We start from the raw sequence: 57671 nt of genomic DNA on the forward strand, positions 1-57671 counted from the left end.
TCCTCGGCACCACCCCCAGCGAGTACCGGCGCACCTTCACCCGGGGCGAATGACACCAGCGTCGGACCCTGGCGAGATCCTTGCGAACCATGGCGCTCACGCCCCGGCCACGGGCGTCCGCCGCACGCGAGGCTGGTGGCGACTCGAAGGGACACGATTCATGACTCGCATCGCCATCAACGGATTCGGCCGCATCGGACGCAACGTGCTGCGCGCGCTCCTCGAGCGCGACAGCGGCCTCGAGGTCGTCGCCGTCAACGACCTCACCGAGCCGACCGCCCTCGCCCGGCTGCTCGCCTTCGACTCGACGTCCGGCCGCCTCGGCCGCCCGGTCACCGTCGAGGACGGCGCGCTCGTCGTCGACGGCCACCGGATCCAGGTGCTGGCCGAGCGCGACCCGGCGCAGCTGCCGTGGGCCGCGCTCGACGTCGACATCGTGCTGGAGGCGACCGGCCGCTTCACCTCCGCCAAGGCCGCCCGCGCCCACCTCGACGCGGGCGCGCGGAAGGTCCTCGTCAGCGCGCCCTCGGACGGTGCCGACGTCACCCTCGCCTACGGCGTCAACACCGACGCCTACGACGCGGACCTGCACACGATCGTCTCGAACGCCTCCTGCACGACCAACGCGCTCGCCCCGCTGGCCGCGGTGCTCGACGAGCTGGCCGGCATCGAACACGGCTTCATGACGACCGTGCACGCCTATACCCAGGAGCAGAACCTCCAGGACGGCCCGCACCGCGACCCCCGCCGCGCCCGCGCCGCCGGGGTCAACATCGTGCCGACCACGACGGGCGCCGCCAAGGCGATCGGCCTGGTGCTGCCGAACCTCGACGGCAAGCTGTCCGGCGACTCGATCCGCGTGCCCGTCCCGGTCGGCTCGATCGTCGAGCTGAACACGACCGTCGCCCGTGACGTGACCCGTGACGAGGTCCTCGCCGCCTACCGCACGGCCGCCGAAGGTCCGCTCGCCGGCATCCTCGAATACTCCGAGGACCCCTTGGTCTCCTCCGACATCACGGGCAACCCGGCCTCGTCGATCTTCGACTCCGCCCTCACCCGCGTCGACGGCCGCCACATCAAGGTGGTCGCCTGGTACGACAACGAGTGGGGTTTCTCCAACCGGGTCATCGACACCCTGCGGCTCCTCGCCGCCCACTGACCCCGCGGCCGCGCGTCGCCATGTCCTGTGGCGTCCCGCGGGCGGGACGCCACAGGGAGTCAAGATCAATCGACAGATCCACCGATAGGTCGGTCAGATCAGTCAATATTCACCAATCCTCAGGGGTGGCTGTTCCGAATCCTCGTGTGTCAGGGAAGTTGGCATGGAGGACGGACGGTATGACACCTATCTCCAGGAGCGGTGCGGGGCACAGGGGCCTCGCGACCCTCATAGCGGGTGCACTGGCCGCCGGGGGACTCGCAGCCGCCGGCGTGGCCACGTTGGAACCGGGGGCGGTCTCCGCCTCCAGTCACCGGGAGGCCCCGCTGATCTCGGGACAACCCCGGTACGACAACACGGACGTGTACGCCTTCGTCAGTCCGGACAGCCCGGAGACGACGACGATCATCGCGAACTGGATCCCGTTCGAGGATCCGGCGGGCGGCCCGAACTTCTACACGTTCGCGGAGGACGCCCAGTACGACATCCACATCGACAACAACGGTGACGCGCAGGGCGAACTGCTCCTGCGCTACACCTTCAGGACGCACACGAAGTCGAAGAAGACGTTCCTGTACAACACGGGCCCGGTCACCAGCCTGGACGACCCGGACCTGAACGTCACGCAGACCTACGACATCGAGCTGATCAAGCTGCGCAACCAGCAGGCCGTGTCGAGGACGAAGCTCGCCGACGACATACCGGTGGCTCCGTCGAACGTCGGCAAGGCGTCGATGCCGGACTACGGCAAGCTGCGCTCGCAGGCCGTCCGTAAGCTCGCCGACGGCGTCCAGACGTTCGCCGGCCAGGCGGACGACCCGTTCTTCCTGGACCTGCGTGTGTTCGACCTGCTGTACGGCGGTGACCTCTCCGAGGTCGGCAACGACACCCTCAAGGGCTACAACGTCAACTCGGTCGCCCTGCAACTGCCCACCGACATGATCACCGCGTCGAAGAGCCGGCCGGTCGTCGGCATCTGGTCGACCACCCAGCGGAAGAACGCCCAGGGCTACTACCAGCAGGTCTCCCGTCTGGGCAACCCGCTGGTCAACGAGGTCGTCAACCCGCTGAAGGACAAGGACAAGTTCAACGCGGACTCGCCGTGGAACGACGGCCAGTTCCTGAAGAACGTGACCAATCCGGAACTGCCGAAGCTCATGGAGGCCGTCTACAAGATCAAGGCGCCCGCGGAACCGCGCAACGATCTCGTCGACGTCTTCCTCAAGGGCGTCAAGGGCCTCAACCAGCCGCCGAACGTGCGACCGGCGGAGATGCTGCGCCTGAACACCTCGATCAAGCCGACCGCCGAGCCGAAACGGCTCGGTGTGCTCGACGGCGACAAGGCGGGCTTCCCGAACGGGCGTCGGCTCACCGACGACGTCGTGGACATCTCGCTGCAGGTCGTCGAGGGTGAACTGGTCGGTTCCAAGAACGACCTGGGTGACGCGGTCGACGTCAACGACCAGGAGTTCGGCGACTCCTTCCCCTACCTGGCCGAGCCCGTGGCGGGTTCGCGAGGCCCGCTCGCGAAGGGCACGAGCGGTGGCAATGACGTCCGCAACCAGCTGAGCGACGCCCTGAAGCCGGCCGATTCCGCCGACGGCATGGGCAACACCGGCCTGATCGCCGCGTCGGCGGCCTCGGGCGCGGTGGGGATCCTGCTGATCGGCCTGAGCCTGGCGTGGTGGCGTCGGCGCACGTAGCGGCCGAACTGGGCGGCGCCACACGGGACACCGGGAGAGGGCGGGGGCAGCGAGACGGGCCCCCGCCCTCTTCTGCCGCCATCCACCCTGGTCGGCACTGGGTTCCTACCGATCCGCGGCGAGTGCCACCGCCTGGCCCGTGACGCGGCTGCGGGTGACCTGTGGGTCCACGTCGAGGAGCAGGTCGCTGGGGCGGCCCATGTCCTCCCCCTGGCGGATGGCGATCCTGGCCGGGCCGGTGACGAGCCCCACCGTGCGGAGGTAGCCGCCGAACGCCGCGGCCGCCGCCCCGGTCGCCGGATCCTCCACGACACCGCCCACGGGGAACGGGTCACGGGCGTGGAAGCGCTCCGGCGACTCGCGCCACACCAGGTGAACGGTGGTCCAGTCGTGACGCCGCATCACCTCGGCGAGGCCGTCGAAGTCGTAGTCCAGGTCCGCCAGACGCTCCCGGGTGGCGGCGGCCAGCACGAGGTGGTCGTTGCCGCCGAACGCCACGTGCGGCGGCAGTGCCGGGTCCAGGTCGTCGGCCGCCCAGCCCAGGGCCTTCAGCGTCGCGTTCAGTTCGCCGCTCGCGGCGGGACGGGAGCGGGTCGGAACACTGGTGAGCGTGGCCAGCACAGCGCCCTCGCCGTCCACCTGCGTGGCCACGGGGATTTCGCCCGCGGGGGTGTCCAGGACGATCTCGCCCGGGCCCAGCCGTTCGGCCAGGGCGACGGCCAGCGCGACGGTCGCGTGTCCGCAGAAGGCCACCTCGGCGAGCGGACTGAAGTAGCGCACCCGGAACCGGCGCCCGATGTCGTCGCGCTCGGTGACGAAGGCCGTCTCGGAGTAGCCGACCTCGGCGGCGAGGGCGAGCATCGCCGCCTCGTCCAGCCCACAGGCGTCGAGCACGACCCCGGCGGGGTTGCCTCCCGACGGATCGTGGGTGAAGGCCGAGTAGCGCAGGATCTCGGCGGGCGGCTCGGAGTGCTTCACGGGGTCGCTCCCGCTCACGTCGGTGGTCATGGCTCCACGCTGTCATCCCACGCCCATCGAGTCCAACGATGAACATCGATCCCCTCGATCGGGATATCGCATAGCCTGGCTTCCGTGGACACCCGACTGCTGCACACTTTCACCGCACTCGCCCGCACGGGCAGCTTCACCGCCGCTGCCGCCGAGCTGCACCTGGCCCAGTCCACCGTCACCGTGCACATCCGCACCCTGGAACGGGAGCTCGGCACCCGGCTCTTCGACCGCCTGCCCGCGGGCGCGCTGCTCACCGAAGCCGGCCGACGGCTGCTGGAGCGGGCCGAGGACGTCATCGACGCCGTTGCCCGGCTGAGGGCCGCCGGCGAGGGCGAGGGCACCGTGGGGGGACGGGTGGCCGTCGGCACCCCCGAGTCGCTCTGCTCCACCCGGCTGCCCGCGGTGATCGCCGCCCTGCGCACCAGCCACCCCGAGGTGGAGATCCACCTGGACGCGGCCGGCACGGCGGAGTGCGTCGAGGGCGTGCGGTCCGGACGCCTCGACCTGGCGCTCCTGCTGGACGACGAGGCCGACTTCCCCGAGGTGACGACCGAGCCCGTCGCCTCCGAACCCCTCGCCCTCCTCTGTGCTCCCGCGCATCCGCTCGCCGCGCGTGCCCGGCCGGCGACCTGGGCGGACCTCGCGGCGGAGCACTTCTTCCTGCTGGAGCGGGGCTGCTCCTACAGCGACGAGCTGGAGCGACGACTGCTCGCCGTGCCCGGTGCCCGGCCGCGGCTGACCCGCTTCGGCAGCGTGGACGCGGCGCGTTCCTGCGTCGCCGCGGGCCTGGGACTGACCCTGTTGCCGCTCACGACCGTGGCGGAGCAACTGCACCAGGGCCGCCTGGAGCGGGTCCCCGGCCCGCGGTTCGCGGATGTTCCCGTGCGGCTGGCCCGCCACCGCAGGCGGTGGACGGCACCGGCCGCACAGGTGTTCACCGAGGAGCTCGTACGGCACTTCTCCGGCTGACGGGCCCCCGGGGGGCGTCACGGCGTCAGATACGCCTCCACCTCACTGAACTGCCCCGCCGGCCAGCCGGTGTTGGCGCTCACGGACAGCCGCAGATAGCGCAGGTTCGCACTCGCCGGAAGGGCGACGGTCGCGGTGTTCCCGGTCGCCGGGTCGAAGCGGTGGTCGGCGGACCCGACGACGGTCGAGTACGTCGAGCCGTCGGAGCTGCCCAGCACGGTGATCGTCTGGGTACGGGCACCCCAGGCGGTCGAGGGCGGCAGCTTCAGCACCAGCCTGCGCACCGCGTAGGACGCGCCCAGGTCGACCGTCCAGGACTGCGGGAAGGCGTTGTTGGCCGACTCCCAGTAGCTGCTCGCGTCACCGTCGACCGCCTTTCCGGGCGTGTAGACGTCCTGCGAGCCGGTGGCGGTCGCCGGGCGCCCCTGGGCGAGGTTGCGGTTCGGATCGGGTTCGGGGTTGCCCTGGCCGGGCTGCGGCCAGGTCGAGCAGTCCGACCAGGTGCTGCTCCAGCCGGAGTTGCCCCCGCCGTCGCTCAGCGCGAAGGCGCCCGAACTCGCCGGGTAGGGGCAGTTGTAGACACCGGCGGCACCGACATCCGTCGCCGTCACATCGCGGAACGTGGCCGCGCCCTGCGCCTCGGCCTGGACCACCACGGTTCCGGTGTTCCGCACGGTCGCCCCGGCCACGGTCACGTTGCGGACCGGGTAGCCCTGCCCGCCGCCGGAGACGAACTCGAAGGCGCTGTAGGGGCTGTCGGTGACCGTCGTGTCGGTGATGTTCACCGTCGCGTTGATCGCGCTGTCGTACGAGTCCACGCGCAGCGCCCCCATCGGATGGTTCCAGTTGGGGTTCATCGCGCCGGCGCGCACCAGGGTGTTGCCGTCGACCGTGATGGTGCCGGCGAGCGGGAAGAACGGGTCGAGGAACTTCTGGTTGGAGATCGCGATGCCGCTGCCGAGGGCGTTGGTGTCGGAGATCAGGTTGTTCCGTACGGCGATGTCCGTGCCGCCGTAGATCGCTATGCCGTTGGCGAGGTTGGGCTGCGAGATGGTGTTGTTCTCAAAGCTGGAGTTCGTGTCCGGGGAGTACAACGACCACATGGCGAGGGCGTCGTCGCCCTGGTTGCGCAGGAAGTTGTCGCGGACGCGGACCCCGCGCGCGTTGCCGTTGAGGTTGAGGCCGTCGGCGGTGGTGTCGAGGATGCGGTTGTTCTCGACGACCAGGTTGTCGTTGTTCCCCATCAGCCACAGGCCGACCTTCAGATGCTGGAGCCACATCCCGGAGACCGAACTCCTGGGACCCAGTGACCCGTTGACGAAGTTGTCCGGGTTGGAGTCGACCCGCTCGGTGACCTCGCCGATCACCGCGAAGTCCTTGATGCGGACGTTGCCGGAGGAACTGGACTGGTCGATGAAGCGTGAGGTGTGCACGACCGAGTGCCAGCTCCCCGCCCCTTGGAGGGTGACGTTCTGGATGCCGCTGAGCGAGGAGGTCAGCCGGTAGTCGCCCGGCGGGATCCACACCACCCCGCCCTGGGCGGCGGCGATCGCGTCACGGAACGCCTGGGTGGAGTCGCCGTTGCCGCTGGGGTCGGCGCCCTTGGAGACGACCGACACCGAGCCCGCGGGCTGACCGGTAGCCGCGTCGACCTGCTCGAAGTCCGCCACGTCCACGGTGACTTGGGTGCCCGTCGCCTGGAACGCGACCTTGTCACCGGCCTGCACGTTCTGCCCCAGCAGCAGCCGCGCGTTGTCGAAGAAGTGATGCTGCTTCGCGCCGGGGATCCAACTGGTGTCGATGTACGAGTACTTCGAGGTCACGGCAAGCGTCTCGGTGAGCCTGGTGCCGTTGACGTACACGTCGAGCGTGCCCGACTGGCCGTCCGGGACGCTGTAGGCCACGTTCACGGCGTTGGCCGCGCGCGGCACGGTGAACTCCACACGCCGGCCGGCGGTGAGCCGTACGGCCTGCCGCCCGGACGCCTCGGAGGCGAGGGTGCCCTGGGTGTGGTCCGGGCCGATCCTCGTGCCGGTGGTGGTGGCGGACTCGGCCTCGACGGACGTGAAGGGGAGACTCGCGCCCGCCGCCGCGTGGGCGGCCGGGGCGACGGCGACGAGCATGCCCGCGGCGACGGCGACGGCCGCACCGATGGCCGGCATACGCCCGATCTGTCTGAAACTGCTCCTGTGCATGTGCTGATCCCTTCGTGGTGGGGGTGCGGGGACAGCGGGGCAGGCGCGGCGGCTCAGGCCCTCAGCCAGGCCGCCGTGTCCTGGGGGAGACGGCCGCGGTCGTCCAACGGGCCGCTGCTGAGCAGGAGTTCGTGCCGCGCCGGCAGTTCGGTGGGCGTGGCCGCGAGGTTCACCACGCAGATCACCCCCTCCGCCCGGGCGAAGGCGAGGACGCCGTCGGGAGAGGGCAGCCAGGTGAGCGGTCCGTCGCCGAAGACCGGCCGGGCGGCGATCGCCGCGCGGTACAGGGCGAGCATCGAGTCCGGATCGTCGCGCTGCCGGTCGACCGCGTACGCCGACCAGCCCGCGGGCTGCGGCAGCCAGGGCTCCTCCAGCGAACCGAAGCCCGCGTGGGGCGCCTCCGAAGTCCAGGGCAGCGGCACCCGGCAGCCGTCCCGACCGGGGTCCATGCCGCCGGAGCGGAAGTGCATCGGGTCCTCGATACGGTCGCGGGGCACGTCCGCCTCGGGCAGGCCGAGCTCCTCTCCCTGGTAGACGTAGACGGCTCCCGGCAGGGCGAGCGACAGCAGGGCCGCCGCCCGGGCGCGCCGGGTCCCGAGGGCGAGGTCGGTCGGCGTGCCGAAGGCCTTGGCGGCGAAGTCGAATCCGGTGTCGGTGCGCCCGTAGCGGGTGACGGTCCGGGTGACGTCGTGGTTGCACAGCACCCAGGTGGCGGGGGCGCCCACGGGGGCGTGCGCGGCCAGCGTCCCGTCGATGGACGCGCGCAGCCGCCGCGCGTCCCAGGGGCAGGCCATGAAGGCGAAGTTGAACGCGGTGTGCAGTTCGTCGGGGCGCAGATAGCGGGCGAAGCGTTCGGTGTCGGGGAGCCAGACCTCGCCCACGAAGATCCCGCCGTACTCGTCGGCGACGGCACGCCAGGAGCGGTAGACGTCGTGGAGTTCGTCCCGGTCGACGTACGGATGCGGGTCGCGGCCCTCGGTGAAGTCCGGCAGGAGCGGGTCCTTGACCAGGAGGGCGGCGGAGTCGACGCGGACCCCCGCGACCCCCCGCTCCCACCAGAAGCGCAGGATGTCCTCGTGCTCCTGACGGACCGCGGGGTGGGCCCAGTTGAGGTCGGGTTGTTCCGGGGCGAACAGGTGCAGATACCAGTCGCCGTCCTCGACGCGGGTCCAGGCCGGTCCGCCGAACTGCGACCGCCAGGCGTTGGGCGGGAGTTCACCGCGGCCCCGGCGGAAGTGGAACAGCTCGCGTTCGGGGCCGCCGGCCAGGGCCGCGCGAAACCAGGGGTGCTGGTCGGAGACATGGTTGGGCACGATGTCGACGATGGTCAGGATGCCCAGCTCCCGCGCCTCCGCGATGAGCTTCTCCGCCTCCGCGAGCGTGCCGAAGGCCGGGTCGATCGCCCGGTAGTCGGCGACGTCGTAGCCGCCGTCCTTCATCGGCGACAGGTACCAGGGGTTGAACCACAGTGCGTCCACGCCGAGTTCGGCGAGATACGGCAGCCTGGCGCGGACGCCGGCGAGGTCGCCCGTGCCGTCGCCGTCGCCGTCGGCGAAGCTGCGGACGTAGACCTGGTAGATGACGGCGGAGCGCCACCAGCCGGTGTTTCGGGCATGGGTGGGCTGTCCCACGGTGCCTGCCTTTCTGTCGGGGGGAGGAGGGCGAGACGTGAGAGAAGGCTTCAGCCCTTCGTGCCGCCCGCGCTGATCCCGGCGACGATGTGCCGCTGGAAGACGAGGAACAGCGCGACCATCGGGATGCTGGCGATCACCATCGCGGCGATCAGCACGGTCAGCTGGATGTTCTGCGACAACTGGACGAGGGCCACGCTGATCGGCTGCTTGTCGGTGTCGGAGAAGACCATCAGCGGCCACAGGAAGTCCTGCCACACCGCGACCAGGGCGAAGATCGACACCACGCCGAGCACCGGCCGGGACATGGGCAGCACCACGGACCACAGCACGCGCAGCTTCCCGGCGCCGTCGATCGCGGCGGCCTCCAGCACCTCGCGGGGCAGCTGGTCGAAGAACCGTTTGAGCAGATAGAGGTTGAAGGCGTTGGCGACGGCCGGCAGCCAGATGCCGAGGGGGTCGTTGAGCAGGCTGGTGTGGATCAACGGCAGGTCGGCGACGGTCAGGTACTTCGGTACGACCAGCGCCTGGGCCGGCACCATCAGGGTGGCCAGGATGCCGCCGAGGATCACCTTGCCGAACGCGGGGCGCAGTCTGGACAGGGCGTAGGCGGCGGCCGTGCAGAACACCAGCTGGAACGCCCAGGCGCCGGCCGCCTGCACCACGGTGTTCCCCAGGTGCTTGGGGAGTTCCATCAGCTCCCAGGCGTCGGTGTAGCCGGAGAGGCGCCAGCGCTCGGGTACGAGGGTGGGTGGGGTGCGGGCGATCTCGTCGGGGGACTTCATCGCGCCGGTGACCATCCAGTACACGGGGAACAGGAAGGCGAGCGCGAACAGTACGACGACACCGGTGAACACGGTCCAGTACACGGCTCTGCCGCGCGGGCGGGCCAGGGTCGCCGGGGAGACCAGGGTGCGGGTGCTCATCCGTCCTCCCCGGAGCGGGTCAGCCGCAGATAGACGGCGGAGAACAGACCGAGCAGGACGAGGAGCATCACGCTCAGCGCGCAGGCGCCGCCGAAGTCGTTGTAGAGGAAGGCGTACTTGTAGATCAGGTAGAGCACGGTGACGGTCGCGTTCTCCGGTCCGCCCCCGGTGATGACGAACGGTTCGGTGAACACCTGCATGGTGGCGATGATCTGAAGGAGCATCAGCATCAGGACGACGAAGCGGGTCTGCGGGATCGTGACGTGCCGTACCCGCTGGAGCAGGTTCGCGCCGTCCAGCTCGGCGGCCTCGTACAGCTCGCCGGGGATGGACTGCAGGGCGGCAAGGTAGATCAGGACGGTGCCGCCCATGTTGGCCCAGGTCGCCACGATCACCAGGGAGACCAGGGCGGTGTCGGTGCCGTTGGACCAGGTGGACGTGGGCAGGTGCAGGAACCGCAGCGTCTCGTTGGCGAGGCCCGCGCCGGGGTCGTAGAACCACTTCCACAGCAGGGCGCTGACCACCGGCGGGATCATCACCGGCAGATAGACCACGACCCGGAAGAACGCCTTGGCGTGCCGCAGTTCGTTGAGTACCAGGGCCAGCACGAAGGGGATCGCGAACCCGATGACCAGCGCCAGCAGGGTGAAGACGAGGGTGTTGCGCCAGGCGGCCGTGAACTCGGGGTCGTCGAGGACGCGGGTGAAGTTGGCGGTGCCGACCCACTCGGGCGACGAGCCCGGCGTGTACTTCTGGAACGCGATGACGACCGCGCGGATCGCCGGGTACCAGGAGAACAGCGCGAAGCAGAGCAGTCCGCCGAGCAGGAAGCCGTAGGCGTGGAGCTGGTCGAGGAGGCGGCGCCGCCCCCGTTCCCTCGTCGGGGGCGGCGCCGGGAGGGGGCGTACGGCACCGACCGCAGGGGCGGGGCGCCGCGCAGCCGTCTTCGTCATGGCCGTCAGCCCCGCGCCAGAATGCCGTCGATCTTGCCGGAGGCGTCCTTCAGCAACTGGTCGATGTCCGCGTCCTTCTTGGTCAGGACGGCGGAGACGACACCGTCGAGGACCGAGTAGATCTGCTGGGCGTTCGGCGGCTCGATCCTCATCTCCAGGCTCTGGTTGCCGTCCAGGAACGCCTGGTAGTTCTCCACCGGCACATTGGCGTTGGCCTTCTTGACCCGCTGGTCCTTGGCATCGGCGGCGCCGGTGAACAGGCGCGGCTCGGGCAGGCCGACCGGTCCGTCGTTCTTCCTGGCGCGGGCGTAGTCGCCGAGGAAGCCGTCGCCCGGGGTGAGGAACATGGCGTCGAGCCACTTCAGGCCGGCCCGGATCTGGGCGGGCGTGGCCTTCTTGTTGACCATGTAGCCGTCGCCGCCGACGAGCGTGCCCTGGCCGCCGGGCATGGGGGCGAGCGCGAGGTCCTTGTAGTCGCCGCCCTTCTCCTTGACCAGGATCGGGATGTTGTCCGGGGCGGCGAGATACATACCGAGCTTGCCCGAACCCATCATCTGCTGCACGTCGTTGATGACGAGCAGCTGCTTGCCGCCCATCGAGTTGTCCGTCCAGCGCATGTCGTGCAGGTTCCGCAGGACGGCCCTGCCCTCGGGGGTGTCGACGGTCGCCTTCTTGCCGTCGGCCGACACCACGTCTCCTCCCTGGGAGTACAGCTCGGCGGTGAAGTGCCAGCCGCCCTGGTTCTGGGCGCTGTAGTCGGCGTAGCCGACCGTGCCGTCGCCGAGCGCGGCGATCTTCTTCGCGGCGGCGCGGACCTCGTCCCAGGTGGCCGGCGGCTCGTCGGGGTCGAGACCGGCCCTCTCGAAGAGGGCGCGGTTGTAGATCAACCCCATGGAGTATCCGGTACGCGGGATACCGTAGACCTTGCCGTCGACGGTGTAGATGTCCCGCAGTTGCCGCTGGATGGTCTCGTAGCTCTTGAGCTCCTTCAGATACGGCGTCAGATCGGCGGCCTGGCCGATGTCCACGACGTGCCGGGCGTCCGTGAAGTACGTGTAGAACACGTCCTCCATCTGTCCGCCGGCGAGCTTGGCGTCGAAGGTCTTCGGGTCCTGGCAGGGGAAGGCGTCGTGGGCGACGACATCGATGTCGGGGTTCTGCCTCTCGAAGGCGGCCACGTCCTCCTCGAAGAACGTCCGGTCGACCTTGGCGCTCCTGGGCGGCTCGCAGTTGACGGTGATGCGGGTCTTGCCGCTCCCCGACTCGTCGCCCGAGCCGCAGGCGGAGGCGGTCAGGACGAGGGAGGAACAGACACCGATCGCGAGGAAGGCATGGCGGAACCCTGTGCTGGACATCGCGGACCCCTCTGGGCAGGAGCTGTGGGTGTCGCACACTCAAGCACCGCGACCATCCGACTGCAAGATGTCGCGCAGAATCTGAAATTATTCGACAGGCCCTCGGATTTTTACTTGGACCTCAGGGGCGAGGGGCTTGTGCGGTGGAGCCACGGACCACCAACTCCGGCTCGAACAGCAGCTCGTCGGCCGCCACGGCGCGGCCCGCGATCTGGGCGTCCAGCAGTTCCACGGCGGCCCGGCCCATGGCCTCGATGGGCTGGCGGACGGTGGTGAGCGGCGGTTCGGTGCAGTTCATCAGCGCGGAGTCGTCGTACCCCACCACCGAGATCCGCGACGGCACGTCGAGTCCCCTGCGCCGGGCGGCCCGCACCACGCCGAGCGCGATCGGGTCGCTGGCGCAGATGAAGCCCGTGACCCCGCGCTCGATGAGCCGGACGGCGGCCGCGTGACCGCCCTCGATGGAGAACATGGCCCGGGCCACGTGCTCTTCGGGCAGCTCCCCGGCGAGCGCACGGGCGGCCGCCAGCTTCCGCGCCGACGGCACATGGTCGCCCGGGCCCAGGACGAGTCCGATGCGCTCGTGCCCGAGGGAGGTCAGATGGCGCCAGGCCTGCTCGACGGCGACCGCGTCGTCGCAGGACACCCCGGGGAAACCCAGGTGGTCGATGGCCGCGTTGACCAGTACGACCGGGATGTTGCGGTCGGCCAGCAGCCGGTAGTGGTCGTGGGGCGCGTCGGCCTGCGCGTACAGCCCGCCGGCGAAGACGACGCCCGACACCTGCTGTTGGAGCAGCAGTTCGACGTAGTCGGCCTCCGAGACCCCGCCCCTCGTCTGCGTGCACAGCACCGGCGTGAGCCCGAGCTGGGCCAGCGCCCCGCCGATGACCTCGGCGAAGGCGGGGAAGATGGGGTTCTGCAGCTCGGGCAGGACCAGACCCACCAGCCGGGCGCGTTCGCCCCGCAGCTGCGTGGGCCGTTCGTAGCCGAGGACGTCGAGGGCGGAGAGCACGGCCTGCCGGGTGGCCTCCGAGACGCCGGTCCTACCGTTGAGCACCCGGCTGACCGTGGCCTCACTGACTCCGACCTTCTTCGCCACTTCCGCAAGTCGTCGTGCCATACGCGCAAGAATAGCGCAAGAATCGCAAGTAACTTGCGTAAGTGCGGCAGGGCGAACCCGGAGATCGTCACCGCCGCTCGCCTCGGGTGACGCTCCGGGCTCGCCGTGTCGATGTGGGCGGCGAGCCCGGTGGTGGCGGGGTGGTCAGCGGCTGCGGATCGCCGTTGTGGCGAGGAATCCCGTCGCGGCGGCGGTGATGAGGGCGGCGACGGCGAGCAGAGCGGTACGGCGCATGGAACGGCCTTTCCCTAGCGGGTGGAGGAGGTGTCCTGTACAACGCCGCTCAGGCCGGAGTCGGCTTGCCGCGATCGCGTTTGCCACCCGCATGGACGCGCGCTTCCTTTGGTGGCGCGGTCGCCTCGTCCGCCGCCCGCAGCACGCCGGTGCTGCCCCGCACGATCAACCCCGGGACCGGCACCCGCACCGTCCCCGCGGGTCCCCCGTCCAGCAGGGCGACCAGTTCTCGTGCCGCCGTGCGTCCGAACTCCACGCTGTCCCGGGAGAGCGCGGACAGCCGGGGCTTGACCATCCGGCACAGGGCGGAGTCCTCCCAGGACACCACCGACACGTCGGCCGGCACGGCGAAGCCCAGTTCGGCCGCGGTCGCGACCCCGGCGACGGCCATCACGTCGTTGTCGTAGATGAGCGCGGTCGGGGGAGCGGTGCCGCCGAGGACCGAACGGGTGACCGCCGCGCCCTCGGCGTCCGAGTAGTCGGTCGGCACCGACCGCACCTCCGTCAGCCCGCGCCGCCCCGCCTCGGCGCGCAGGGTGCGGATCCGGCGCTGGGTGTGGGCGAGGTCGGGCAGCCCGGCGATGTGCACGATCCGCCGGTGGCCGAGCGCGTACAGCTCGTCCACCACCGACGCCATGGCCCCCGCGTCGTCCGCCCACACCGTCGACAGACCGGGATGCCGTTCGTCGGGCGCGCCGCCGATCACCACCGCGGGCAGACCGAGTTCGTCGAGGAGCGCGGGGCGGGGATCGTCGGTGCACGGGTCGACGACCAGAACGCCGTCCACCCGGTTCTCGGCCCACCAGCGCCGGTACACCGCGCACTCCTCGTGGACATCCCGCGCGATCTGGAACAGCAGCCCGAGATGGCGCTCCGCCAGCACCTCCTGGATGCCCGAGACCAGCTGGAGGAAGAAGGAGTCCACACCCAGCGTGTCCGCCGGGCGGGCCAGCACGAAGCCCACCGTGGCCGCCCCCTCCCCGGACAGCGCGCGGGCCGCCGTGCTGGGCCGCCAGCCGAGCTGCTCGGCGACCCGCCGCACCCGGTCCCGGGTCACCTCCGAGACCCCCGGACGCCCGTTGAGCGCGAAGGACACCGCGCTCTGGGAGACACCGGCGCGCTGCGCGATGTCCTTCATGGTGGGCCGGCGCGCCGGCGACCGCCTGCCTGACAACGAGGTCCCCATTCCCCGGAAAAATCTCCGGCCGTTTTCCGGCCAGTATGCACTAATGCGGTTCAGCTCAAACATCCTAAAGCGCATAAGCAACTAAACAAATTAGCTGGGTGTACTCCATTGACGGGCCGGTCAACTGCCGTGCAGGGTCTGCGTCGTTGGCCAACTCCACGGCAAAGGAGGCCGTTTCACCGTGCGTATTCCCCGCAGAATCCTCGCCGTCGCCACCGCCTGTGTCGTCCTGCCGCTGAGCGCCTGCGGCTCCGGAGGCGACGGCGGCGACCCGGCCGACGCCTCGGGCAAGGTCGAGGGCGACATCACCTTCCAGACCTGGAACCTGCGCGCCAATTTCAAGTCCTACTTCGAGGGCGTGATCGCCGGCTTCGAGAAGGAACACCCCGGCACCGACGTGAAGTGGATCGACCAGCCGGCCGAAGGCTACGCCGACAAGATCAGCGCGGACGCGGCCGGCGGCACCCTGCCCGACGTCGTCAACGTCTCGCCCGACCTCGTCGCCCCGCTCGCCAAGGCCGGTCTCGCCCTCGACCTCGACCAGGCCGCCGGGACGTACAGGAAGGAGTACCTGGACGGAGCCTGGGCCAGCCACCGGATACCGGGCATGACCGGGACGTACGCCTTCCCCTGGTACCTCAACACCGGGCCGCTCTTCTACAACAAGACCCTCTTCCGGCAGGCCGGACTCGACCCCGAGCAGCCGCCGACGACGTACGACGAACTCTTCGCCGACGCCCTGGAACTGGCTCAGAAGAGCGACGGCAAGGTGGCCACCCTCGCCAACGTGCCCACCATCGAGGACTTCGGCCGCTACGGCGTCCCCCTCATGAACGACGACGGCACCGGCTTCGCCTTCAACGACACCAAGGGCGTCGAACTCCTCACCAAGTACAAGGAGTTGTACGACGCGAAGGCCCTCGACCCGCAGGCGCTGACCGCCACCCCCGAGTCCTCCGGCAAGAAGTTCCTCACCGGGGCCGTCGCCATGAACCCCGGCAGCGCCCTCGACCTCGGCAACTTCAAGAAGCAGGCGCCGAGCTTGTACAAGAACATCGGCATCACCGACCAGATCACCAGCACCGGCCACGTCAACATGTACGTGATGGGCGTGATGGTGAACGCGCAGAGCAAGCGCAAGCCCGCCGCCGTGGCCTTCGCGCACTACGTCACCGACGCCGAGCACCAGATGTCCTTCGCGAAGCAGGTCGCCATCTTCCCGAGCACCGCCGGTTCGCTGGACGACCCGTACTTCACGAAGGAGGACGGCACCGACGAGACCCGTGTCCGGATCGCCGCCGCCAAGTCCCTGAAGAACGCCGTCAATTACACGCCCGTACTGTTCAGCGAGCAGATGAGGACCGCGCTGCGCAACGAGGTCGCCAAGGCGCTGCAGGGCAAGGAGAGCCCCAAGGAAGCCCTCGACAACGCTGTCAAGGAGTGCGACACGCTGCTGAAGCAGCAGGGCTGAGCCGGATGTCCGCCGCCCCCGCGCGCGTCCGAAGCCAACTGCCCACCAGCCCCTGGCTGTTCGCCGCCCCCGGCCTGCTGATCGCCGGTGTCTTCGTGCTCTACCCGTTCCTGTCCACCCTGACCAACTCCTTCACCGACCGCCGCACCCTCATCCCCGGCGGGTTCGTCGGCCTCGCCAACTACCGCGAGATGCTCCACGACGACATGTTCTGGACCGGACTGCGCAACAGCGCGCTCTACGTCCTCGGAGTGGTCCCCGCCCTCGTCGTGCTGCCCCTGCTGCTCGCGCTCCTGGTGCAGAAGAACATCCCCGGCATCACCTTCTTCCGCTCCGCCTTCTACACACCGGTCGTCGCCTCGATCGTCGTGGTCGGACTGATCTGGGTGTGGCTGCTCGACGAACGCGGCCTGGTCAACTCGCTGCTGGAGATCGTCGGCGTCGGTCACGTCGGCTTCCTCAGCGACCAGTGGCTGCTCCTGCTGAGCGCCATGGCGGTCACCGTGTGGAAGGGCCTCGGCTACTACATGATCATCTATCTGGCCGCGCTGGCCGGCGTACCGCGTGAACTGCACGAGGCCGCGGCCGTGGACGGCGCGGGCGCGGTGCGCCGCTTCCTGACCGTCACCGTGCCCGCCGTCCGCTCCACCATGGTCCTGGTCGCCGCGCTGTCGTCGGTCGCCGCGTTCAAGGTGTTCTCCGAGGTCTATCTGATGGCGGGGCCGAGCGGCGGCCCGGCGGGGGAGGACACCACCCTCGTCATGCTGGTCCAGCGCACCGGCACCGGCCTCACCGGCCGCGTCGGCTACGCCTCCGCCCTCTCCGTCGTCGTCTTCGTCGTGACGGTCGTGCTGATGCTGCTCGTACTGCGCGCGGACCGGAGGGACGAGAGGTGAGCGTCACCGACGAGCACGGCCGCCGCGTACGGGGATGGGAGCTGGCCCTGCGATACGTGCTGCTGCTGGCCGTCCTCGCCCTGACCGTCGGCCCGTTCCTGTGGCAGCTGTCGACCTCGCTCAAGGGCCCCACCGAGGACATCTACAGCTCGCCGCCGAGCTTCCTCCCCGGGGATCCGACGCTCCACAACTACGAGCGGGTCGCCGACACCATCCCGGTGTGGGACTACGCGTTCAACTCACTGAAGGTCGCCGGCGCCAACGTCCTGACCAACTGCGTCGGTTCGGCGCTCGCCGGCTACGCACTCGCCCGGCTGCGCTACCGGGGGCGCCGGGCGGCCACGCTCACCTTCGTGCTCGCCATGCTCGTCCCGGTCGAGGGCATCATCATCGCCCAGTTCACCACCATGCGGGAACTCGGCCTCAACAACACCCTGTTGGGCGTGGTCCTGCCCGGCTGCGTCGGTGCGGTGAACGTCCTGCTCATGCGCAACGCCTTCCTCAACCTGCCGTACGAGATCGAGGAGGCGGCCTTCGTCGACGGAGCGAACGTGTGGCAGCGGTTCCTCAGGATCGCGCTGCCCTCGGTGAAGGGCACCGTCGCCGTCGTCGCGATCTTCGCCTTCATGGGGGCCTGGGACGACTTCCTGTGGCCGCTCATCGTGCTCAGCGACCCGTCCAGGTTCACCCTGACCATCGGCCTCAACTATCTGCACGGCACCTTCGCAGGCGACGAACGCCTGGTCGCCGCCGGCACCGTGATCGCCGTGGCCCCGCTCATCGCCCTGTTCGCCTGCCTCCAGCGGTACTTCTTCCGCGGGGTCGGCGAAGGCGCAGTCAAGGGCTGACCCACCGTCCCGCAAGGAGACCGCATGCCCCCTGCCATGCGTTTCGGCGTCAACTACACCCCGAGTGAAGGGTGGTTCCACCACTGGCTGGACTTCGACCTCGACTCCGTACGCGCCGACCTCGACTCGATCGCCGCGCTGGGCCTGGACCACATCCGCGTCTTCCCGCTCTGGCCCTGCTTCCAGCCCAACCGCACCCTGATCCGCCCCCGGGCCGTGGAGCAACTCGTGCAGCTCGTCGACGCGGCCGGGGAACGCGCGCTCGACGTCAACGTGGACGGACTGCAAGGGCACTTGAGCAGCTTCGACTTCCTGCCGGCCTGGACCCGCACCTGGCACCGCCGCAACCTCTTCACCGACCCCGAGGTGCTCGACGGCCAGGCCGCCTACCTGCGCACGATCGCCGCCGCCCTCGCCGACCGCCCGAACTTCCTCGGCATGACCCTCGGCAACGAGATCAACCAGTTCTCGGCCGGGCCGCACCCCGACCCGGACCGGGCGACCGAGCAGCAGGTCGACGCCTGGCTGGCCCGCATGCTCGCCGCCTGTGAGGAGGGCGCACCCGGCCGACTGCATCTGCACGCCGAGTACGACGCGACCTGGTACCAGGACGACCAGCCCTTCATCCCGGCCCAGGCCGCCCGGCGCGGCGCCGTCACCGCCGTGCACTCCTGGGTCTTCAACGGCACCGCCCAGCGCCACGGGCGCGCCTCCGTCCCCGCCGAGCACCACGCGGCCTACCTCGTCGAACTGAGCAAGGCCTGGGCCGAGGACCCGCACCGCCCCGTCTGGCTCCAGGAGGTCGGCGCCCCCGCGCCCCTAGTCCCGGCCGAGCACGCCGCCGCCTTCACCGAGGCGACCGTACGGAACGCCCTGGACTGCCCCGATCTGTGGGGCATCACCTGGTGGTGCTCCCACGACGTGTCCCGGGCCCTGGCGGACTTCCCCGAACTGGAGTACGGGCTCGGCCTGTTGACCAACGACCGTCGGCCGAAGGACAGCGCCCGGGTGCTCGCCCGGGCGGCGGCCGCACCGCCGCACACCCCCGCGACCCGTACGACCGCGCTCGTGATCCCCGCCGACCCGTCCGCCCGCTCCGCATGCGCCCCCGGCGGCACGGTCTTCGACGCCTTCTTCCGGCTCACCGCCGACGGCGCCCGCCCCACCACCGTCCTCGACACCCGCGCCGACGACAAGGACCACCTCGGCGCGCGCGGCATCACCGAAGTCGTCACTCCAGAAGAGGCACTTTCAGGAGGCATCCGCTCGTGAACCCCACCAGACGCACCGTCCTGCTCGCCGCCGGCGCGGCAGCCTTCCTGCCCGCCCTGCCGGTGACCCCGGCGCGGGCCGCCGCCGCGGCGACCCCGCCCTACGCCGCCTACTGGTACCCCGACTCCCTGCCCTCGGGCACCCCCGGCACCGGCATCACCTGGCACAGCCTGAAGAGCTGGACCGCTGCCGACGACTCCGACCTCGCCTTCAACGCCGCGTCCGTGCCGCTCGCACCCCGCTTCACCCCGACCCCTGCCAACACCACCGCCCGCTCGGGCCAGGCCCGTATCCAGTCCCTGGTCTCCTTCGGCCCCACCTCCCTCAACCCCTCCCAGGGATCCGCCACCGCGGACTACTACGCGTTCACCCACTGGGCCTACATCGACGAACTGGTCTTCTGGGGCGGCTCGGCCGGTGAGGGCCTGATCCTCGCCCCGAACGCGCCCATCGTCGACGCGGCCCACCGGCACGGCGTCCCCGTCCTCGGCAACATCTTCCTGCCGCCCGTCGCGTACGGCGGACAGCTCCAGTGGACCCGCGACCTCGTCCAGAAGGACACCGACGGGCACTACCCACTCGCCGCCCAGTTGGTGGGGGTCGCCGCCGCATACGGCTTCGACGGCTGGTTCGTCAACGCCGAGACGAGCGGCGGCAACACCGCCCTCGGTACCGACATGCTCGGCTTCCTCACCGAGCTGAAGACCCTGGCGGCGGCCCAGGGGCAGCGGGTGACGTGGTACGACGCGATGACCGTGAACGGCACGGTGAGCTGGCAGGGCGCCCTCAACTCCCAGAACCAGGCGTTCTTCCAGACCGCCGACGACATGTTCGTCGACTTCCGCTGGTCCGCGAGCACCCTCGCCGCGTCCGGGACCCGCGCCGACCAACTCGGCCGCAGCCGCTACGAGTTGTGGGCGGGCGTGGACGTGGAGGCGAGCGGCTCGAACCGGTCCGTCAACTGGGACGCGATCGTGCCCACCACCAAGGCGCACATCGCGTCCCTGGGTCTCTACCGGCCCGAGTGGACCCGCAACCACCTCCCCTCGACCGGCAGGGCCCCGGCCGACTTCCACGCGGCCGACGACCGCTTCTGGACCGGCCGTTCGCTCGACCCGTCCCGCCCGGACGCCACGGACCCCTGGCGGGCGCCCGCAGTGTCGGTCGCGGACCGCTCCACGGTGACCGGCGTGCCCTTCGCGAGCACCTTCAACACCGGGCACGGACTGCGCTGGTACGAGGACGGGGAGGTCACCTCGGCCACCCCCTGGAACCACCTCGGGCTCCAGGACCGGCTCCCGTCCCGGCAGTGGGCGGTGTACACCCAGGGGACCCGGCCGGCCGTCGCCCTCGACTTCGCCGACGCCTGGCACGGCGGCAGCAGTGTGCTGGTCACGGGCGCGCTGGACGCACCGGCGACCGTCGGCCTCTACGCGACACGCCTTCCGCTCACCGACACCACGGTGGTCGAGCTGACCCACCGCACCGACGCGGGAAGCGTGACCGTCGAGCTGGCCGTGGCCACCGCCGACCCGGACACACCGGGGTCGACACCGCCGTACACCTATCTGCCGGTCGAGGCGGGCGACGGCTGGCGGACCTCGACCGTACGGCTCGACGGTCTGACCGGCACCGTGCACGCCCTCGGCGTCCGCCTCACGGCGACCGAGGGGCCCGTCGGCTGGCGGCTCGGCGCGCTCGCCGTACGGGACGAGGCCACCACCCCCGCCGCCCCGGCCGGCCTGCGGATCACCGCCGCCTCCGGAGGCGACCTGCGCCTGGCCTGGGACGCCTCCCCGGACGACGTACGGCACTACACCCTGCACCGTCTCCTGCCCGACGGCACCCGCCGCTTCCTCGGCGGCACCTGCCAGACGGCGTTCTTCCTCACGGGGCTCGCGCCGGAGCAGGGCGAGGAGGCGGCGCGGTTCGAACTGTGTGCCGTAGGGGAGCTGTACACAGCGTCGGCCCCCGTGACCGTGTCCCACACCTGGTAACCGTCACCCAGCCTTGGAGCACCCCGTATGCATGACGACCGCAGCCTTGTCGAAGCCCGTCTCCGGCGCGTCCTCGACGAACGCATCCGTCCCGCCGTGTACCCGCGGTCCGTGCCGCTGGACGTGGCCGTGTGGCACGCGCCCGGCGAACCGGTGCCGGTCGCCGAGGGGCTCGCGGCCGAGCCCGCACCGATCGCGGTGGGGTCCCGCTGGGGTGCTCCCTGGGGGACGAGCTGGTTCCGTGTGACAGGGGTGGTTCCACAGGAGTGGTCCGGCCGGACCGTCGAGGCGCTGCTCGACCTCGGTTTCGACGAGAACATGCCCGGCTTCCAGTGCGAGGGCCTGGTCTACCGGCCCGACGGCACCCCGGTGAAGGGGCTGAACCCGCGCAACCAGTGGGTGCGGATCGGCGCGCCCGTCGAGGGCGGTGAGGAGGTGCGCCTGCACATCGAGGCCGCCTCCAACCCGGTCATCCTCGACTACCACCCCTTCCTGCCCACGCGGTTGGGCGACAAGGAGACCGCGGGCAACGAATCCCAGTACACCCTCGCCCGGATGGACCTCGCCGTCTTCGACGAGACGGTGTGGCAGCTGGTCCTGGACCTGGAGGTGCTCGGCGAGCTGATGGCCGAGCTGCCCGTGGAGTCGGCGCGGCGCTGGGACATCCTGCGGGCGGTGGAGCGGGCGCTCGACGCCGTGGACCTCCAGGACGTCAACGGCACTGCGGCGCAGGCCCGTTCACACCTGACGGATGTCCTGTCCGCACCCGCCGCACCCTCCGCCCACCGCATCAGCGCCGTCGGACACGCGCACATCGACTCGGCGTGGCTGTGGCCGCTGCGCGAGACGGTCCGCAAGGTGGCCCGTACGACGTCCAACATGACGGCGCTGCTCGACGACGAGCCCGAGTTCGTCTTCGCCATGTCGCAGGCCCAGCAGTGGGCCTGGGTGAAGGAACACCGGCCGGAGGTGTGGGCGCGGGTGAAGAAGGCGGTCGCGGACGGGCGGTTCGTGCCGACGGGCGGCATGTGGGTGGAGTCGGACACCAACATGCCGGGCTCGGAGGCGATGGCCCGTCAGTTCGTGCACGGCAAACGGTTCTTCCTCGACGAGTTCGGCATCGAGAACGACGAGGCATGGCTTCCCGACACCTTCGGCTTCGCCGCCGGACTGCCGCAGATCATCAGGGCGGCGGGATCCAGGTACCTGCTGACGCAGAAGATCTCCTGGTCGCGGACGAACAAGTTCCCCCACCACACCTTCCGTTGGGAGGGCATCGACGGCACCCGTATCTTCACGCACTTCCCGCCGGTCGACACCTACAACTGCTCCATGAAGGGCGGCGAGATCGCCCACGCGGCCCGCAACTTCAAGGACAAGGGTGTCGCCCGCCACTCCCTCGCCCCCACCGGCTGGGGCGACGGCGGAGGCGGCACCACCCGCGAGATGGTCGCCAAGGCGGCCCGGCTGCGCGACCTCGAAGGCTCCGCGACCGTGACCTGGGAGACCCCGGCCGCCTTCTTCACCAAGGCCCACGCCGAACACCCCGAACCACCGGTCTGGGTCGGCGAGTTGTACCTCGAACTGCACCGCGCCACCCTCACCAGCCAGGCCGGTACCAAACAGGGCAACCGCCGCAGCGAACACCTTCTGCGCGAGGCGGAACTCTGGGCGGCCACCGCCGCCGTGCGCACCGGATTCCCGTACCCCTACGAGGAGTTGGACCGCATCTGGAAGACGGTCCTGCTCCACCAGTTCCACGACATCCTGCCCGGCTCCTCCATCGCCTGGGTCCACCGCGAGGCGCGCGCGACGTACGCCCGGCTGGCCGCCGAACTGACCGCGATCACCGAGGCCGCCCAGCGGGCCCTGGCCGGCGAGGGCTCCACCCCGCTCGTCTTCAACGCCACCCCGCACACCCTCGACGGCATCGAGGCCGGCGGCGCGAACACCCCCGCCCCACAAGGCCGTACGACCCTCACTCCCCGCCCGGACGGCGGACACCTCCTCGACAACGGGCTCCTGCGCGTCGAGATCGACGCCCGCGGACTCGTCGTGTCGGTCTACGACATCGAGGCCGACCGCGAGACGATCGCCCCGGGCCGCAGGGCCAACCTCCTCCAGCTCCACCCCGACTTCCCCAACATGTGGGACGCCTGGGACGTCGACGAGTTCTACCGCAACACGGTCATCGACCTCGTCGACGCCGAGGAGGTCACCGCGGGTGAGGACGGCGTGTCGGTGCGGATCGTACGGTCCTTCGGCGCGTCGCGTGTCGTCCAGGTGCTGTCGCTGCCGGCGGGGGAGCGGCGGCTGGTGATCGACACGGAGGTGGACTGGCACGAGACGGAGAAGTTCCTCAAGCTCGCCTTCCCGCTCGACGTGCACGCCGAACGGTACGCGTCCGAGACCCAGTTCGGGCACGTCCACCGGCCCACGCACACCAACACCAGCTGGGAGGCGGCCCGGTTCGAGGCCTGCAACCACCGCTTCGTCCACCTGGAGGAGCCGGGCTGGGGCGTCGCCGTCGTCAACGACTCGACGTACGGCCACGATGTGACCCGCACGGTCCGCGACGCACCCGGCGCCGACGGCGGCACCACGACGACCCTGCGGGTCTCCCTGCTGCGCGCCCCGCGCTTCCCCGACCCCGAGACCGACCAAGGCGTCCACCGCTTCCGGCACGCCCTGGTGCCGGGCGCGACGATCGGCGACGCCGTACGCGAGGGATGGCGCATCAACCTGCCCGCCCGCACCCTGGACGGTGCCGCGGCGGTCGCCCCGCTTGTCGGCGTCGACCGTGACCAGGTCGTGGTCACGGCCGTGAAACTGGCCGACGACGGCAGCGGGGACGTGATCGTCCGCTTCCACGAGGCGCACGGCGCCCGCGCCCGGGCGACGCTCACCGCGGGCTTCGGCGTCACCGGCGCCACCGTCACCGACCTGCTGGAACGGCCCCTCACCGACGCCCCGGCGCTTCGGGTCGAGGGCGGGCGGATCGCCGTACGGCTGCGGCCGTTCCAGCTCATGACGCTCCGCCTGCGGTGGGCCGCGTAGGAAGCCCCTGGGCGTGCGGGACGGTCTGTGCGCAGGCCGTCCCGCACTGCTCAGGAGCGGCGTTCGAGGACGACGTACCCGTGGGCGGCGTCGAGGAGCGTGTACCCGGCGTCCGGGTGGAGCTGTCGGGCGTACGCCTCGATGTCCTTGATCCAGCGGCTGGAGTTGTTCAGGGCGATGTAGTCGGGGGTGATGTTCCCGGTGTTGCCGGTCCACAAGACGCGGCAGCGGGACGTGAGCCGGGTGGCGGGGCCGATGTTGGCCTCGACGGTCGCGCCGTCCGGGATCCGGTCCAGGAGGTGCTCGACGCGGGCGACGCGGTCGGGGACGTCGTAGGCGGCGGGCTCGGTCAGCGCGGAGAGGGGGAGCGCGGTCGTCAGGGCCAGCGCGGCCGAGGCCACGGCCGTCGGCAGATGGTGGGCGTACGAGCGCATCCACGGCCGGGAACTGGTCCGCGCGCGGGGGAGCGCGTCGGCGAGGGCGAGGAGGACGACCGGCATCAGGATCGCGCTGTAGTGCCAGACGGTGCCCCAGTAGTGGCTGTCGGAGGAGAGGAAACGCCAGCCGAGGGTGGGCAGGGCGACGACGAACAGGGGTGAGCGCAGGGCCAGGAGCCCACTGGTCGGGATCAGCAGCCACAGGAGGGTGCGGACCTTGGTGTCCGCGCCGTCGAAGAGGGCGAAGCCGCCGCCGACCTTGGTCCAGTAGTCGTAGTCGCCGGTCGAGTTGAAGGCCGGGATGACGACCATGAGGGTGAGGAGCGTCGCCGTGACGCCCAGTGCCGCGAGGCCGAGGGCGCAGAGGGCGACGCGCGGGCGTCGGCGGCGGGCGCGCAGGGCGACGACCAGGGCGATGGCCGCGACCGTCAGACCCAGGTCCTCCTTGACCAGCATCAGGGGAGCCGACCACAGGAGCGCGTGGCGCCAGCGGCGGGCCAGGACGTTCTCCAGGCTGAAGGCGACCAGGGGGACGGCGAAGCAGATCTCGTGGAAGTCGAAGTCGACGGCCTGTTGGAGACCCCAGGACAGGCCGTACGCGATGCCCAGCGCGAGGCCCTGCCCACGGCCCAGCAGCCGGGCGGCCGCCCGGGTGACCGGCACCGCCGAGAGCGCGAACAGGGCGGCCTGGGCGACGAGCAGGGTGACGGGGGTGGGGAAGAGACGGTAGGCGGGGGCGAGGAGAGCGGTGACCGGGCTGAAGTGGTCGCCGAGGACGTTGAATCCCGGCCCCTTCAGATCGACGACCGGCGCCCGCAGCTGCGCGTACGCGCGGACCGCCTGCTCGAAGATGCCCAGGTCCCAGGAGCGGGTGCCCAGGTGGCGGTGGCGGAGGGTGGAGAGCGTCGCGTACGTGGCGAACAGCGCCATCGCCACGAGGTACGGGTCTCTGCGGCCGGACGGGGCGGGGCCCGGGGCACGCGGGGGAGGCGGGACCGGCGCCGGTAGGGAGGGCGTGGGCTCCGAGGGCGCGGCGGGTGTGGCGGGCGTGGCGGGCGTGGGGGAGGGTGGGGCGTCCTGGGGAGCCTTGGGCACGGTGGTGACGTCCTTACGAGCCGGGGGCCGGGGCGATCGCGGCGGCGGACTCCGCCACGGTGTCCGAGGGGTGTGCCGTCACGACCGGGCCGGTGGAGGTGCTGTCGTCCGGAGACTCCGAGACGGTCGGCTCTCCGGATTCCTCCCCGGCCGAGGCCGTGGGCTCGATGGACGGCGACGCCGACGACGCGCTGCCCCCGATTCCGCCCGGGGCGGCGCCGTCCGCCGGGGCGCCGGAACCCGCCGGTGGCTGTGCGAGGGAGGAGGACGCGGACGGTGACGTGGTGAGTGACGGCGAGGGCGTGAGCGGGGGACTCGGCATGGGCGTGACGACCGGCGCGGCCGGCCGGTGGTCCGGCTGCAGTCGTACGGCGGTCAGGGCCCCGGCCGTGCCCAGCACGCCCACCGCGCACGCGACGGCGGTCGCCAGCATCCGGCGCCGTCGGCGGGTGCCCAGGACCTTGATGTGGGCGACCGGCACCGGCACCAGCCGGCCGCGCACGTCGGCGGCCCGTTTGAGGGCGGTGGCGAGGGCGTCGTCCGGTCGCCGGCCGTGGGGCTCGGTGGGCTCAGACACCGTGGTCCTCCTTGTACGCGGCATCGGACAGGTGCGTGGCGAGATGGGCGCGGGCCCGGGAGAGATGCGTCTTGACCGTCCCCGGGGAGATCCCGGCCTCGACGGCGACCTGTTCCACGGAGAGATCGCAGACGTAGAACAGGACGGCGATCCGGCGCTGCCGCTCGGAGAGCCGGCGCAACGCCGCCACCAGGGCGACGGTGTCGGGCTCGGGGGCCGGGCCGCCGTCCGGCTGCCCGCCCGCGTGACGCCGCCAGGCCTCCAGGGACCTGCCGCGCCCGCGCCACCGGCTGACGGCGAGCCGCCAGGCGACGGTGCGGATCCATGCCTCCGGCCCCGCGTCCCGCTCCAGCCGCGCCCGCCGGGCCCAGGCCCGTACGAACGCCTCCTGCACGACGTCCTGCGCCTCGTGCAGATCGCCGGTCATCAGATAGAGCTGCCCCACCAGGGACTGCCGGGAGCGCGCATAGAACTCCTCGAACTCCTCGACGGTCATGGGGCTCCCCGCTGGTGATCACGTTTCACGGTCTGTACGCCCCAGGGGAGACCTTGGTTGACACCGCGCCGGAACTTTTCGCAACGCTACGAGGGCACCCTGTGTGATCGATGTCAGCCCTCGGGCCCGGGATCGCGGTTCAAGAAGGCCGGCTGACGGGGGCGAGGCGTTCCGTCGGGCCGCCGAAGGCGAGGTGGAGGGTTCGGGTGGTGAGGAGCCAGGTGTCGCCGGTCCTGCGGAAGGTGTCCTCGTAGTGGCCGATGTTGGCCGGGAGGCGGGGTGCGACGAATGTCCCCTCGGTGTGGCCGTCGACTCGGTACGTCGCGAAGTAGGTGGTGGCCGTGGCGGTGTCGGGGGAGTCGACGGTGACCAGGACGTTGGTGCAGACACGGCGGGAGAGGCGGTCGGCGGGCCGGGAGCCGAAGTACGCGCGGAGGGCCTCGCGGCCCACGACGCGCCGGGAGTCGTGCGGCCATTCCCAGACGCCGTCGGGGGTGAAGAGATCGCACACGGTGCTCGGGGCACCGAGGTCGAGGCGGCGGACGAACTCCAGAATCACCCGCTCGCAGGCGCGTTCCGCGAGGAGCCGCTCCAACGGGTCGAGATCACGAGGGTCCATCTGCCCTTCCTACCAGGCGTGGGTGCAGGTCGACGACCCGTTTGGGCTGGTCGTTCGGCCCCACGATTCGGACAGATCGCCGTAGCGCGTAGCGCTGTGACAGGGCTGTGACTGGAAAAGTGACGCGCGTCACGGCCGGTCGGCCATGTGCACTTCAAGATCATCGGGTGCGAAGAAACTTTTTACCGGCCCGTCTGACGGGCCGTCCGGTCGTCGCGGGCGTGGCCGCCGTCGGGGTTGTCGCGGGCGTGCTGATCGGCTGGCCGGGTCTCGACACGGTCAACGGGTGCGGGATCGCGGTCAACCGCTATCCGTCGGAGACGGCGAAGGACTGGACGCGGTACGCCGATGTGGTCGTCGTGGGCCGGGCGGTCGAGGAGCGGGAGAGCGGCCGGGAGGAACTGTCGGCCGGGACGTACCGCTACGAGCTGGAGCGGACGGTCGAACTGGAGGTGCAGGCCAAGCCGTTCACCTCCAGCACCCGGTCCCATCCCGCCGTGGGGTCCTCCCTGGACTACATCGGCCTGGGCTGGAGCGTGCTGCGCTCCGACGGCAAGACCCGTATCGCCGAGCTGACCGGCGACGCCCCGCGCGTCCTGCCCGGCCACACCTACGTCCTCGCCCTGCGCTGGGAGGACGAGCGGTGGGTCTCGCTGGGGGAGGGCGCGGTGGTGCCGTTCGACGGGCAGGCCGTCGGGAACGGCGAGTGGTGCGGGGAGGTCGTGGACACCGACGGCTTCGCCCAGGGCGAGCGCACGGGCCGCAAGAGCGACCGCAGCCTGGAGAAGACCCTTCTCGGGCAGGGGCTGCCGGCCCTGCAACGGGCCCTCGACGGCGCGTCAGGGAAGGGGTCCTGATCATCTGGCTCAGAGCCTGTGTCATATCCCCGGCCGGGCGCGCGACGCCTGGCACTCCCCCAGAGGGGGGACCCCCACCCCCAGAGGGGGGACCCCCAGCCGCGTTGCCGAACCGCCCACATGGCTCCTCCCCCACGCTCGGCTTCGCTCGCGCGGGAGGGGCCCCCATGACGCCGCGCGCTGACCCGGCCGGGGATATGACACAGGCTCTCACCCGGCGGTGAAACCTGGCGGGAAGTGCCGAGCGGGTCGGGGGTGCGTTCCCCACGACCGGCTCGGCATGAGCCGCAGTGGGCGCGGTGCCTACCGGTCCAGGCGCAGGACGAGTCGCAGGGTGTCCGTGAGGACGGTCGTGGGGACGGACGGGTCGGCTACGCGTTGGAGGCCGAGACCGATACCCAGGCTGAGCAGGGTCATCGCGGCCTGTTCCGGCGGCATGGCCGGTGAGGTGCCCAGTTCCTGCGCCAGCGCGTCGATGAGCAGGGCCAGCGCCTCGCGGATCGCGGTGACGCGGGCCGTGATCTCACCCCGGAGTTCTTCGTCGTGCCGTGCGCCGGTGAGGAACTCGACCTCCAGTACGGTCCAGGTCTCGGCGCCGATGTGGGCCTCGCTCCAGGCGGCGAACGCCGCGAGGCGGTCCTCGGCCCCCGGGTCGCGCATCACGGACTCCGTGAGCAGCGCGAGCTGTTCGGCACGGATGTCGTCGAGGACGGCCAGGCACAGCCGGCCCTTGCTGCGGAAGTTTGAGTAGACGGCGCCCTTGGAGTAGCCGGCCGTCTCCGCGACATCACTGATCGAGGTCGCGCCGTAGCCGTCGCGCAGGAAGAGTTCCCGTGCGGTGGCGACGAGTTGCTCCCGCGTACGTTCCTGGCTCTCGACGCGGCTGAGACGGGCCATGTCTCGCTCCCTTCCCTTCCCCGTCCTGCGCGGGTGTGCGGTGACCCAGGGGCATCCGATCCCCGAATCCCTCGGATCCTAACTCCGCCGAAGGGCTGCCCCGGGCTTTCGAATACCGCTAGTATCCGGATCTCGTCGGTATCCCGAAGAGGCCGAGAGGGCGGAGAATCCAAGTGACCGCGACGGGCACGCGTACGACCCCTTCCCGTGGACTGGTGCTCGGCTGTGGCGGAACGCTCGGCGCGGCCTGGACGGTCGGCGCCCTGCACTCGCTCCAGCGGGCCCTGCGGTGGGACCCGCGTCAGGCCGAGGTACTGGTCGGCACCTCGGCCGGGGCCGAGCTGGCCGCCCTGCTCGGCGGCGGCGTCGCGGTGGAGGAACTCCTGGCGGCACAACTCGCCGGCAAGGACGCCCGTCCGGAGCTCGTCCGGCATTTCGCGGCTCCGCCCCGGGCGGTCCCGCCCCGGCCCGCGCTCTTCCCCGGGTCGCCGGAGCTGGCGCGCCGCGCCCTGCGGCGCACGGCTCCCACGATGGCCGGTCTCTCCGGGCTGCTGCCCCAAGGGCGGGGCGACAGCGGATGGTTGGCCGCCCTGGCCGACACCCTGGCCCCCGACGGCGGCTGGGTCCCGCATCCGGCGACCTGGCTGGTGGCCACCGACTTCGACACGGGACGCCGTACCGTCTTCGGACACCCCGACACCCCGCCGGCCGCGCTCCGGGACGCACTGCGCGCGTCCTGGGCGGTCCCCGGCTGGTTCCGGCCGGTACGCGTCCACGGCCGCCGGTATGCCGACGGCGGCATCCTGTCCACCGCGTCCGCCGACCTCCTCGTCCCCCTGGGCCTCGACGAGGTGTACGTCATCGCCCCGATGAGCTCGCTCTCTCCGGCGCCGCGCCGGGGCCTCGGCCGGGCCGAGGCGCTGCTGCGCCGGGTCATGACCCGCACCCTCGACGCGGAGTGCGCCGCGCTGCGGGCCGCCGGCACCGAGGTCGTCCGCATCGAACCCACCCCCGCCGACCTGGAGGTGATGGGCGGCAACTTCATGGATCCGCGGCGCCGGCTCACGGTTGTGGAGACCTCCCTGCGGACCACGCGGGCGCTCGTCCGCGATCACGTCCGCCCGACGGCCCCCTCTGCCGCCGACACCCGGACAGGAGCCTGACATGCCGCACTCCGACCGCCCCGCGGCGTGGACGAGCCCGCGGCCGCACCGCGTCGAGGCACTGATCATCGGCAGCGGTCTGTCCGGCATCGGAGCGGCGATCGAACTGCGCCGGGCCGGTGTGCGGGACCTCGTCGTCGTCGAGAAGGCGGACGACCTGGGCGGCACCTGGCGGGACAACACCTACCCGGGGTGCGCCTGCGACGTCCCCTCCGCGCTGTACTCGTACTCCTTCGCACCGAACCCCGAGTGGACACGGGCCTTCGCCGGCCAGCCCGAGATCCGCGCCTACCTCCGCGACACGGCGGCCGGACACGGCATCACCCCCCTCATCCGCTTCGGCACCGAGGTGACCCGCGCGCAATGGGACCCCCGAGAGGCCCGCTGGCGCGTCGAGACGACCCGTGGCCTGTACCTCACGCGCTTCCTCGTCGCGGCGGCCGGCCCCTGGCACGAACCCCTGCTCCCGGACATCCCCGGCCTCGCCGACTTCCCCGGTGAGGTCTTCCACTCCGCGCGCTGGCGCCACGACCACGACCTGACCGGCGCACGTGTCGCCGTCGTCGGCAGCGGCGCGTCCGCCGTGCAGTTCGTGCCCGCCATCCAGCCGCGTGTCGCACAACTGCACCTGTTCCAGCGCACCGCCCAATGGGTGCTTCCCAAGCCCGACCACCCTGTCCCGCACGCCGAACGCCGACTGCTGCGAAGCCTCCCGGCGGCCCAACGAGCCCTGCGGAACGCGGAGTACGCGGCCCTGGAGGCCCTCGGGATCGGCTTCCGGCACCCGTCCCTCCTGCGCGTGGTGCAGAAGGTGGGCGCGCTCCACCTCAGGGCCGCCGTCAAGGACCCGCGGCTGCGCCGGGCCCTGACGCCCGACTACACCCTCGGCTGCAAACGGCTGCTGCTGTCGAACACCTACTATCCGGCCCTGACCCGGCCCAACGTCACCGTCCACCCCGCCGCAGTCCAGGCCGTCGACGGCAACCGCGTGACCGGCGCGGACGGCAGTACGGCGGACGTGGACACCGTCATCCTGGGCACCGGCTTCCACATCCTCGACATGCCGATCGCCGGGCGCGTGTTCGACGCCGACGGCGTGAGCCTCGACGACCACTGGAAAGGCAGCCCCGACGCCTACCTCGGCACCACCGTCACCGGTTTCCCCAACGCGTTCATCCTGCTCGGCCCGCACCTCGGGACCGGCCACTCCTCGGCGTACACCATCCTCGAAGCCCAACTCGCCTATATGACGGGAGCGGTACGGCACTTCCGCTCGGCCGGGTGGACCACCATGAACGTCCGCCCCGAAGTCCAGGCCGCCTTCGGTGCGGAGGTCCAGCAGGCCCTGCCCTCCACCGTCTACAACGCGGGCGGCTGTTCGAGCTACTACCTCGACAACAACGGCCTCAACAGCTTCAGTTGGCCCTGGTCCACGGGCCGTCTGCGCCGCCGACTCGCGCATTTCGACCCCGAGGCGTACGACACCTGAGAACCGGACGGCGAGCTGTCACCGCGTGTGCCGTCTCCCGTACAGTCCGTGGTGCCGGTGTTCCGGCCCGAGTACAACGGTCGACCAGGAGAAGCAGACTTGGACAGCGAGGCAGGCCTCCGCCCCCTTTCGTACGTTCCCGGGACGGGGCGGCCGGTCCCCGAGGCCGATCCGGGGCTCGTGGCGCGGTGGCATGCGGAGAGAGGGGAACTGGTCGACCTGCTGACCCGGGTACGGGAAGAGGTGGGCGGGGTCGCCGGGTTCCGGCTCGGGGCGGGGCTCACCGTGCTCGTCACCGACCCGCACGCGGTGCAGCACGTGCTCGCCCGGCAGCCCGACCGGTACGTCAAGCGCTCCCACCGGGCCCGTCTCCTGGTCGGCGACGGTGTCCTCTCCGCCTCCGGTGAGGCCTGGAAGCGGCAACGCCGGTTGCTGCAGTCGCAGTTCACCGGCACCGGGATGCGCCGCTACGACCAGCGGATCACCGAGGCGGCCCGGACCACCGCCGCCCGCTGGAGCACGTACGCCCGCACCGGCGAGACCTTCGACCTCGGGCAGGAGATGCACCGCTTCGCCCTGGACACCATCTGGCGCTCGCTGACCGGGCACCCCGTCGACGAGGAGACCGCGCGCGAACTGGCCGCCGTGGAGGCCGTGGGGGCCGCTCTGCCGACCCTGCCCGCCGACGCCACCGACGCCCGCGAGGCCGTGGCGGCCGACCTCGCGCGGATCGACGCCGTCGCCCGGCGTGCGATCGAGGCCGCCCGCGAGGGGGCGGCGGGCCCCGACGGCCCCGGCCTGCTGCACGTCCTGCTCGACGCCGCCGCCTCGCGCCCCGAGTACACCGACCAGCTGCTCCGCGACGAGCTGGTCACGCTCCTCGCCGCCGGACAGGAGACCACCGCCACCACCCTGACCTGGCTCCACCTCCTCCTCGACCGGCACCCCGCCGCCCGCGAAGAGGCTCTCGCCGCCGGCGCCGAGGGTTCCGCGCAGCGCCGCCAGGCCGTCCAGGCGCTCGTCCACGAGACGCTCCGCCTGTACCCGCCCGCCTGGATCCTGCCGCGCCACGCCGCCGAGGACGACACCCTCGTGGGCCACACCGTCGAGGCGGGCACCGATGTCCTCGTCTGCCCGTACCTCACCCACCGCGACCCCGGACTCTGGCCGGACCCGGAACGCTTCGACCCCCGCCGCTTCACCACCCCGGACGGCCGCCCCAGCCAACCGGGCGCCTACTACCCCTTCGGCGTCGGCCCCCGCGCCTGCCTCGGCCTGCAGTTCGCACTCCGCGAATCCACGGTCCTCCTCGAACACCTCCTCCCCGTCCACACCGTGACCCTCCACCAGCCCCCCACCAAGACGGCGTACGGCATCACGGTCCGCCCCGAAGGCCCCGTCCCCGCCACCCTTTGACATCCTGTGCCGCATGGCTGAACTGGTGGACCGAGTCGACGAGCAGGACCGGGTGCTGGCGGTCGTCGACCGCGCGGAGGCGATCCGCCGGGGCTGGCCGCACCGCGTCGCGACGATCGTGTGCCGCGACGAGCAGGGGCGGTTCCTCGTCCATCGCCGTCCGGACCACGTGTCCCGCTTCCCCGGGCAGTACAACTGGCTGCTCGGCGGGGCCGCCGAGGCCGGCGAGTCGTACGAAGCGGCGGCAGCCCGGGAGCTCTTCGAGGAGCTGGGGGTTCGTGCCGCCCCGCGTCTGGTGCTCAAGTTCCTGTGCGAGGGCGTGATCAGCCCCTACTGGCTCGGCCTGCACGAGGTCGTCGTCACGACGGCGATACGGCCGGACCCCCGGGAGGTCAGCTGGCACGCCTGGCTCACCGGGCCCGAACTCGAAGCCCTCACCCGGCACCCGGAGTTCGTCCCGGACGCCCGCGAGGCGTACGAGCGGTACAGGGCCGCGCGGAGAAGCGCCCCAAAGGGGCGCGGGGCTGTATCGACATGCAGCTCCGCCGCGGGGCGCGACCAGCCACGACGCACCCGCAGCTGACGCACTGGCCCCCCAGCGGAGCGCTCACGCCCGGATCCCGTCGCACGCGATGTGCAGGTGCCGGGGGCCGCGCAGCACCGCGTTCTGGCGGTACGGCGGCGGGTCCTCCAGCAGACGCGGGTTCTCCAGCCGGCGGGCCAGCTCCGACAGCGCGAACTGGGCCTCCAACCGGGCCAGGGGAGCGCCGAAGCAGCTGTGGATGCCGCTGCCGAGGCCGAGGTGCTGGATGTCCTTGCGGTCGGGGTCGAAGCGGTCCGGGTGCTCGAAGCGCCGCGGGTCCCGGTTGCCGGACGCCAGCACCAGCCAGAGGGAGGCGCCCTTGGGGATGGTGACGCCCCGCACCTCGATGTCGGCGAGGGCGACGCGCTGCGGGACCAACTGCACCGGCGGCTCGAAACGCAGCAGCTCCTCGACGAGGGGCACGGCCAGCCGGGGCTCGGCCCGCAGGCGTTCCAGCACGTCGGGGTGGCGCAGCAGGGTCAGCATGCCGTTGGTGACGAGATTGACCGTGGTCTCGTGGCCCGCGATCAGCAGCAGCGCGGCCGTACTGAGCAGCTCCATCGTGGTCATCGAGCCGTCCTCGCCCTTCGCCGTCGCCAGCGCGGAGAGCATGTCGTCGCCGGGGTTCCTGCGCCGCTCCTCGATCAGACCGGCCAGGTACATGCCCAACTGCATCCGGGCGTCGTGCGCGCCCTTGCCGCGCTCGGCGGGATCCGCGTCCGGGTCGGGGTCCAGGCTCGCGGCGATGGCGTCCGCCCAGGTGTGGAAACGTGCCTCGTCCTCGCGCGGGATCCCGAGCAGCCGGCAGATCACCGTCACCGGGAACGGGTACGAGAACTGGTCCACCAGGTCGAAGCGGTCCGGCTCGCCGATGCCGTCGATGAGGCCGGTGACGATGTCACGGAGTTCGCCGCGCATCCCGTCGACCCGGTGCGGGGAGTGCGGCGGCCCGAAGGGACGGTTCGTCATCCGGCGCAGCCGGTCGTGCTCCGGCGGGTCGAGCCGCAGGAAGCTCGGCGGCAGGGCGCTCTCCTGCTGGTCCGGCTCGGCGAGCGGATCGTGGGCGGCCTGGGCCAGATTGCGGGCGTCGGAGCTGATCCGGGGATCGTGCAGCAGGCCGAGGATCTCGTGGTAGGTGCTGACGACGTACGGCCCGTCCTCCTCGTGATGGACCGGCGTCCTCCGCAGCTCCTCGTAGATCGGGTACGGATCGGCCCGGTTGGCGTAGTCCAGGATCCGGTGCAGCGGCGATGGCGTCATGGCGAGTCCTCGTGGCTCGTGGCCGTGGCGGGTCAGTGCGCGGGGGTGAACGTCATCCGGCGGTCGGCGGGCGAGTACCCGCTGAGGGTGACCGTGGGGCCGTGGGACGGCACCGACGGGTCGGGGAAGTCCGCGTCGAGCGGCCGCCGGCCCTCCGAGCGCCGGTCGACCGTGGCGAACTCCGGCGGGAACGGCGCGGTGGTCTCGATCAGCTCCTGGTAGAACGGCAGCCAGCGGGCCTGGTCGAAGGCGACCGCGCCGATGACCCGGCCCTGGTACCCGTACACGCCGACGAACCGGCGCTCCTCCAACGAGCCCTGGGCGATCAGGATCTCCGTCCCCAGCGACGGCACCCCGACCGACTTGACGTTCACCCCGAACTGGGAGGACCAGAAGGACGGCACCTCCATGTGGGGGATCCGGTCGGTGCTCTCGCTCAGCATGTTGTGCGCCGCGACCCGCGCCTGGGAGACCGCGTTGCCCCAGTGCTCCAGGGACAGGAACTGGTAGCCGAACAGCGGGTGCGGGCAGCGGGCCACGTCGCCCGCCGCGAAGACGTCGTCGGTCACGATCCCCCGGATGTCGAAGGCCCGGCAGCCCGCGTCGCAGGCGATACCGCGGGGCCCGGCCCCGAGCCCCGACCCGGCCAGCCACTCGGTGTTGCGGGTGGCGCCCAGCGACACGACCACCACGTCCGTCTCCACGGTGGAGCCGTCGGACAGGTGCGCCGCCCGCACCCGCCCCGAGGCGTCGCCCTCCAGCGCGGTCACCATCACCCCGCACCGCAGATCCACGCCGTGCCGTCGCTGCAACTCGGCGGCGACCGCGCCGACCACCCCGCCGAGCGCCCCGACCAGGGGGGACGCACCCCGCTCGGCGACCGTGACGGCCAGGCCGCGTTCACGGCACGCGGAGGCGATCTCCGAGCCCGTGAACCCGGCCCCCACGACCAGCACGCGCTTCGGCCCCGCGGCCAGCCGCCGCGCGAGCGCCGCCCCGTCATCGCTGGTCCGCAGGACGAACACGCCGTCGAGTTCCGCCTCGGCCTCGCGCGGCCACGGCCGTGCCCGCACACCGGTGGCGATCAGCAGCCGGTCGTACGGCACCTCGTCGCCGTCGGCCAGCCGCACCCGCCGGCCCGCCATGTCCAGACCGGCCGCCGCCACGCCGAGCCGCCAGGTCGCCTCGACCGCCCGGAGCCTGGGCAGCGCGGTGCGCTCGGCGGCCGCCCTGCCGAGCAGCACCTGCTTGGACAGCGGAGGCCGGTCGTACGGCTCGTACGGCTCGTCCCCGATCATCGTCAGGGAGCCCGCGAAGCCCTTCTCGCGCAGGGTCTCCGCGGCCCGCAGACCCGCCAGCGAGGCACCGACCACGACGATGCGGCCCTCGCGCCGGAGCCGTTCCAGCGATCCGTCACCGGTCATCGGCCGGACACCGCCTCGGCCGTCACGTCGACCGCGTCGACCGCGTCGACCAGAACGGCCTGCACGGGGCAGGCGGAGGCGGCCTGTGCCAGCTTCTCCCGCTGCTCCTCACCGGGCTCCGGGTCGTAGAGCAGCGCCTCGTCGCCGTGCATGGCGAAGACCTCGGGGGCGAGGAACGCGCACTGCGCGTACCCCTGACAGCGGTTCAGATCGACGGCAATCCTTGGCACGGGATCGGTCCTCTCCTACGGCCCTGCTCCTACGGCCCTGTCGAGCCCCCACACCAGCCTCGGACGCCGGAGCCGGGGCGGCGACGAGGAGCAGCCCGTTCGAGTGAGGGCCCAGGCCGGCCGACTCCGCCTAGGCCGCCGGGCGGGGCGTCGCGGAGGGACGCCGGCCCCGGAGGATGTCCAGGCTGACGATCAGTGCCCAGCCCGGGAAGGCCAGCTCCGACCAGGGCAGACTCGCCCCCGCCACCAGCAGCGTCAGACCCGTGGCGAAACCGAGGAACACGAGCGGGCGCGGCATGACGCCGAGCCGTCGGCCGATGGTCGACGTCGTGAGGATGAACACCGCCGCCATCCGCAGGGAGTACGTGGTGAGCAGGGTGTAGGCGTAGTGGCGGCCGAAGGGGGCGTTCTGCTGGTTCTCGTCCAGCACGGTCACCGCCGCCGCGGCACACCCGAACAAGGTGGCCACGAAGATCAGGCCGCTGCCCAGGAACACCGTGGACACGAACCGGTCCTCCGCCGCCCCGGCCTGCTCGCGCAGGGCGCCCATGAACCACAGGAACGCGATCCCGGCGTACGGCAGCAGCCCCAGCGCCGTCTCCACGGTGTTCCGCTGCGCCTCGTCCACCGTGATGTCATGCCCGTCGGCCCCGCCGGGCAGGGCGATCCGCACCAGGACGATCACCACGCCCATCAGGACCGCGAACACGACCCCGGCGATCCCGGCGGCCCGGGGTGTCCCCAGGCGCTCCTGCTGCCGCTCCATGCTCTCTCGCTCTCTGTCCGGACGTGTTCCGTCTCGTACAGAAACCCGTGTCCCGGTGGCTTCCGCCACCGGGACCACCCGGGAGGGAGAAAGGGGTGCGCCGTACAGGTCAGGCCGTCGTGGGCAGCAGACCCTCGGGGACCGACAGCAGGTGGAACCTGGTGGTGCCGCCGTTGAAGCCGAAGTTGTCGTCGGAGACGAGGACGAGGCTTCGGGAGCCGTCGGGCAGGTTCGGGCCCCAGGTGATGCCCTCGACGTTGTCGGCGTCGGTGCCGGAGGCGGTGAAGTCGAACAGCAGCTTCTTGCGCATGTGCCGCTCGGTGCCGGACAGGGCGTCCTCGCCGCGGACGTCGGTGGCGCCGCGGGTGGTGGTCCAGTACAGCCGGATGGCGAAGCCGACGCCGGACGCGAAGGACCGCTCGACGGTGAGGTAGTCGGTCCGCGACAGGGCGAGGATCTCGGAGACGCCCCGGTCCGAGGACATCGTGTTCACGGGCGGGGGCAGCGGGGCGGTGGGGGCGTCGGAGACCGGGTCGACCCCGTAGACGTACTCGGCCTCAGGACGGCCCGTGCGCCGGTCCGAGACCAGCAGCCGGGAAGGGCTGCCGGTGGTCAGGCTCGCCGCCGGACCGTCCTGGACCAGGGCGTTCTCGGTGACGGTGACGACCTTGCGGCCGTCGGGGGAGAGCGCGAGCCCTTCGAGGGCCTGGTTGCCCCGGACCCCTGCGGTGAGGGTGCCGGAGGCGGAGCGCACCGGGGCGTACGCCTGGGGCAGCGGCAGTTCGCGGACGTACCCGCCGGAGGGGGACGTCTCGCGGACGAACGCCGGCTGTCCCGCGTTGGAGGCGCCCTCACTGGTCCACAGCAGGCTTCCGCCGCCCGGAGTCCAGCGGATCGCCTCCGGGTCGACGGCCTTGGTGGCGAAGGGCTGACCGGTGGTGTCCGCCAGCACGGTCAGTCCGTCGACGACCGGCTCGTCGACGGCGAAGTGTCCTCCGGCGAGCGGGAGCCGGAGGGTGTAGAAGCGGGCCTTGCCGTTCTCGGAGCGGTCGTCGCTGATCGCCGCGTAGGTGTGGGTACGAGGGTCGTAGTCGATGCCGGACAGCCCGCCGAACGGCATGCCGAACCGTGCGGTTCCGGCGGGGACGGTGAGGGTGTCGAGCAGTCTGACGCCGTCCCCCGCCGGTTTCCCGGCGGGGGAGGCCTGGGCGAGGGCGTGGCTGCTGAAGAGGGCGGCGACGGTGGTCAGGGTGCCGAGGACCAGGAGTCCGCGGTGGGTTGGGGAACTGCGCCGGGGCATGCGTGATCGTCCTTCGCGAGGTGACGGGTTCGGTGTGCGGCGGTTCAGGTTCGGGGCTGCGGTTCAGAGGGAGACAGGGGTGGGCTCGCCCGTGCCCCTGCGCCCACGGCGCCACGCGTACAGCGCGAGCGCGACGAGGGTCATGGCGTACGGGATGGTGGACACCAGCTGGGGCGGTACGTCGAGGGTGCCGAGCTGCACGGCGAGCGCCTCCGCCGCGCCGAAGCCGAGGGCGGCGAGGAACACCCCCCAGGGGCGCAGCCCGCCGAGGAAGACCGCGGCGAGGGCGATGAAGCCCCGGCCGGCCGTCATGTCGCGGACGAAGAAGGAGACGTAGCCCATGCTGAGGAACACTCCGGCGACGCCCGCGAGCGCGCCGCTGAGGGCGAGCCCGGTGTACTGGACACGCCGTACCGGGATGCCGACCGACGCGGCGGCGTCCGGCATCTCGCCGACGGCCCGCAGATGGAAGCCGAAGCGCGTGCGGTAGAACAGCCAGGCGACGAACGGCGCGGTGAGGAACGCCAGCCAGGTGATCAGGTTCTGGCCGGCGATCGTGTCGCCGAGGACGGGGACGCCGTCGATGCCCGGCAACGGGACGTCCGGCACGGTTCCGCTCTTCAGACCGGAGGTGCCGCCCTTGTCGTCGAGGAGGGTGTAGACGGCGAAGGCGGTGGCGCCGGAGGCGAGCAGGTTGAGGCCGATGCCCGCGATGATCGCGTCCGCGCCCAGCTCCAGGCGCAGGGCGGCGAGGAGGAGGCCGAGGAGGGTGGCGACGGCGATCCCGCCGACCGCCCCCAGAGCGACGGAGTGGCTGTAGCCGGCGACCAGCGCGCCCGTACAGGCGGCGGCGAGCATCTGCCCCTCCAGGGCGATGTTGCTGATGCCGGCGCGTTCGGCGACCAGCCCGCCGAAGGCGGCCAGCAGATAGGGGGTGGCGACCCGGAGGACCGCCGCCAGGAAGGCGCTGCTGAGGACGACGTCCAGGACGGAGCTCATCGGGCGGCCGCCTGTCTGCGGGCCAGGCGCCGCTTGAGGAGGTCGGGCAGGGCCTGAGCGGTGACCAGCAGCACGATGACCGCCTGGATGACGACGACGATCTCGGTGCCGACGTCGGTCTGCTGTTCCATGATGTCGCCCCCGGCGCGCAGATAGGAGTAGAAGAGCCCGGCGACCACGACGACCAGGGGGTTGTTCCTGGCCAGCAGCGCCACCACGATCCCCTCGAACGCGAGACTGCCGGCGAGGCCCGGTTCGAGGCGGCCGTAGACGCCCTGCACCAGATGCGCCCCGGCGAGCCCGGCCACCGCGCCGCCGATGACGAAGCTCCACTCGATGGCGCGCGGCACCTTGATGCCGCCGTACTCGGCGAAGTCGGGGTTGGCGCCGGTCATGCGGATGCGGTAGCCGAGCGGGGTGCGGGTGATGAGCAGCCACAGGGCGACGGCGGTGAGCAGCATCAGCCCGAAGCCGACGTTGGCCCGGCCCAGGGGCGTCCCGAACCAGTCGGTGAGCGGGGTGAGCGCCGAGTCCGGCCGGATGGGCTCGGAGTGCACGGCGGTGCTGCCGGACTGCTTGAGCGGGCCGTTGACGAGGTAGTCGTAGACGCGGACTGCGATGGCGTTGAGCATCAGCGTGGCCACGATCTCGTTGGCGCCGAGGCGGGCCTTCATCGCGCCCGGCACGAAGCCGAGTCCGGCGCCCGCCGTGGCGGCCGCCACCAGCGGGACGATCACGGCGGCGACCGGCGGCAGCGGTACGAAGATCGCCACCATGGCCGCGGCCAGCGCGCCCGCGTACAGCTGGCTCTCGGCGCCCAGGCTGATCTGCCGGGCCCGGAAGGGGATGGCGACCGACAGCCCGAGCAGGGTGAGGGTGGTGGCGTCCTCCAGCCAGCGGCCGACCCGGAAGGAGCGCTCCAGCGGGCCGGTGAGCAGGGCCTCGTAGGCGGCGAACGGGTCCTTGCCGGTGGCGAGCATCACGAGGAGGCCGACGGCGAGCGCGGCCACGATGGTGGCCAGGGTCATGGACAGGTCGACGAGGAGGCCGCGGCGGCGGGTCGCCAGGTACTCCCGTCGGTCCTCGGTCTCGATGAGCGTACGGGTCACGGGGCGGGCTCCTCGGGCTGCTCGCCGGTGTCGAGTCCGGCCGCCAGACGCGCGTCGTCGTGGTGTTCGACGCCGAGCATGTGGAGGCCGACGTGTTTCTCGGTGAGGCCGGTCGTGTCGTCGAACCGGCCGACCAGCAGGCCGTCCTTGAGCACGAGCAGCCGGTCGGAGAGGGCGAGCAGTTCGGTGAGGTCGGCGGAGATCAGCAGGACGGCGGCGCCGTTGTCACGGGCGGCCACGAGCCGCTCGTACATGAAGCGCATGGCACCGACGTCCACGCCCCGGGTCACCTGGGACGCGATCAACAGGCGTGGTCCGGCGGAGAGTTCACGGGCGACGATCACCTTCTGCATGTTCCCGCCGGACAACGCGCGCACGGGCACGGACGGGTCGGGGGTGCGGATGGCGTACTGGCCGATCAGCCGCTGGGCATGGGCCCGTACGGCCCTGGGGCGCAGGACGCCGCGGCGGGCGAGCGGGGGCCGGTCGTGGCGGTCGACGACGAGGTTGTCGGCGATCGACTCGTCGAGGGCGGCGCCGCCTCGGAGCCGGTCCTCGGGGATGTAGCCGACGCCCGCCGCGCGGTGGCCCGCGGCGTCGAGTCCGGCGGTGTCCGTGCCGCCGACGTGTACGCTGCCGGCGGTGGGCGCGCGCAACCCGGCCAGGATCTCGGCGAGTTCGCTCTGTCCGTTGCCCTCGATGCCGGCCACGCCGACGATCTCCCCGGCGGCCACGTCGAAGGAGATCCGGTGCAGGGACTGCCCGGTGGACGCCGCGTACCCCAACCGCCGTACGCGCAGGGTGACGTCGCCCCGGCGGGCCGGGACCCGGTCCACGTGGAGGTCGAGATCGCGGCCGACCATCATGGCGGCCAGGGAACGTTCCGTGGCGTCGGCGGTCGGTACGGTGCCGACCAGTGCCCCGGCGCGCATCACACTGACGGTGTCGCTGATCTCGCGTACCTCGCGCAGCTTGTGGGAGATGAACAGCACGGTCATCCCGCCGTCACGCAGCCGGCGTACGGCCGCGAAGAGGTCCTCGGTCTCCTGCGGGGTGAGGACGGCGGTGGGCTCGTCGAGGATCAGCACCCTCGCCCGCCGGTGCAGCGCCTTGAGGATCTCGGCGCGCTGGCGCATACCGACCGACACCTCGTCCACACGGGCCGTGGGGTCGACGGCGAGTCCGGACTCCTCGGCGAGCCGGGCCGTGGTCTCCACCGCCGCGTCGGCGTCGACGAGGCCGCGGCGGCCGGGCTCGACACCGAGGACAACGTTCTGGGCGACGGTGAAGGACGGCACCAGCATCAGGTTCTGGTGCACCATGCCCACACCGAGCGCGATCGCCTGGGCCGGGCCGCGCAGGGCACGGGCCCGGCCGCCGACCACGATCTCGCCGGACGTGGGCTGCTCCAGGCCGTAGAACAGCTTCATCAGCGTGGACTTGCCCGCGCCGTTCTCGCCGACCAGCGCCCGGATCTCGCCCGGCGGGACTTCCAGGTCCACGCCGCGCACCGCGCGCACCCCGTTGCCGTAGGTCTTGGTCACCGCCCGGGCGGCGACGGCCGGGCCGACCGGGTTCCCTGACTCGTTCATCACACGGGGCCCGTTCGGCTAGAAGGCGCTGGGGACCGTGACGGAGCCGGACTTGACCTCGTCGGCGGCGGCCTGGAGTTCGGTGCGTGTCTTCTGCGGGACCAGCTCCTGGAAGTGGGCGTCGTCCACGTAGCCGACGGCGTCCTCGGCGAGGCCGACCGTGGAGACGGCGCCGTACTTCAGGGCGTCCTTCTGGTCGTCCCGCGCCGCCTGGTAGAGCGCGTTGCCGACGTTCTTGAGGATCGACGTGACGACCGTGTCCTTCTGCGCCTGGTCGGTGAGCGTCTGGTACTGGTCGGAGTCGACGCCGAACGCGTAGCGCTTGGCGGTGACGGCGGACTCGAAGGTGCCGAGCCCGGAGAGCCCCGCGACCGGCCAGACCAGCGCCGCGCCCTGGCCGTACATCGCGGTGGAGATCTCCTTGCCGCGGGCCGGGTCACCGAACGGCTTGTCGCCGCCCACGTACTGCACCAGGACGTCGGATTCCGTTCCGCCGGCCGCCTTGAAACCGGCCTTGAAGCCGACCACGAAGTCCTCGATGACGGGGATCTTCACCCCGCCCATGACGCCGACCTTGTTCAGCGACCCGACTCCCTTGAGCGCCTTCTCCGCGACGAGTTTCTCGGCGAGGAATCCGGCGAGATATCCGCCCTCGTTCTGCTTGAACGTCACCGAGTAGACGTTCTCGCACTTGTTGGAACAGCCGTTCTTTCCGCTGTAGTCCACCGCCGAGTCGAAGACCCAGAACTTCTTGTCCGGGTACTGCGGGGCGAGTTCGCCGATGTAGTCGGTGACGTCGAAGGTGCCGGCGGCGAGGATGTCGTAGTCGTCGGCCGCGGCGGCGTCCTCGAAACCGGGCTCCCACTTCGTGCGGTCGGAGCCGAGCTCCACCACCTTGAGGTCGTACCCCAGGTCCTGCTGCGCCTTCTTCAGCCCCTCGTAGGCGGAGTCGAAGAACGACTTGTCGCCCAGGCCGCCGTTGATCACCAGTTTGATACGGGGCTTGCCGGAGGCCGACGCCGATCCGGAATTCCCGTCGCCCGATCCGCCGCACGCGGCCAGTACGAGCATTCCCGCCACCGCTGCGGCAGTCACGTTTATCGTGTGTCTCATCGTCGTTCTCCTGATCTTTCCGCATCTTTCCGCAGCGCCCGGGGGAGGGGCGGGTGGATGCGTCGACAGTAGGAAGTGCAAAACGTTTTGGCTACGACGCCCGGTTTCTGTTTGATTTCGGCTGGGAGAAATTCAGTCGTCGGCCAGGAGCGCCGCGGCCGCGATGCGCACCGCCCGCTCGAAACAGGTCTCCCGCTCGGCGGCCGACAGCTCCTCGCCGGTGCGGACATGGTCGGACGCCGTGAGGACGGCGAGCGCCTGAGCGCCCTCCGCCGCCGCGACGGCGTACAGTCCCGCGGCCTCCATCTCCACCGCGAGGGTGCCCCGGCTCTCCAGCGCGTCGAGAACGGCGGGCCGGTCGAGGTAGAAGTGGTCGGTGCTGAACACCGCGCCGACGTGCACCGCTCCGCTGCCCGGGGGAGGGTCGTGCGCGGCGCGTACGGCGGCGCCGAGCAACTGGTGGGACGGGGTGAGCGAGAGGGAGATGCCCGCGTCCGGCAGCCTGCCGACACCGGAGTCGGTGTGCGCGGCGGACGCGATCACCACGTCCCGCAGCGCCACCGAGGCCGGGATCGCCCCCGCCGTGCCGACCCGGACGATCCTGCGGACGCCGTAGTGGCGCAGCAGCTCGGTCGCGTAGATCGACATCGACGGGATCCCCATCCCCGAGGCGAGGACGGACATCGGCCGGCCCCGGTGCGTTCCGGTGTAGCCGAGGATCCCGCGTACGTCGGTGACCAGCCGGGCGTCGTCGAGGAACGTCTCGGCGATCCGGCGGGCCCGGCGCGGGTCGCCCGGCATCAGCACGAGCGGGGCGAAGTCACCGGGCACGGCCGCGATGTGGGGTGTACCGCGCGAGGGTGCGTGTGTCACAGCTCCGCCCCCGCCAGCCAGCGCACCAGGCGGTCCCACAGCTCGGCGTAGCCCTCCCAGGCGAGGAACGGCGGTGGCGCCCAGTGCGGGGCGACGTCGGAGGTGAACGCCGCCGAGCGGCCCGCGCCGTGGCCGCCGACGACCAGGAGCGGATGCCCCGCGCACTCGGCCAGCAGCGCCGCCTCCGGACGTACGGCCACCTCGTTCAGACCGAGCAGCGCGGGCCAGGAGCGCTCCAGGCCATCTACGACGGGGTGCTCGCCGACCACCTCAGGGACGGCACCGGACGGCAGCTCCACCCGGTCGTCCCGGTCGGCGATCCGCACCGGCAGCGCGGCGGCCAGCGGGGTGCGCCCCCAGCGGGCGCGGGCGTCGATCCCGCTGAAGGTGAGATAGCCGCCGATCATCAGCACCCCGCCGCCCCGTTCGACGAACGCCCGCACCACCTCGGAGCGGTCGGGCGCGGGCACCGAGGCGTTGAACGTCTGCGGCGGCAGCTGGAAGCTGTTGGCGCCGACATCACTGATGACCACGACGTCGTACGCGTCGAACCCGGCGTCGGTGTCGGGGACACGGGCGGGGATCTCATGGGCGGGGACGTACGTCACCTCGTGGCCGCGGGCCCGCAGCGCGTCGAGGAAGACGTCCGCGCCCTCGGTGTACTCGGCGGTGTGAAAGGCGTCGAAGCCCTTCTGGTGGACGGTGTAGGTGAACCAGGACTCGCCGACGACGAGGACTCTGGGCATGGGAGATCACCTCTCCTGGAGGGGGTTTCGGGCAGGGGGCACCGCGGCTCCGTGCGGGCTGAGGGAGCCGGGGTGAGGGAGGGAATCAGCGGGCGGGCGGAGCCGTGCTGCCGCGTACCTTGAGTTCGACGGGGAGGGTGTGCCGGGATGCGGGCGGGACCTCGCCCCGGGAGACGTACTGCAGGAGCTGGGCGGTGGCCGTGCGGCCCACGTCGTAGGCGGGCTGGTGGACGGTGGTCAGGGGCGGGTCGACCAGGGACGCGACGGGGATGTCGTCGAAGCCGACGACGGAGACGTCGTGCGGGACGGTGAGTCCCGCCTCCCGAAGAGCGGTGAGCGCGCCGAAGGCCATCAGGTCGTTCGCCGCGAACACGGCCGTGCAGTCCAGGAGGCCCTCGGCCAGGACGGCGGCGACGAGACGACGACCGGAGTCCTCCTTGAAGTCACCGACGCGCTCCACGACCTCCCCGCCGAAGGCCCGCACGAAGCCGGCCGCGCGGGCGGCGCTGCTGCGCAGGGCACGCGGGCCGGTCAGCATCAGCGCACGGCGGTGACCGAGTTCCCGCAGATGCGCACCGGCCAGCCGGCCGCCCGCCTCGTGGTCGGCGGTGGCGATGAGGGCACCCTCCAGCCCGTCGACCTCCTCGTCCGCGAGCGCGATGGGGAACTTCCCCATGAGGGCCTCCAGCCGGCGCAGGGACGGCGGCGACCCCGAGGCGTACACCATGCCGTCGATGAACCGGCTGCGGATCATGCCGAGATAGCGGTCCTCGCGGTCGGCGTCGAACTCGGTGTTGCACAGGATCAGCCCGTAGCCCAGGTCGTGGGCGGCGTCCTCGGCGCCCTTGGCGAGTTCGGCGAAGAAGGTGTTGCTGATGTCGGGGATGAGCAGTCCGATGACGGAGGTGGAGCCGGCCTGGAGGCTGCGGGCCAGCGAGGCCGGGACGTAGCCGAGGCGGTTGACGACCCCGCGGACCCGTGCGGCGGTCTCCTCGTTGACCGGTCTGTTGCCGCTGAGGACGTGCGAGACGGTGGTGGGGCTGACGCCCGCGGCGGCGGCCACGTCCTTGATGGAGGCGGGCCTGCGGACGGCCGAGGAACGGCCGTCGCGGTACGGCTCACGGGTCATAGTGCTGCACCGCTCTTCCGTGCGAGGTGTCGAGGATCCGCGCCACCCGCGCATCGGCCTCGGCGAGCAGCGCGGGCTCGTCCACGGTGAGCAGCCGGCCGTCGCGCATCAGCACCCGGCCGTCGACGACGACCGTACGGACGTCGCTCGCCCGGGCGCTGTAGACCAGGGCGGCCCGCGGGTCGTGCAGCGGACGGCAGTGCAGCCCGGCCAGATCGACCAGGACCAGGTCGGCGCGCAGCCCCGGCTCCAGGGCCCCGGTCCGGTCCTGGAGCCCGAGCGCACGGGCACCGCCGCGGGTCGCCAGGCGCAGGGTGTCGGAGACGGTCATCCAGGTCGCGTCCCGTACCTGCTGCTTCTGGGTCAGGGCGAGCAGCCGCAGCGCCTCCCACACGTCGAGCGTGTTGTGGCCTGCGGCGCCGTCCGTGCCGACGGCGACCGTCACCCCGGCGTCGAGCAGCTCCCGCACGGGGGTGAGCGGGGACAGCGCGTGCTTGAGGTACACCTTCGGGCAGCAGGCCACGGCGGTCCGGTCGGCGTGTTCGGCCAGCAGCGCCAGGTCCTCCTCGACGATCCCGCAGCCGTGCGCGATCAGGGCGCCGGCCTCGAGCACCCCGGTCTCGTGCAGCACCCGGACGGGCGTGACGCCCCGTCGGGCCAGGCTGGACTCGGTCTGCTCCAGATGCTCGGCGGCGTGGATGTGCACACGCAGGCCGAGCCGCCGGGCGTGACCGGCCAGGGTGCGCAGGTCCGCGTCGTCGACGGTGTACGGGGCGTGCGGCCCGAGCGAGACGGTGACCCGGCCGTCGGCCCCGCCGTGCCACGTCTGTGCGAACGCGACGGTCTCCGCCAGGGCGGCCGCGCCCCGACTGCTGAAGTAGGTGGGCGCGATGTCGGCGCGCAGCCCCGTCCCGGCGACCGCCGCGGCGATCTCCTCGGGGAAGAAGTAGTGGTCGGCGAACGTGGTCACCCCGGAGCGGATCATCTCGGCGCAGGCCAGCAGGGCGCCGGTCCGTACGTCGGCGGGGGTGAGGTTGCTCTCCATCGGCCACACCCGGTCGTTGAACCAGCCCTCGACCGTCACGTCCTCGGCCGCGCCGCGCATCAGCGTCATGGGGCTGTGCGTGTGCGCGTTGACCAGCCCCGGTACGGCCAGCAGGCCCTGGGCGTCGATCACCTCCGCCGCGTCGGGCGCCGGTGCCGAGCCGGCCGGCCGCACCTCCTGGATACGGCCGCCCGCGACGACGATGTCCCGGGCGGGGAGGATCTCGCACTCGCCCCGCTCCGGAACCCGCAGCACATCGCATCCGGACACCAGCAGGACACCCGGTCCGGCGGGCGTTCTCTCGTTCATGGCGCACAAGCTAGGCATCCAAAACGTTTTGCACAAGCATCGCTTTCCCGACGGATCGCCGGACACGGCAGGAGCGGACAAGGGGCGGGCAGGAGGCCCGCGGGTGTGCTCAGGTGAACCGGCGGCTCACTGGGGGCGGGCCATCAGGACCGCGACGTCGTCCTGGGCGCCGTGCGGCAGCAGCTGTTCCAGGACGCCGTCACAGAGCGCGGCGAGCGAGGGCGCGGGGTGCCCCAGGGCCCGGGCGAGGCGGTCCAGGCCCTGGTCCAGGTCGCTGCCGCGGGCCTCGATGAGCCCGTCGGTGTACAGGACCAGCAGGCTGCCGGGCGGCAGCGGGACCTGCTCGGTCGCGAACCGCCGCCCTCCGGTGCCGAGCGGGGTGCCCGGCGAGCCGTCGAGGAAGGTGACCGCCCCGTCGGGGGTCACCACGGCCGGCGGGGGATGGCCGGCCCGGGCGATCAGACATCCGCCGTTCGCCGGATCGTGCACGGCGTACACGCAGGTCGCCATCTGGTCCTCGCCCATGTCGGCCACGACGGCGTCCAGCGAGCGGAGCATCCGGGCCGGACGGATCCCGTGCCGGGCGAGCGAGCGCACCGCCGCGCGGAGCTGGCCCATCACCGCGGCGGCATGGATGCCGTGGCCCATGACGTCCCCGATGACCAGCCCGGTCCTCTCGTCCGGCAGCGCGATCACGTCGTACCAGTCCCCGCCGACGTCGTGCTCACTGGCGGGCAGGTACCGTCCGGTCAGATCGAGACCGGGTACGGCGGGCAGCGCGCTGTTCGTCAGGCTGCGCTGCAGGGTGAGGGCCGTCGCGCGCTGCCGGGTGTACATGAGCGCGTTGTCGATGTTCAGGGCGGCGCGCGCGGCCAGCTCGTCGATGAGGACGCAGTCCTGCTCGTCGAAGGGCTCACGGCTGCGCAGCCGCGTCACCACGATCGCGCCGAGCGCCTTGCCCCGGGCGACCAGCGGGACGAGCCGCGCAGAGCCCAGACTCATGAGGTAGGCACGCAGTTCGCCGGCGCGCGGGTCGGTGACCAGCGCCGGGACGTCCGACCGGTACAGGTTGGTGGGGCGGCCCTCGGTGATGACCCGCTCGTAGAGGGAACCGTGCGCGAGCCGGGAGGTCAGGCCCGGGCGCAGCCTGGCCTTCGGCGCTGCCGGGTCGGTGAAGAGCGCCGCCATGCGCCGGACCACACCGTGCACGGCGTCGGTGGGCTCGTCGGGTGTCATCGCCTCCTCCAGGATCTGCACGTCGGCGGAGTCCGCGAGCTGCGGCACCAGCATCCGCACGATTTCCTCGGAGGTCTGCCGCAGGTCCAGGGTGGTGCCGATGCGGGTGCCGGCCTCCGCCAGCAGCGCGAAACGGCGCCGGGCGCGTTCCGCGTCGCGCTCGGCCTGCTGGCTCTCGGTGATGTCGATGAGGGACGCGATCAGCCCCAGGGTGCGGCCCGCGCCGTCGAGCAGCGGGGCGTACGAGCACGACCAGGTCCGTTCGCGGTCGGGGTCGGCCGAGGTCCGTCCGGTGCGGCGGACGTCGACGACGGCCGTGCCCCGGTCCAGTACCTCCCGCATCGTCGACTCCAGGGCGAGCGCGTTGACCCCGGGCACGACCTCCGTCAGCCGCCTGCCCACGTGCTCCTCGGCGGAGACGCCGTTCATCCGGGCGAGCGCGTCGTTCACGCGCAGGAAGCGCAGATCGGTGCCGAGCGTGGCCAGACCGATCGGCGACTGGCTGAAGAGGCTCTCCAGCGCCGCCAGCGAATCCCGCATCCGCAGGACCTGCGAGGTCTCCACGGCGATCAGCATCGCCCCGGCCCGCCCGTGCGGATCGGCGGCCGGGACGATCCACATCTCCATCGTGACCTGATGTCCTTCGCGATGCCGCACCGACAGCGTCCCGACGACCGTCTCCCCGCTGTGCACGCGATCCGTGAGCTGGTCGGCCAGCTCACGGTTGCCCTCGGGCACCAGCAGCGCCGAGGCGGGCCGGTCGAGCACGTCCGCTTCCTCGTACCCGAGCAGATCCTGGGCAGCCAGCGACCACTCCACGATCCGGCCGTCCGCGTCCTCCCGCCACAGCGCGATCGGAAGCAGCTCGCGCAGCACGCCCGCGTAGCCGACCGCCCCCAAGGGCTTCTCCGGCACCTGGCCCGCCGTCTGGGGAGCATCCACCGCATGACCTCACCCTGGGCAACATTTCATACGAAAACACCATATCCGGAACTGTGGTGCCCGCCGTGTCCGGCGACGCCGGCGCCCGAACCGCGAACGCGCCCCTCCGGGTGCCCCGGTCAGGGCCGTTCGACCCTAGCCACGCCTGCGGGGCCCTGCCTTCATTGATCGCGAGAACGGACGGAAGGCGCCGTGAGGCGTCGTGACGGTGCCGTACGGCGGGAAGGAGCGGTGGATGATCGCGGTCGTGGGCCACGCCGACGTGACCTCGGAGAGCCTCGGGCTGCTGGAGGCCGAACTGGTGGCTCTGCTGGAGGGGGAACCCGGCGGGGGGCCGGGAGTGGTGCGCGCCGGGGGCGGCGCCCCGGTGGCGTTCGCACGGGCGCTGCGGGTGGCGGGGCGGGACCTCGTCGTGGTGATCCCCACCAGCGGCATGGTGCCCGCGCTGCTGCCGGAGCGGGACCGGGTGCCGACGGGGGAACTGCTCCTGCTCGCCCGGGAGGTACGGCTGCTGACGTACGACCCTGGGGACCGTGACGCGTGTGTCGGAGCGGACGAGGAGATCATCGCGGGCTGCCGGCGCCTGGTGGCGGTGTGGGACGGCTCGCCGTCCAACGGCCGGGACGCCACCGCGCATCTGGTGGCCTACGCCCGCGCCCGCGGTGTCGAGGTCGACGTGCTCTGGCCGGCGGGCGTGACCCGCACGGGCCTGCGCGTGGCGCAGGGGCGACGGTGACGCCCGTGTCGGCCACGACCACGACCCCGACAAAGGCGCGTGTGTCACGCGGACCGGTGATCCCCGCGTCGGACGCGATCGGCGCCTCCCGCGCCCTCGCCTGGCTGCTGATCGTGACCGGAGCCCTGGGCGTCCTCGTCTCCTTCGTGATCACCGTGGACAAGTTCCAGCTGCTCCAGGACCCGACCTTCGCCCCCTCCTGCAACCTCAGCCCCGTGGTGTCGTGCTCGAACGTGATGCGCAGCGCCCAGGCGTCCGCGTTCGGTTTCCCCAACCCGCTGCTCGGCCTCGCGGCCTATCCGGTCGTGGCGTTCACCGGGTTCGCGCTGCTGGCCGGGGCCCGGTTCCGGCGCTGGTTCTGGCTCGGGCTCAACCTGGGCACGCTGTTCGGTGCGGGCTTCTGCATGTGGCTGGTGACCCAGGCCCTGTACGAGATCGGCGCGCTGTGCCTGTGGTGCTGCCTGGCCTGGACGGTCACCATCGCCATGTTCTGGTACACCACCGTGCACAACCTCCGGCACGGCGTCCTGCGGGCTCCCCGGGGGATCGTCGCGGGCGTGCGGGAGTTCCACTGGGTGGTCCCGGTCACCTGGTACCTCAGCATCGTGATGCTGATCGGGACCCGGTTCTGGGCGTACTGGCAGACCCTGCTCTGAGCCGCGGGCCCGAGAGGGTCCGTTGGTCCCAGTGCACGGGACCCGCTGAGGCCGTTCGACCCTATCGGGACCTCCCACCCCTGCGGTGATCATGTGTCGGCGGTACTTCGTCGTCGCCCACTTCCACTACACGGTCTTCGGTACGGTCGTGTACGCGATGTTCGCCGGCTTCCACTTCTGGTGGCCGAAGTTCACCGGCAAGATGCTCGACGAACGCCTCGGCAAGATCACGTTCTGGACGCTCACGGTCGGCTTCCACCTCACCTTCCTGGTCCAGCACTGGCTCGGCGCGGAGGGCATGCCCCGCCGCTACGCCGACTACCTGGCCGCCGACGGCTTCACCGCCCTCAACACCCTGTCCTCCATGGGCGCGTTCCTGCTCGGCCTGTCGATCCTGCCCTTCCTCCACAACGTCTGGAAGACCGCCAAGTACGGCAAGAAGGTCGAGGTCGACGACCCGTGGGGCTACGGCCGCTCCCTGGAGTGGGCCACCTCCTGCCCGCCGCCTCGCCACAACTTCACCAGCCTGCCCCGCATCCGCAGCGAGTCCCCCGCCCTCGACCTGCACCACCCGCAGATCGCCGCTCTCGAGGTGGAGGCCTAGGCCATGGTGCAGCCCGTCGCCGCTCTGGGTGCCGCGATGCTGACCGTGTCCGGCTGTGTCTGGTACGTACCCGCCCTCGTCGACCTGCGGGCCGGGGCCGACCGGCCCGTCTCCCGCCGCACCGCCGCGGCCGTCTGTCTGAGCGGCTGGAGCACGACCGGGGTCATCGCCCTGCTGCTGTTCCTGGTGGAGGCATGGTGGGTGCCCGTCGCCGCGGCGGTCACCGGAGCCGCCGTCACGGCGGGCCTCGGGGGCCGTGCGGTCGTACAGCGGCGGCGCGAGACACGACAGGCCGCCCGCGACTGGGCGGAGTTGCGCACGGCCCCGCGTCCGGCCGGCACCGACCGAACCAGGCACGTCGTCGCGGTCCTCCTCGCCTGCGGCCTGTTCACGGCGGCGACCACCGCGGCGACGGGGACGGCCGCGGCGGGGGAGGAGGGCACGGACTGGCTGTGGCTCGCCGTGGCCCCGAGCGGAATCGTCGCCCTGTCGATCGCCCTCGCGGCGGCGTACACGGCCCTGGCCCGCCGCCGTGCCGCAGGGGCCCAGGCCCTGGGCGACTACCGGAGGCCGTAGAAACGCAGGGGAGAGTTCGGGGCGAAGCCGATCCGGGGGTACACGGGGGCCCCGGCCACGGTCGCGTGCAGGGTGGCGCGGGTGAGTCCAGTGGCCCGGGCACCCTCGTACAGCGCCTTTCGGGTCACGGCCTCGCCGTAGCCCCTGCGTTCCCACTCCGGGGCCGTGGCGACGAGGACGACGAACAGCCGGCCGCCCGCCTCGACGGTTCCGGCGCAGGTCACCGGGGCCTCGCCCCGCAGGCCCAGGTAGGCGTGCACATCCCGTTTCCAGAGCGTGGAGCCGACGAGTCCGTCGCGCCCGTCCTCCAGGGGGAAGCCGTAGGCGCGGGAGTTGAGGTCGGCGTAGGCACGGAGGTGCTCGTCGGTGCTCACGCGGACGAACGTCAGGTCGGGATGGGCGGGTTCGGGGAGCGGGAACAGGTCCCCGGCCATGCCCGTGCCGGGGAAGGCGTAGGCGAGACCCGCCCGTTGGGCCGCCTCCGTGAGACCCGCGCGCGCCTCGGCGTCGAGGAGGTCCTCGAAGACCCACAGGAACCCCGGGTGCTTCTTGGCGCGCATGATGTCCGCCGCCTGCGCCAGCCGCCGTTGCGTCAGTGCCGCGTCCGCCCCCACCTCGGTCAGCGTGACGCAGTTCCAGAAGGCGAACCGGCAGTCCGCCCAGCGGACGGCGATCCCCGGAAGGTCCCGGACGTCCGCGCCGGCGTCACGGTCGAGCACCATGGCCCGCCAGACCGTGGCGAGTTGCTCCATCGACTCGACCGAGTCCGCAAGGGGCGTCACGTCGACTCCTTCGATCGTCTGCTCGTCGTGTGGGTGCGGCGAGGCCGTCGCGGTGACAACGACCGGGCACGGCGGAAGGGTTCGCGTGTTCCGGCCGAGCCCCGCCGACGGAACCGTCCCTAGCCGGTCGTCACGAACCGCAGACGGCGGCGGGTGCCGGGCGGGGCGTTGCGGCGGGCGCGGATCTCCTGGACGACGGCCGCGATCACGACCAGGCCCCAGGCGATGGAGTACACCGCGATCTGGCCCTCGTCGTCGAACGCCAGCCAGCCGACCCCGAGGCCGCCCAGGGTCAGACCGCAGGCCGCCGCCAGGGGCGAGGGACGCCGTCGGGCGAGCGCGCGGACCAGGCACAGTGCGCCGAGGGCGAGCAGCGGGGTGGCGACGATCTCGATGTTGTCGTGCGCGGTGTAGTCGTAGTCGACCTCTGTGTCGACATCGGCCTCGGCGGGCGAGTAACTCCCGGTGTAGTCCTCCTCGAAGAGCCGGGAACCGGACGAGTCGGGCTGCAGCGCGTAGTAGTCGTCGTAGGTCGAGTCGTAGTAGTAGAGGGTGGAGAAGTCGGACTCCGACACGGTCTCGGAGCCGTAGTCGTAGTCGTAGAACCCGCCGCCCACCGAGATGCTCGCCATGACCAGGGCCCCGGCACCCCACCACAGGAACGTCGAGGTGAGCGGGAACCAGCGGAACAGGGCGAGCCCGAGCACCGCGGTGGCCGCCCACACGCCGATGAGGGGCTCGAGGGCGTCGCCGTACAGCTCCTGGTAGCCGATGGTGACGACACCGGAGACGACGAGCCCCAGCAGCGCGACGAGCCTGCCGGTGCCGACGGAGAACCGCCGCTCAGCGGACGACGAGGTGGTGTCTGACGGCGGCTCGTCGCTGTTCACGGCGGTGGGCGCGGTCGTGTCGGCCGGCTCACCGGGTGGCGGGCCGACAGGCCTGGGCGGGGTCAGTGAGGTGCGGGTCTCCTGCTGGGCCAGCGCCGTGTGCCCCGGGCCCGTCCTGGGTTCGGCGGCCGAGCGGGCCGGCGGGACGGTGGGGGTGGGCGGCACCGGTGGCGCCGGTGGTGCGGGTGGTGTGAGGGGCGCCGCCGGGACGGGGGCGGCGGCCTGCCGGGCCGGTGCGGCCACCGGCGCGCTCAGCGCGGCGAGGGTCTCCGCCAGCGCCCCCCGCAGCTCCGCCGCGCTGCCGAGCCGCTCCTCACGGTCCTTCGCCAGGGTCCGCAGGACGAGAGCGTCGACGGCGGCCGGGATCTGCGGGCGCAGCCGGGACGGTACGACGGGCTCCTGGCTGATGTGCTGGTGCATCACCGCGAAGGGCGAGTCACCGGTGAACGGCGGGCGGCCGGTCAGCAGTTCGTACAGGAGGCAGCCGGTGGAGTACTGGTCGGAACGGCCGTCCACCGGCTGCCCCGTGAGCTGCTCGGGGGAGAGGTAGGCGGGGGTGCCCACGGTCATGCCGGTGGCGGTGAGCCGGGTGGTGGTCTCCGCGACGACCTTGGCGATCCCGAAGTCCAGGACCTTGATGTCGCCCTCGGACGTCAGCATGACGTTGGACGGCTTGATGTCCCGGTGGATGAGGCCCTGGCCATGACTGTGGGCGAGGGCGTCGGCGATGTCCCTGCCGACGGCGAGGGCCCGTTCGACCGTGAACGGCCCCTCGGCCAGCGCGTCGGTCAGCGTGCGCCCCTCGATGTACTCCATGACCAGGAACGGTGTCGTCTCGCCGTCCGTGGTGTCCTCACCGACGTCGTGCAGCACGGCGACGTTGCGGTGGTTGAGCGAGGCGACCGTGCGCGCCTCCCGTCGGAAGCGGACGCGGAACTCCTCGTGGCGGGTGAGTTCCGGCGGCAGCACCTTCACCGCCACCGTGCGGCCGAGCTCCCGGTCGGTGGCGCGCCAGACCTCCCCCATTCCACCGCGCCCGACGGCCTCGACCAGTTCGTATCTCTCCGCGAGCACCCGTATGGCTCTGCCCCCCTGATGGCATGCGGCAGCCCGACGACGGATCGGCTGCCCGAGATGTCCCCACAGCGGCAGGCGAACGCGCGGGACGACGGCACCTCCGGAACTCCCCGGTGCCGGCGCGCCTTTCGCCCAGCCGCGCGTCACACGATACTGGCGAAAATCCGCCCATGGGATATTCGCGTCTTGCCGCACAAATGTGCGTATATCGCGTGACGTCGAGGTCCCCGTGGCCCCGGCAGGGATCAGCCCGGCGTGGGAAGCGCCCCGCCCTCGACGTACGCCACCTCGACCCCGGACAGGCCCGCGAGCCAACGGTCGGTGACGCGTGCGAGCCGTTCTCCGGCCTGTGGTGACGTGTGGCCGAGTCCGATCGCGTACCGTGCGGTCGTCGCAGCGCCGGGCAACGCGCGCGGCCAGGCGTGGGCCTCCGCGAGGCCCGACTCCTCCAGCGCGCCGAGCAGGGCTCGCATCCGCCCCCGTACCCGCCCGTTCAGCTCGTCGAAGTCCTCCGGGCGCCGGTGCAGGACCGTCACCACGGCCCAGGCCGCGTGCCGGCGGTGCAGGGGCGGCGGGGACAGGAGCTCGGGCCAGGGATCCGTGCCGGACTCGGCCGCGGACTCCACCGTCTCCCAGGCCCGGTACAGCTCCTGGCCCAGCAGATCCCTTGTGCCGGCGCCGACCTGTTCAGTGCACGAGCGCACGGGGGCGCCGGGCGTCAGTACGGTCAGGGCCCCGCCGGCCGCCCCGCCGGTCGCCCGGCCGTCGCCGGTGAGGGCGACGGGTTCCCGCCAGTCCCACGCGGCCCAGGTGCCGAAGAACCGCCGCAGCAGCGCGTTGTCGTCCGCGCCCCGCGGTGCCGCCCGGACCGTACGGGCCGCGAGCACCGCCCACGCGACGCCGGGCAGCCCGCCGAACGGCGCGGAGTCCAGCCCGCGCGCCCTCGCCCACGCCTTCACCCCGCGCGCCAGCGACGCGAACCCCGGTACTCCCTCGGCGCGCACGGCCGCCAGGACCGCGTCCGCGTCGGACACCGCGCTCAGCGCGACCGCGGCGGCCTCGCCCAGCTCGGCCCGCCGGGCCACCGCGTCCTGCGCCGGCACCGGCCCCGTGGCCACGACGACCAGGTCCACGTCGAGCCCCTCGGCGCGGAACCGGAGCCCCGGCACGCGCGCCCCGACGACCTCACGGACCCGCACCGCGTCCGGCAGCACGGCCGTGACCCGCTCCCGTACGGCCGTGAGGTCGACCGTGCCAGGCAGCGCGGCGACCAGATCGAGGTCGGCGCCGGCGAGCGCGCAGCCCATGCGCCGGGACCCGGCCACATGGACGACCCCGTCGGCGAACGCGTCCGTCAGACACCGCACGACCCGCCCGGCCGCCGCCTCGTCCGCGGTGGGCAGGACACCCGGGCCGACGGCGGGCGCGGCCCAGTCCTCCCAGTCCCGGTCGGGCCGGCCGACGGCAGGCTCGGGAAGCCAGCGCACCTCGCCGGTGCCGAGGGCGACCGTGGCCCGCGGCCGCATCGGCTCGTCGCCCCGCCGGGACAGCAGGACCAGCTCGCCGACCCGCGCGGACACGGGGGACAGACGGGCCGCGCAGTCGGCCTCGACCGCGTGCGGGTCGGCGGTCCGGCCGAGGCTCAGGTGCGGGGTGAACCCTTCGTGGCGTCCCCGGCAGCGCGGGAAGCGCCGTCCGAGTGCCTGCCACAGCTCCGCCCACGGCGTCTCGTCGGCCGCGGCCGGGTCCAGCCACACGGTGGCGCCGTGCCGGTGCCCGAAGGTGTGCAGCCCGTCGAGCCGTGCCGTGAACGGCTCGACCTGCGCGGCCGCCGCGGCGAGCAGCGGCGCCGCCCGCTCGAACTCCGCCTCGGGGACGAAGCCGAACAGCACGTTGACATGCGGGGGCCAGCGCCGGATCTGCACGTCGTGGTCCCGCCGCACATCCTGGATCGCCGGCCACAGCTCGCGCGGCGGAACCCACGCCAGCGCCGTGCGGGGCGTCGGCGCGAGGTCGAGCACGTCGACGGGCGCACCGGTGCCGCAGTACAGCTCGGCGGCGACCCCGTAGTGGTCGGAGACGTACAGCCCCTGCGGGGTGGGCGTGTCGCCGAGCAGTGCCGCGCCGGTCACGCGCGGGCCGTCGGCGGGGCGCACGAAGACCCGGTCGAGGCGGGAGGCCCGGCCGCTGAGGGAGGAGACGGCGGCCAGCGGGTTGACGCCGGGGTCGAAGGTGGGGGAGTCGCCGCCCGGGCCGTGGGTCTCGGTCCAGGCGTCGAGCATGCCGAGGGCGCGGGCCGGGCCGGGGCCGCCGTCGTTGAAGTCGCCGGCCAGGACCAGGCCGCCCGCCACGCCCGACAGCCCCTCGCCGAGCCGGGTCAGTTCGGCGGAGCGCCGGGCCGGTCCGTCCTCGGAGTGGTCGCTCGTCAGATGGGTGGCGGCCACCGTCAGCGGCCCGGACGCGGTGTCCACGACGAGGGCGGTGACGGCCTTGTGGTGCCCGAGGACGTGCACCGCCGCCTCCCGTACGGGAAGTCTGCTGAGCAGGAGCAGCCCGCACTCGTCGACGTCCTTCCCGTAGGGGTCGGTGCCGACGGTGTACCCGGCCCGAACCCATGCCGCTTCCAGCAGCAGGGTCAGCAGTCCGGCCTCGACCTCCTGCAGGG

Annotated in this window: 48 protein-coding genes and 1 pseudogene (2 of these 49 cut by a window edge); 19 read left to right on the plus strand and 30 right to left on the minus strand. The window is 72.0% G+C overall.

What is annotated here, in order from left to right; all coding sequences use genetic code 11:
• From ACLZN2_RS27275 to ACLZN2_RS27285, 3 genes are all read left to right on the plus strand, one after another.
• Positions 1-53, plus strand: partial view of a GlxA family transcriptional regulator gene (locus tag ACLZN2_RS27275; RefSeq protein ID WP_416981782.1) — the final stretch only. 904 nt of this gene lie to the left of the window's left edge; 53 of the gene's 957 nt are visible here — the last part of the coding sequence; its start codon lies beyond the left edge, outside the window; the stop codon is at positions 51-53.
• A gap of 107 nt (positions 54-160) precedes the next feature.
• Positions 161-1159 carry a type I glyceraldehyde-3-phosphate dehydrogenase gene (gene gap / locus ACLZN2_RS27280; RefSeq protein ID WP_416981783.1) on the plus strand — a complete coding sequence of 333 codons (999 nt, stop codon included), beginning with the start codon at positions 161-163 and terminating at the stop codon, positions 1157-1159.
• Positions 1160-1338: 179 nt separating this feature from the next.
• Positions 1339-2862, plus strand: coding sequence for a DUF4331 domain-containing protein (locus ACLZN2_RS27285; RefSeq protein WP_416981784.1), 1524 nt, complete (start codon positions 1339-1341; stop codon positions 2860-2862).
• Positions 2863-2967: 105 nt separating this feature from the next.
• Here ACLZN2_RS27285 and ACLZN2_RS27290 read toward each other — a convergent pair whose 3' ends face one another.
• Positions 2968-3870, minus strand: a complete 903-nt coding sequence (locus ACLZN2_RS27290; protein ID WP_416981785.1) for a PhzF family phenazine biosynthesis isomerase — start codon at positions 3868-3870, stop codon at positions 2968-2970.
• An 84-nt stretch (positions 3871-3954) separates the two neighbouring features.
• Between ACLZN2_RS27290 and ACLZN2_RS27295 the strand changes: the two genes are divergently transcribed.
• Entirely contained in the window at positions 3955-4842 is an 888-nt protein-coding gene (locus tag ACLZN2_RS27295) for a LysR family transcriptional regulator (protein WP_416981786.1), read from the plus strand.
• Between the two features lie 17 nt (positions 4843-4859).
• On the opposite strand, the gene ACLZN2_RS27300 is transcribed toward ACLZN2_RS27295, so the two are convergent.
• The 7 genes from ACLZN2_RS27300 to ACLZN2_RS27330 all read right to left on the minus strand — a co-directional run bounded on the left by ACLZN2_RS27300 (position 4860) and on the right by ACLZN2_RS27330 (position 14394).
• Complete coding sequence (locus ACLZN2_RS27300) at positions 4860-7004, minus strand: discoidin domain-containing protein (RefSeq protein WP_416981788.1); 2145 nt, start codon at positions 7002-7004, stop codon at positions 4860-4862.
• Between the two features lie 86 nt (positions 7005-7090).
• On the minus strand, positions 7091-8668 hold the full coding sequence (locus ACLZN2_RS27305; protein WP_416981789.1) for an alpha-amylase family glycosyl hydrolase: 1578 nt from the start codon (positions 8666-8668) through the stop codon (positions 7091-7093).
• Between the two features lie 50 nt (positions 8669-8718).
• Positions 8719-9594, minus strand: coding sequence for a carbohydrate ABC transporter permease (locus tag ACLZN2_RS27310; RefSeq protein ID WP_416981791.1), 876 nt, complete (start codon positions 9592-9594; stop codon positions 8719-8721).
• Positions 9591-10547 carry a carbohydrate ABC transporter permease gene (locus ACLZN2_RS27315; RefSeq protein WP_416981792.1) on the minus strand — a complete coding sequence of 319 codons (957 nt, stop codon included), beginning with the start codon at positions 10545-10547 and terminating at the stop codon, positions 9591-9593. Before ACLZN2_RS27315 ends, ACLZN2_RS27310 begins: the two co-directional genes overlap by 4 nt.
• Before the next feature lie 5 nt (positions 10548-10552).
• Entirely contained in the window at positions 10553-11902 is a 1350-nt protein-coding gene (locus ACLZN2_RS27320; RefSeq protein WP_416981793.1) for an ABC transporter substrate-binding protein, read from the minus strand.
• A 121-nt stretch (positions 11903-12023) separates the two neighbouring features.
• Positions 12024-13022 carry a LacI family DNA-binding transcriptional regulator gene (locus ACLZN2_RS27325; protein WP_416981795.1) on the minus strand — a complete coding sequence of 333 codons (999 nt, stop codon included), beginning with the start codon at positions 13020-13022 and terminating at the stop codon, positions 12024-12026.
• A gap of 283 nt (positions 13023-13305) precedes the next feature.
• Positions 13306-14394, minus strand: coding sequence for a LacI family DNA-binding transcriptional regulator (locus tag ACLZN2_RS27330; protein WP_416981797.1), 1089 nt, complete (start codon positions 14392-14394; stop codon positions 13306-13308).
• A gap of 229 nt (positions 14395-14623) precedes the next feature.
• Between ACLZN2_RS27330 and ACLZN2_RS27335 the strand changes: the two genes are divergently transcribed.
• The 6 genes from ACLZN2_RS27335 to ACLZN2_RS27360 are packed head-to-tail and all read left to right on the plus strand — an operon-like array spanning position 14624 to position 23983.
• The gene (locus tag ACLZN2_RS27335; RefSeq protein WP_416981798.1) at positions 14624-15913 is read left to right on the plus strand and encodes an ABC transporter substrate-binding protein; all 1290 of its coding nucleotides are present in this window, start codon (positions 14624-14626) and stop codon (positions 15911-15913) included.
• Between the two features lie 5 nt (positions 15914-15918).
• On the plus strand, positions 15919-16809 hold the full coding sequence (locus ACLZN2_RS27340) for a carbohydrate ABC transporter permease (RefSeq protein ID WP_416981800.1): 891 nt from the start codon (positions 15919-15921) through the stop codon (positions 16807-16809).
• Complete coding sequence (locus tag ACLZN2_RS27345) at positions 16806-17657, plus strand: carbohydrate ABC transporter permease (RefSeq protein ID WP_416981802.1); 852 nt, start codon at positions 16806-16808, stop codon at positions 17655-17657. Before ACLZN2_RS27340 ends, ACLZN2_RS27345 begins: the two co-directional genes overlap by 4 nt.
• A 36-nt stretch (positions 17658-17693) precedes the next feature.
• Complete coding sequence (locus tag ACLZN2_RS27350) at positions 17694-18929, plus strand: glycoside hydrolase 5 family protein (RefSeq protein ID WP_416981929.1); 1236 nt, start codon at positions 17694-17696, stop codon at positions 18927-18929.
• The gene (locus tag ACLZN2_RS27355) at positions 18926-20926 is read left to right on the plus strand and encodes an endo-beta-N-acetylglucosaminidase (protein WP_416981804.1); all 2001 of its coding nucleotides are present in this window, start codon (positions 18926-18928) and stop codon (positions 20924-20926) included. Before ACLZN2_RS27350 ends, ACLZN2_RS27355 begins: the two co-directional genes overlap by 4 nt.
• A 27-nt stretch (positions 20927-20953) precedes the next feature.
• On the plus strand, positions 20954-23983 hold the full coding sequence (locus ACLZN2_RS27360) for an alpha-mannosidase (protein WP_416981805.1): 3030 nt from the start codon (positions 20954-20956) through the stop codon (positions 23981-23983).
• A gap of 50 nt (positions 23984-24033) precedes the next feature.
• Here the strand turns inward: ACLZN2_RS27360 and ACLZN2_RS27365 are convergent, their stop codons facing one another.
• The 4 genes from ACLZN2_RS27365 to ACLZN2_RS27380 all read right to left on the minus strand — a co-directional run bounded on the left by ACLZN2_RS27365 (position 24034) and on the right by ACLZN2_RS27380 (position 27207).
• The gene (locus ACLZN2_RS27365) at positions 24034-25350 is read right to left on the minus strand and encodes a DUF2079 domain-containing protein (RefSeq protein ID WP_416981807.1); all 1317 of its coding nucleotides are present in this window, start codon (positions 25348-25350) and stop codon (positions 24034-24036) included.
• Between the two features lie 178 nt (positions 25351-25528).
• On the minus strand, positions 25529-26092 hold the full coding sequence (locus tag ACLZN2_RS27370) for a hypothetical protein (protein WP_416981808.1): 564 nt from the start codon (positions 26090-26092) through the stop codon (positions 25529-25531).
• Positions 26085-26588, minus strand: a complete 504-nt coding sequence (locus tag ACLZN2_RS27375; RefSeq protein WP_416981809.1) for a SigE family RNA polymerase sigma factor — start codon at positions 26586-26588, stop codon at positions 26085-26087. The genes ACLZN2_RS27370 and ACLZN2_RS27375 overlap by 8 nt, the downstream gene beginning before the upstream one ends.
• Positions 26589-26727: 139 nt before the next feature.
• Complete coding sequence (locus ACLZN2_RS27380) at positions 26728-27207, minus strand: nuclear transport factor 2 family protein (RefSeq protein ID WP_416981810.1); 480 nt, start codon at positions 27205-27207, stop codon at positions 26728-26730.
• Positions 27208-27374: 167 nt separating this feature from the next.
• On the opposite strand from ACLZN2_RS27380, the gene ACLZN2_RS27385 reads away from it, so the two are divergent.
• Positions 27375-28064 carry a hypothetical protein gene (locus ACLZN2_RS27385; protein WP_416981812.1) on the plus strand — a complete coding sequence of 230 codons (690 nt, stop codon included), beginning with the start codon at positions 27375-27377 and terminating at the stop codon, positions 28062-28064.
• A gap of 303 nt (positions 28065-28367) precedes the next feature.
• Here the strand turns inward: ACLZN2_RS27385 and ACLZN2_RS27390 are convergent, their stop codons facing one another.
• Positions 28368-28961 (minus strand): TetR/AcrR family transcriptional regulator, encoded by a 594-nt coding sequence (locus tag ACLZN2_RS27390; protein WP_416981813.1) that lies wholly within the window; start codon positions 28959-28961, stop codon positions 28368-28370.
• A 173-nt stretch (positions 28962-29134) separates the two neighbouring features.
• Here ACLZN2_RS27390 and ACLZN2_RS27395 point away from each other — a divergent pair, with 173 nt between their 5' ends.
• From ACLZN2_RS27395 to ACLZN2_RS27410, 4 genes are all read left to right on the plus strand, one after another.
• Entirely contained in the window at positions 29135-30124 is a 990-nt protein-coding gene (locus tag ACLZN2_RS27395) for a patatin-like phospholipase family protein (protein ID WP_416981814.1), read from the plus strand.
• A 1-nt stretch (position 30125) separates the two neighbouring features.
• Positions 30126-31613 carry a flavin-containing monooxygenase gene (locus ACLZN2_RS27400; RefSeq protein WP_416981815.1) on the plus strand — a complete coding sequence of 496 codons (1488 nt, stop codon included), beginning with the start codon at positions 30126-30128 and terminating at the stop codon, positions 31611-31613.
• Between the two features lie 99 nt (positions 31614-31712).
• A complete protein-coding gene (locus tag ACLZN2_RS27405; RefSeq protein ID WP_416981816.1) occupies positions 31713-33029 on the plus strand; it encodes a cytochrome P450 in 1317 nt (438 codons plus the stop codon).
• A 13-nt stretch (positions 33030-33042) separates the two neighbouring features.
• Positions 33043-33612, plus strand: coding sequence for an NUDIX hydrolase (locus tag ACLZN2_RS27410; RefSeq protein ID WP_416981817.1), 570 nt, complete (start codon positions 33043-33045; stop codon positions 33610-33612).
• Positions 33613-33636: 24 nt separating this feature from the next.
• Here ACLZN2_RS27410 and ACLZN2_RS27415 read toward each other — a convergent pair whose 3' ends face one another.
• The 14 genes from ACLZN2_RS27415 to ACLZN2_RS27480 all read right to left on the minus strand — a co-directional run bounded on the left by ACLZN2_RS27415 (position 33637) and on the right by ACLZN2_RS27480 (position 49685).
• A complete protein-coding gene (locus tag ACLZN2_RS27415; RefSeq protein ID WP_416981819.1) occupies positions 33637-34872 on the minus strand; it encodes a cytochrome P450 in 1236 nt (411 codons plus the stop codon).
• Between the two features lie 32 nt (positions 34873-34904).
• On the minus strand, positions 34905-36296 hold the full coding sequence (locus ACLZN2_RS27420) for an NAD(P)/FAD-dependent oxidoreductase (RefSeq protein ID WP_416981820.1): 1392 nt from the start codon (positions 36294-36296) through the stop codon (positions 34905-34907).
• Entirely contained in the window at positions 36293-36526 is a 234-nt protein-coding gene (locus ACLZN2_RS27425; protein ID WP_416981821.1) for a ferredoxin, read from the minus strand. Before ACLZN2_RS27425 ends, ACLZN2_RS27420 begins: the two co-directional genes overlap by 4 nt.
• Positions 36527-36656: 130 nt before the next feature.
• Complete coding sequence (locus ACLZN2_RS27430; RefSeq protein WP_416981823.1) at positions 36657-37292, minus strand: hypothetical protein; 636 nt, start codon at positions 37290-37292, stop codon at positions 36657-36659.
• Positions 37293-37401: 109 nt separating this feature from the next.
• Entirely contained in the window at positions 37402-38592 is a 1191-nt protein-coding gene (locus ACLZN2_RS27435; protein ID WP_416981825.1) for an esterase-like activity of phytase family protein, read from the minus strand.
• 63 nt (positions 38593-38655) lie between these two features.
• Positions 38656-39591 (minus strand): ABC transporter permease, encoded by a 936-nt coding sequence (locus tag ACLZN2_RS27440; RefSeq protein WP_416981826.1) that lies wholly within the window; start codon positions 39589-39591, stop codon positions 38656-38658.
• Positions 39588-40700, minus strand: coding sequence for an ABC transporter permease (locus ACLZN2_RS27445; RefSeq protein WP_416981827.1), 1113 nt, complete (start codon positions 40698-40700; stop codon positions 39588-39590). The genes ACLZN2_RS27440 and ACLZN2_RS27445 overlap by 4 nt, the downstream gene beginning before the upstream one ends.
• On the minus strand, positions 40697-42292 hold the full coding sequence (locus ACLZN2_RS27450) for an ABC transporter ATP-binding protein (RefSeq protein WP_416981828.1): 1596 nt from the start codon (positions 42290-42292) through the stop codon (positions 40697-40699). Before ACLZN2_RS27450 ends, ACLZN2_RS27445 begins: the two co-directional genes overlap by 4 nt.
• Positions 42293-42310: 18 nt before the next feature.
• Positions 42311-43405, minus strand: coding sequence for a BMP family lipoprotein (locus ACLZN2_RS27455; RefSeq protein ID WP_416981829.1), 1095 nt, complete (start codon positions 43403-43405; stop codon positions 42311-42313).
• Between the two features lie 132 nt (positions 43406-43537).
• Positions 43538-44278, minus strand: a complete 741-nt coding sequence (deoD, locus tag ACLZN2_RS27460) for a purine-nucleoside phosphorylase (protein ID WP_416981830.1) — start codon at positions 44276-44278, stop codon at positions 43538-43540.
• Positions 44275-45024: a glutamine amidotransferase gene (locus tag ACLZN2_RS27465; RefSeq protein ID WP_416981831.1), complete on the minus strand. Its 750-nt coding sequence runs from the start codon at positions 45022-45024 to the stop codon at positions 44275-44277. The genes deoD and ACLZN2_RS27465 overlap by 4 nt, the downstream gene beginning before the upstream one ends.
• Positions 45025-45109: 85 nt before the next feature.
• Positions 45110-46153: a LacI family DNA-binding transcriptional regulator gene (locus tag ACLZN2_RS27470; protein WP_416981832.1), complete on the minus strand. Its 1044-nt coding sequence runs from the start codon at positions 46151-46153 to the stop codon at positions 45110-45112.
• Complete coding sequence (locus ACLZN2_RS27475; protein ID WP_416981834.1) at positions 46143-47507, minus strand: amidohydrolase; 1365 nt, start codon at positions 47505-47507, stop codon at positions 46143-46145. Before ACLZN2_RS27475 ends, ACLZN2_RS27470 begins: the two co-directional genes overlap by 11 nt.
• A gap of 126 nt (positions 47508-47633) precedes the next feature.
• Positions 47634-49685, minus strand: coding sequence for a SpoIIE family protein phosphatase (locus ACLZN2_RS27480; RefSeq protein ID WP_416981835.1), 2052 nt, complete (start codon positions 49683-49685; stop codon positions 47634-47636).
• A gap of 235 nt (positions 49686-49920) precedes the next feature.
• Between ACLZN2_RS27480 and ACLZN2_RS27485 the strand changes: the two genes are divergently transcribed.
• The 4 genes and pseudogenes from ACLZN2_RS27485 (at position 49921) to ACLZN2_RS27500 (ending at position 52257) form a co-directional block, all read left to right on the plus strand.
• Entirely contained in the window at positions 49921-50421 is a 501-nt protein-coding gene (locus tag ACLZN2_RS27485; protein ID WP_416981836.1) for a hypothetical protein, read from the plus strand.
• 41 nt (positions 50422-50462) lie between these two features.
• Positions 50463-51077 (plus strand): vitamin K epoxide reductase family protein, encoded by a 615-nt coding sequence (locus ACLZN2_RS27490; protein ID WP_416981838.1) that lies wholly within the window; start codon positions 50463-50465, stop codon positions 51075-51077.
• A gap of 103 nt (positions 51078-51180) precedes the next feature.
• Positions 51181-51681: pseudogene (locus ACLZN2_RS27495) on the plus strand (cbb3-type cytochrome c oxidase subunit I); the annotation flags it as partial.
• Positions 51682-51684: 3 nt separating this feature from the next.
• The gene (locus tag ACLZN2_RS27500) at positions 51685-52257 is read left to right on the plus strand and encodes a hypothetical protein (RefSeq protein WP_416981839.1); all 573 of its coding nucleotides are present in this window, start codon (positions 51685-51687) and stop codon (positions 52255-52257) included.
• On the opposite strand, the gene ACLZN2_RS27505 is transcribed toward ACLZN2_RS27500, so the two are convergent.
• From ACLZN2_RS27505 to ACLZN2_RS27515, 3 genes are all read right to left on the minus strand, one after another.
• A complete protein-coding gene (locus ACLZN2_RS27505) occupies positions 52242-53039 on the minus strand; it encodes a GNAT family N-acetyltransferase (protein WP_416981840.1) in 798 nt (265 codons plus the stop codon). The two genes, ACLZN2_RS27500 and ACLZN2_RS27505, sit on opposite strands and share 16 nt — an antisense overlap.
• Before the next feature lie 119 nt (positions 53040-53158).
• A complete protein-coding gene (locus ACLZN2_RS27510) occupies positions 53159-55003 on the minus strand; it encodes a serine/threonine-protein kinase (RefSeq protein WP_416981841.1) in 1845 nt (614 codons plus the stop codon).
• A 248-nt stretch (positions 55004-55251) separates the two neighbouring features.
• A protein-coding gene (locus ACLZN2_RS27515) for a poly(A) polymerase (RefSeq protein ID WP_416981842.1) crosses the window boundary here: on the minus strand, positions 55252-57671 show its 3' portion. The gene runs 478 nt beyond the window's last position; only the last 2420 of its 2898 coding nucleotides appear in the window; its start codon lies off the right edge, out of view; it ends in the stop codon at positions 55252-55254.

The sequence above is a fragment of the Streptomyces sp. T028 genome (assembly GCF_048159505.1).
GTDB lineage: Bacteria > Actinomycetota > Actinomycetes > Streptomycetales > Streptomycetaceae > Streptomyces.

Bases quoted from the DNA above. Each gene is read 5' to 3' on its own strand.
- ACLZN2_RS27500 (WP_416981839.1), top strand. From the start codon at position 51,685: ATGGTGCAGCCCGTCGCCGCTCTGGGTGCCGCGATGCTGACCGTGTCC.
- ACLZN2_RS27435 (WP_416981825.1), bottom strand. From the start codon at position 38,592: ATGCCCCGGCGCAGTTCCCCAACCCACCGCGGACTCCTGGTCCTCGGC.
- ACLZN2_RS27360 (WP_416981805.1), top strand. From the start codon at position 20,954: ATGCATGACGACCGCAGCCTTGTCGAAGCCCGTCTCCGGCGCGTCCTC.
- ACLZN2_RS27485 (WP_416981836.1), top strand. From the start codon at position 49,921: ATGATCGCGGTCGTGGGCCACGCCGACGTGACCTCGGAGAGCCTCGGG.
- ACLZN2_RS27390 (WP_416981813.1), bottom strand. From the start codon at position 28,961: ATGGCCCGTCTCAGCCGCGTCGAGAGCCAGGAACGTACGCGGGAGCAA.
- ACLZN2_RS27310 (WP_416981791.1), bottom strand. From the start codon at position 9,594: ATGAGCACCCGCACCCTGGTCTCCCCGGCGACCCTGGCCCGCCCGCGC.
- ACLZN2_RS27455 (WP_416981829.1), bottom strand. From the start codon at position 43,405: ATGAGACACACGATAAACGTGACTGCCGCAGCGGTGGCGGGAATGCTC.
- ACLZN2_RS27300 (WP_416981788.1), bottom strand. From the start codon at position 7,004: ATGCCGGCCATCGGTGCGGCCGTCGCCGTCGCCGCGGGCATGCTCGTC.
- ACLZN2_RS27420 (WP_416981820.1), bottom strand. From the start codon at position 36,296: ATGACCGGTGACGGATCGCTGGAACGGCTCCGGCGCGAGGGCCGCATC.
- ACLZN2_RS27340 (WP_416981800.1), top strand. From the start codon at position 15,919: ATGTCCGCCGCCCCCGCGCGCGTCCGAAGCCAACTGCCCACCAGCCCC.
- ACLZN2_RS27320 (WP_416981793.1), bottom strand. From the start codon at position 11,902: ATGTCCAGCACAGGGTTCCGCCATGCCTTCCTCGCGATCGGTGTCTGT.
- ACLZN2_RS27430 (WP_416981823.1), bottom strand. From the start codon at position 37,292: ATGGAGCGGCAGCAGGAGCGCCTGGGGACACCCCGGGCCGCCGGGATC.
- gap (WP_416981783.1), top strand. From the start codon at position 161: ATGACTCGCATCGCCATCAACGGATTCGGCCGCATCGGACGCAACGTG.
- ACLZN2_RS27410 (WP_416981817.1), top strand. From the start codon at position 33,043: ATGGCTGAACTGGTGGACCGAGTCGACGAGCAGGACCGGGTGCTGGCG.
- ACLZN2_RS27375 (WP_416981809.1), bottom strand. From the start codon at position 26,588: ATGACCGTCGAGGAGTTCGAGGAGTTCTATGCGCGCTCCCGGCAGTCC.
- ACLZN2_RS27415 (WP_416981819.1), bottom strand. From the start codon at position 34,872: ATGACGCCATCGCCGCTGCACCGGATCCTGGACTACGCCAACCGGGCC.
- ACLZN2_RS27330 (WP_416981797.1), bottom strand. From the start codon at position 14,394: ATGAAGGACATCGCGCAGCGCGCCGGTGTCTCCCAGAGCGCGGTGTCC.
- ACLZN2_RS27400 (WP_416981815.1), top strand. From the start codon at position 30,126: ATGCCGCACTCCGACCGCCCCGCGGCGTGGACGAGCCCGCGGCCGCAC.
- ACLZN2_RS27365 (WP_416981807.1), bottom strand. From the start codon at position 25,350: ATGGCGCTGTTCGCCACGTACGCGACGCTCTCCACCCTCCGCCACCGC.
- ACLZN2_RS27465 (WP_416981831.1), bottom strand. From the start codon at position 45,024: ATGCCCAGAGTCCTCGTCGTCGGCGAGTCCTGGTTCACCTACACCGTC.
- ACLZN2_RS27315 (WP_416981792.1), bottom strand. From the start codon at position 10,547: ATGACGAAGACGGCTGCGCGGCGCCCCGCCCCTGCGGTCGGTGCCGTA.
- ACLZN2_RS27325 (WP_416981795.1), bottom strand. From the start codon at position 13,022: ATGGCACGACGACTTGCGGAAGTGGCGAAGAAGGTCGGAGTCAGTGAG.
- ACLZN2_RS27440 (WP_416981826.1), bottom strand. From the start codon at position 39,591: ATGAGCTCCGTCCTGGACGTCGTCCTCAGCAGCGCCTTCCTGGCGGCG.
- ACLZN2_RS27380 (WP_416981810.1), bottom strand. From the start codon at position 27,207: ATGGACCCTCGTGATCTCGACCCGTTGGAGCGGCTCCTCGCGGAACGC.
- ACLZN2_RS27290 (WP_416981785.1), bottom strand. From the start codon at position 3,870: ATGACCACCGACGTGAGCGGGAGCGACCCCGTGAAGCACTCCGAGCCG.
- ACLZN2_RS27450 (WP_416981828.1), bottom strand. From the start codon at position 42,292: ATGAACGAGTCAGGGAACCCGGTCGGCCCGGCCGTCGCCGCCCGGGCG.
- ACLZN2_RS27350 (WP_416981929.1), top strand. From the start codon at position 17,694: ATGCGTTTCGGCGTCAACTACACCCCGAGTGAAGGGTGGTTCCACCAC.
- ACLZN2_RS27475 (WP_416981834.1), bottom strand. From the start codon at position 47,507: ATGAACGAGAGAACGCCCGCCGGACCGGGTGTCCTGCTGGTGTCCGGA.
- ACLZN2_RS27470 (WP_416981832.1), bottom strand. From the start codon at position 46,153: ATGACCCGTGAGCCGTACCGCGACGGCCGTTCCTCGGCCGTCCGCAGG.
- ACLZN2_RS27285 (WP_416981784.1), top strand. From the start codon at position 1,339: ATGACACCTATCTCCAGGAGCGGTGCGGGGCACAGGGGCCTCGCGACC.